This window comes from Pseudomonas sp. NBRC 111143 (genome assembly GCF_001320965.1).
Taxonomy (GTDB): domain Bacteria; phylum Pseudomonadota; class Gammaproteobacteria; order Pseudomonadales; family Pseudomonadaceae; genus Aquipseudomonas; species Aquipseudomonas machongensis.
On sequence record NZ_BCBT01000052.1, the window covers coordinates 1 to 44720 of the forward strand.

At 64.7% G+C, this 44720-nt stretch carries 37 protein-coding genes and 2 pseudogenes; 14 read left to right on the forward strand and 25 right to left on the reverse strand.

The annotated features are described in order from the left end of the window. Positions 1–135: 135 nt before the first annotated feature. From APH44_RS22795 to APH44_RS22805, 3 genes are read right to left on the reverse strand one after another with little or no spacing between them, the layout of a single operon-like run. Positions 136–327, reverse strand: coding sequence for a DUF1289 domain-containing protein (locus APH44_RS22795; protein ID WP_054894674.1), 192 nt, complete (start codon positions 325–327; stop codon positions 136–138). Continuing rightward, positions 317–841: a gamma carbonic anhydrase family protein gene (locus tag APH44_RS22800; RefSeq protein ID WP_054894675.1), complete on the reverse strand. Its 525-nt coding sequence runs from the start codon at positions 839–841 to the stop codon at positions 317–319. The genes APH44_RS22795 and APH44_RS22800 overlap by 11 nt, the downstream gene beginning before the upstream one ends. Before the next feature lie 44 nt (positions 842–885). After that, complete coding sequence (locus APH44_RS22805) at positions 886–1485, reverse strand: CoA pyrophosphatase (RefSeq protein ID WP_054894676.1); 600 nt, start codon at positions 1483–1485, stop codon at positions 886–888. Positions 1486–1610: 125 nt separating this feature from the next. Between APH44_RS22805 and APH44_RS22810 the strand changes: the two genes are divergently transcribed. From APH44_RS22810 to APH44_RS22835, 6 genes are all read left to right on the forward strand, one after another. Next, positions 1611–2162 carry an NUDIX hydrolase gene (locus tag APH44_RS22810; RefSeq protein WP_054894677.1) on the forward strand — a complete coding sequence of 184 codons (552 nt, stop codon included), beginning with the start codon at positions 1611–1613 and terminating at the stop codon, positions 2160–2162. Positions 2163–2181: 19 nt separating this feature from the next. Next, positions 2182–2754: a murein L,D-transpeptidase family protein gene (locus tag APH44_RS22815; protein WP_054894678.1), complete on the forward strand. Its 573-nt coding sequence runs from the start codon at positions 2182–2184 to the stop codon at positions 2752–2754. Between the two features lie 237 nt (positions 2755–2991). Further along, entirely contained in the window at positions 2992–4653 is a 1662-nt protein-coding gene (locus APH44_RS22820; RefSeq protein ID WP_054894679.1) for a ShlB/FhaC/HecB family hemolysin secretion/activation protein, read from the forward strand. Positions 4654–4680: 27 nt separating this feature from the next. Further along, positions 4681–9225, forward strand: a complete 4545-nt coding sequence (locus tag APH44_RS22825; protein WP_256216586.1) for a hemagglutinin repeat-containing protein — start codon at positions 4681–4683, stop codon at positions 9223–9225. 454 nt (positions 9226–9679) lie between these two features. Then, on the forward strand, positions 9680–9922 hold the full coding sequence (locus tag APH44_RS22830; protein ID WP_054894680.1) for a hypothetical protein: 243 nt from the start codon (positions 9680–9682) through the stop codon (positions 9920–9922). Positions 9923–9945: 23 nt separating this feature from the next. Beyond that, positions 9946–10215: a DUF3077 domain-containing protein gene (locus APH44_RS22835; protein ID WP_054894681.1), complete on the forward strand. Its 270-nt coding sequence runs from the start codon at positions 9946–9948 to the stop codon at positions 10213–10215. A gap of 295 nt (positions 10216–10510) precedes the next feature. Here the strand turns inward: APH44_RS22835 and APH44_RS22840 are convergent, their stop codons facing one another. From APH44_RS22840 to APH44_RS22895, 12 genes and pseudogenes are all read right to left on the reverse strand, one after another. After that, complete coding sequence (locus APH44_RS22840) at positions 10511–11155, reverse strand: hypothetical protein (RefSeq protein WP_054894682.1); 645 nt, start codon at positions 11153–11155, stop codon at positions 10511–10513. Beyond that, positions 11152–11538 carry a type II secretion system protein GspM gene (gspM, locus tag APH44_RS22845; protein WP_054894683.1) on the reverse strand — a complete coding sequence of 129 codons (387 nt, stop codon included), beginning with the start codon at positions 11536–11538 and terminating at the stop codon, positions 11152–11154. The genes APH44_RS22840 and gspM overlap by 4 nt, the downstream gene beginning before the upstream one ends. Beyond that, positions 11535–12608: a type II secretion system protein GspL gene (gene gspL / locus APH44_RS22850; protein WP_054894684.1), complete on the reverse strand. Its 1074-nt coding sequence runs from the start codon at positions 12606–12608 to the stop codon at positions 11535–11537. Before gspL ends, gspM begins: the two co-directional genes overlap by 4 nt. Further along, positions 12605–13192, reverse strand: a complete 588-nt coding sequence (locus APH44_RS22855; RefSeq protein WP_054894685.1) for a type II secretion system protein — start codon at positions 13190–13192, stop codon at positions 12605–12607. The genes gspL and APH44_RS22855 overlap by 4 nt, the downstream gene beginning before the upstream one ends. Next, positions 13189–13557 carry a type II secretion system protein gene (locus tag APH44_RS22860; RefSeq protein ID WP_054894686.1) on the reverse strand — a complete coding sequence of 123 codons (369 nt, stop codon included), beginning with the start codon at positions 13555–13557 and terminating at the stop codon, positions 13189–13191. The genes APH44_RS22855 and APH44_RS22860 overlap by 4 nt, the downstream gene beginning before the upstream one ends. Next, on the reverse strand, positions 13554–13991 hold the full coding sequence (gspH, locus tag APH44_RS22865) for a type II secretion system minor pseudopilin GspH (protein WP_112897558.1): 438 nt from the start codon (positions 13989–13991) through the stop codon (positions 13554–13556). Before gspH ends, APH44_RS22860 begins: the two co-directional genes overlap by 4 nt. 1 nt (position 13992) lies before the next feature. Continuing rightward, positions 13993–14427: a type II secretion system major pseudopilin GspG gene (gene gspG, locus APH44_RS22870; RefSeq protein WP_054894688.1), complete on the reverse strand. Its 435-nt coding sequence runs from the start codon at positions 14425–14427 to the stop codon at positions 13993–13995. A 14-nt stretch (positions 14428–14441) separates the two neighbouring features. Next, positions 14442–15644 carry a type II secretion system inner membrane protein GspF gene (gene gspF, locus APH44_RS22875; protein WP_054894689.1) on the reverse strand — a complete coding sequence of 401 codons (1203 nt, stop codon included), beginning with the start codon at positions 15642–15644 and terminating at the stop codon, positions 14442–14444. A gap of 2 nt (positions 15645–15646) precedes the next feature. Then, the gene (locus tag APH44_RS22880; protein ID WP_054894690.1) at positions 15647–17095 is read right to left on the reverse strand and encodes a GspE/PulE family protein; all 1449 of its coding nucleotides are present in this window, start codon (positions 17093–17095) and stop codon (positions 15647–15649) included. Then, positions 17095–19050: pseudogene (gene gspD / locus APH44_RS22885) on the reverse strand (type II secretion system secretin GspD). Before gspD ends, APH44_RS22880 begins: the two are co-directional and overlap by 1 nt. A 3-nt stretch (positions 19051–19053) precedes the next feature. Continuing rightward, on the reverse strand, positions 19054–19479 hold the full coding sequence (locus tag APH44_RS22890) for a pilus assembly protein PilZ (protein ID WP_054894691.1): 426 nt from the start codon (positions 19477–19479) through the stop codon (positions 19054–19056). Continuing rightward, positions 19476–21116 (reverse strand): hypothetical protein, encoded by a 1641-nt coding sequence (locus APH44_RS22895; protein WP_054894692.1) that lies wholly within the window; start codon positions 21114–21116, stop codon positions 19476–19478. Before APH44_RS22895 ends, APH44_RS22890 begins: the two co-directional genes overlap by 4 nt. A 226-nt stretch (positions 21117–21342) precedes the next feature. On the opposite strand from APH44_RS22895, the gene APH44_RS22900 reads away from it, so the two are divergent. Next, on the forward strand, positions 21343–23406 hold the full coding sequence (locus APH44_RS22900) for a PhoX family phosphatase (protein WP_054894693.1): 2064 nt from the start codon (positions 21343–21345) through the stop codon (positions 23404–23406). 103 nt (positions 23407–23509) lie between these two features. Here the strand turns inward: APH44_RS22900 and gspK are convergent, their stop codons facing one another. Next, the gene (gspK, locus tag APH44_RS22905; RefSeq protein ID WP_054894694.1) at positions 23510–24472 is read right to left on the reverse strand and encodes a type II secretion system minor pseudopilin GspK; all 963 of its coding nucleotides are present in this window, start codon (positions 24470–24472) and stop codon (positions 23510–23512) included. 147 nt (positions 24473–24619) lie between these two features. Between gspK and tatA the strand changes: the two genes are divergently transcribed. The 4 genes from tatA to APH44_RS22925 all read left to right on the forward strand — a co-directional run bounded on the left by tatA (position 24620) and on the right by APH44_RS22925 (position 27933). Further along, positions 24620–24823, forward strand: coding sequence for a twin-arginine translocase TatA/TatE family subunit (gene tatA, locus APH44_RS22910; protein WP_054894695.1), 204 nt, complete (start codon positions 24620–24622; stop codon positions 24821–24823). After that, positions 24823–25086, forward strand: coding sequence for a Sec-independent protein translocase protein TatB (gene tatB / locus APH44_RS22915; RefSeq protein WP_054894696.1), 264 nt, complete (start codon positions 24823–24825; stop codon positions 25084–25086). The genes tatA and tatB overlap by 1 nt, the downstream gene beginning before the upstream one ends. Next, positions 25083–25826: a twin-arginine translocase subunit TatC gene (gene tatC / locus APH44_RS22920; RefSeq protein ID WP_054894697.1), complete on the forward strand. Its 744-nt coding sequence runs from the start codon at positions 25083–25085 to the stop codon at positions 25824–25826. Before tatB ends, tatC begins: the two co-directional genes overlap by 4 nt. Positions 25827–25911: 85 nt before the next feature. Next, the gene (locus APH44_RS22925; protein WP_054894698.1) at positions 25912–27933 is read left to right on the forward strand and encodes an HET-C-related protein; all 2022 of its coding nucleotides are present in this window, start codon (positions 25912–25914) and stop codon (positions 27931–27933) included. A gap of 75 nt (positions 27934–28008) precedes the next feature. On the opposite strand, the gene APH44_RS22930 is transcribed toward APH44_RS22925, so the two are convergent. Both APH44_RS22930 and purL read right to left on the reverse strand, forming a co-directional pair. Next, a complete protein-coding gene (locus APH44_RS22930; RefSeq protein WP_054894699.1) occupies positions 28009–28320 on the reverse strand; it encodes a hypothetical protein in 312 nt (103 codons plus the stop codon). 3 nt (positions 28321–28323) lie between these two features. After that, the gene (purL, locus tag APH44_RS22935) at positions 28324–32223 is read right to left on the reverse strand and encodes a phosphoribosylformylglycinamidine synthase (protein ID WP_054894700.1); all 3900 of its coding nucleotides are present in this window, start codon (positions 32221–32223) and stop codon (positions 28324–28326) included. Between the two features lie 259 nt (positions 32224–32482). Between purL and mltF the strand changes: the two genes are divergently transcribed. Next, the gene (gene mltF, locus APH44_RS22940) at positions 32483–33940 is read left to right on the forward strand and encodes a membrane-bound lytic murein transglycosylase MltF (protein WP_054894701.1); all 1458 of its coding nucleotides are present in this window, start codon (positions 32483–32485) and stop codon (positions 33938–33940) included. Between the two features lie 26 nt (positions 33941–33966). Here the strand turns inward: mltF and tadA are convergent, their stop codons facing one another. Continuing rightward, complete coding sequence (gene tadA, locus APH44_RS22945; protein WP_054894702.1) at positions 33967–34446, reverse strand: tRNA adenosine(34) deaminase TadA; 480 nt, start codon at positions 34444–34446, stop codon at positions 33967–33969. Beyond that, entirely contained in the window at positions 34446–35828 is a 1383-nt protein-coding gene (locus tag APH44_RS22950; protein WP_054894703.1) for a multicopper oxidase family protein, read from the reverse strand. Before APH44_RS22950 ends, tadA begins: the two co-directional genes overlap by 1 nt. A 185-nt stretch (positions 35829–36013) precedes the next feature. On the opposite strand from APH44_RS22950, the gene APH44_RS22955 reads away from it, so the two are divergent. Further along, positions 36014–36685, forward strand: coding sequence for a class I SAM-dependent methyltransferase (locus tag APH44_RS22955; RefSeq protein WP_054894704.1), 672 nt, complete (start codon positions 36014–36016; stop codon positions 36683–36685). Here APH44_RS22955 and APH44_RS22960 read toward each other — a convergent pair. From APH44_RS22960 to APH44_RS30480, 4 genes and pseudogenes are all read right to left on the reverse strand, one after another. Then, on the reverse strand, positions 36657–38069 hold the full coding sequence (locus tag APH44_RS22960) for a heavy metal sensor histidine kinase (protein WP_054894705.1): 1413 nt from the start codon (positions 38067–38069) through the stop codon (positions 36657–36659). The two genes, APH44_RS22955 and APH44_RS22960, sit on opposite strands and share 29 nt — an antisense overlap. Next, entirely contained in the window at positions 38066–38740 is a 675-nt protein-coding gene (locus APH44_RS22965) for a heavy metal response regulator transcription factor (RefSeq protein WP_054894706.1), read from the reverse strand. Before APH44_RS22965 ends, APH44_RS22960 begins: the two co-directional genes overlap by 4 nt. A 66-nt stretch (positions 38741–38806) precedes the next feature. Continuing rightward, on the reverse strand, positions 38807–39490 hold the full coding sequence (locus APH44_RS22970; protein ID WP_253781984.1) for an alpha/beta fold hydrolase: 684 nt from the start codon (positions 39488–39490) through the stop codon (positions 38807–38809). Positions 39491–39843: 353 nt separating this feature from the next. Continuing rightward, positions 39844–40023, reverse strand: a pseudogene (locus APH44_RS30480) (PTS glucose transporter subunit IIB); the annotation flags it as partial. Positions 40024–40166: 143 nt separating this feature from the next. Between APH44_RS30480 and APH44_RS22980 the strand changes: the two are divergent. Beyond that, positions 40167–43130 carry a dermonecrotic toxin domain-containing protein gene (locus tag APH44_RS22980; protein ID WP_054894708.1) on the forward strand — a complete coding sequence of 988 codons (2964 nt, stop codon included), beginning with the start codon at positions 40167–40169 and terminating at the stop codon, positions 43128–43130. A gap of 91 nt (positions 43131–43221) precedes the next feature. Here the strand turns inward: APH44_RS22980 and guaA are convergent. Beyond that, positions 43222–44720: glutamine-hydrolyzing GMP synthase (gene guaA, locus APH44_RS22985; protein WP_054894709.1), on the reverse strand; the 1499-nt coding region annotated here is incomplete at its 5' end.

Below are 44720 nucleotides of genomic sequence, written 5' to 3' on the forward strand. Positions count from 1 at the left end.
AGGTACAACATCAGCTTCAAGGGCGGCGTGATCCCTGTGGGAGCGGGTTCACCCGCGAAGAATCCAAAGCGGTGGATGGCACCGGCTGTGCCGGTGTTCGCGGGCATGCCCGCTACCACAGGGTTCTGCATCAGACTAGAGGATGAGGCCAGCCTCTAGTGCCCTTTCGTGGCAAAGCTTGAGCACCGCCCGGCGCTCGTCGTTGTCCATCCGCGCCCACCGGGTGATCTCCTGCACCGTACGCTGACAACCGATGCAGATGTCCTGCTCATCCAGCGCACAGACGTTAACGCACGGCGAAGCGACCGGCCGCTCGTCAGTCTTCATCGACCACCAGCTCCCGCGAATAGCGTTCGGCATTATGCACATAGTGCGCGGCGCTGGCTTCGAGCATGCGCATCTGCTGCTCGGTCAGCTCGCGCACCACCTTGCCTGGCGAGCCCATCACCAGCGAACCGTCGGGAATCTCCTTGCCCTCGGGGATCAGCGCATTGGCACCGATGATGCAGTGCTTGCCGATCCGCGCGCCGTTGAGGATGACCGCATTGATGCCGACCAGGCTGTAGTCGCCGACACTGCAGCCATGCAGCATGGCGTTGTGACCGATGGTCACGCCTTTGCCCAAGGTCAGCGGCGACCCCATGTCGGTGTGCATCACCGTACCGTCCTGGACATTGCTGTCCTCGCCGATGTCGATCAGCTCGTTGTCGCCGCGCAGCACGGCGCCGAACCACACACTGGCCCGGGCCTGCAGGCGCACCTTGCCGATCAAGGTGGCAGTGGGCGCGGCCCAACTGCTGGGATGGGCTTCGACCCGCAGGTCGCCCAGGCGGTATTTCATGTCATGTTCCTCACGGTTGGACGCGGTCGGCGGGTGAGCCCCGCTCAGTTCTGGATAAAGCGCTCTGGCGGCTGGTGCAGGCTGATACCGGCATCGAACAGCACGTTGACCAACTCGACGATCATGATCGCCGACAGCCCCCAGATCTTGTAGTCGCCATAACGGTAGCTGGGCACGTACCAGCTGCGCCCCTGGTAGTCGATGCGATGGGTGTGGTCGCGTGGGTCCTGGCGAAAGAACGACAGCGGAACGTTGAAGACCGCTGCGATTTCGGCATCGTTGGGCTGGTACTCGACGTAATCCGGAATCAACCCGACGAACGGCGTAACCTTCAGTCCGTGCAACGAAATCAGCGGGCTCAGCGGGCCGATCACCTCGACCAACCCCGGCGGCAGGCCGATTTCCTCCTCGGCCTCGCGCAGGGCGGTGAACACCAGGTCCGGGTCTTCCGGATCGCGGCGCCCTCCCGGAAAGGCCACCTCGCCACCATGGGTGGAAAGCCCTTTGGCACGCAAGGTGAGCACCAGCTCGGGCTCTTCGCTACGGGTAATGGGCAGCAGCACCGCCGCCTCGGGAAAACGGCGATCCGCCTCCAGTGACGCGGGGGTATGGTTGCTCATTCGGCGAAGAAGCTCGTCCAGCATTACGCACTCTCGATTCCAAGGCCTGCCTTGCATGATGCACCAAAGCCGCGAGGCACCCAAGCCCCGACGGCTTGCGGCAACCCCGCCGGCCGCGCCAAGATAGCGGCTCACACAGGAATAAAAGCATGAAATTCTGCAGCGCGTGCGGCCAACCGGTCATTCAGCAGATTCCCGAGGGCGACAGCCGCCTGCGGTACGTCTGCCCCTCCTGCCAGACCATCCACTACCAGAACCCCAACATCGTCGCAGGCGTCTTGCCCGTCTGGGGCAGCCAGGTATTGCTGTGCCGCCGCGCCATCGAGCCGCGCCGCGGCTTCTGGACGCTGCCGGCTGGTTTCATGGAAAACGGCGAAACCCTCGATCAGGCCGCGCGCCGCGAGACCATCGAGGAAGCCTGCGCACGCGTCGGCCCGACCACCCTCTACCAGTTGTTCGACCTGCCGCACATCAACCAGGTGCATGTGTTCTTCCGCGCAGAACTGGCCGACCTGGACTTCGACGTGGGTGTCGAGAGCCTGGAAGTGCGCTTGTTCGAGGAGCATGAAATACCCTGGAACGAACTGGCTTTCCGCACCGTCACGCGGACACTAGAATGCTATTATCGCGACCGCATCGGGCAGCAGTACCCCATAGGCCATGAATACCTGCCGCCGATGAACGTTTCGTCGTCCACCTAGCTACTTCAGGATACGTTTCATGCGCTGGTTGCTTGCCCTCTTCTGCTTGTGCGTTGCATCGGTGTCCCAGGCGGCGTTCACCGAGACCATCATTCGCAAGCCCCTGCCCGCGACCACGGCGCAGGGCACGCAGCCCCAGGCCAGGCCTGCGCAAAGCAGCAGCCAGCCGCAGATCGACAAGGTGCTGGTGCTCAAGTCAGAGCGGCGCCTGCAACTGATCAGCCGCGGCGAGCCATTCAAGACCTACCGCATCTCCCTGGGCAAGCAACCCAAGGGCGCCAAGGAGCGCGAAGGCGACAAGCGCACCCCTGAGGGCTTCTACTGGCTCGACTGGCGCAAGGTCAGCGACCGCTACAACCTGGCCATGCACATCTCCTACCCAAACATCAGCGACGCCGCCAAGGCGCGCCGCGAAGGGGTCAATGCCGGCAGCATGATCATGATCCACGGCACACCGATCAACGAGGAATACCCGGAGTGGTATTTCCACACCCTCGACTGGACCGAAGGCTGCATCGCCATGCGCAACGACGACATGCGTGAAGTGTGGAGCATGGTCAAGGACGGCACCATGATCGAGATTCGCCCCTGAGCCTGCGGGCTCCCTGCACCTTCCACTGCTGCGCTGCAGGGCGCCCACCTGAGGAAGGCGGCGTAGCCTGACGGGGCGGCGTCCTACATCTACAGCAAATCCTCAGAATATCCCGACTCAAAAACGTTATTTGCCTGATACTCAAGCAGGCAACGTACCGCATCCAAACGACTGTTCGAATTTTTAGAATCCACGCAAACGAGTACGCGAACCGTACGACCTCTGCGGAATTCTTCCATGGCGAACACCCCGTTTCCGGCTATTTGTCGCTCTCTCACCCATGCATTGCTCGCGCTGCTGACCAGCTCGGTTGCCCTTGCAGCCGATCCCGCCAGCGAGCAACTGCGCGACCAGCAACGCGAACTTCAGCACTTGCAGCAACAGCAGCGGCTGGAGCAATGGCAGCGCCGCTCTGCCCCGCAAACACTGGAGCGCCAGGCGCCATCGGCAACGCCTGCAGAGCAATGTTGGCCGGTCAGCGGCCTGCGCCTGAGCGGTAACAGGCGCGTCACCAACACCGCCCTCGAACAGAGCCTGCGGCCTCTGCTGCACGGTTGCATGGGGCCGGCGGACATCAACCGCCTGCTGCTGGCCATCACTGAACGCTACGTCCAAGCCGGATATCCCGCAAGCCGCCCTTACCTGGCGCGCCAACCAGGTGCTGGCATGCCCCTCGATATCGTGATTATCGAAGGATTCGTCGAAAGCATCGCACTCGACAACGCGCTGCCGCTGTCACTGGCCAGCGCCTTCCCTGGCATGCTCGGCCAGCCTTTGCACCTGCCTGACCTGGAACAAGGGCTGGACCAGTTGAATCGCCTCAGAGCCTATGATCTCGGCGCCAACGTGCGACCCGGCGACCTGCCTGGCGGCACCCACATCCAGATCGAACCACGCCGGATCAGCTCGCGCTGGCACCTGGACAGCCGTCTGGACAATCGCGGCAGTGCACTCACCGGCCGCCACCGGCTGAGCCTCACGCTGGGCCTGGACAGTCCCTTGAGCCTGAACGACGACCTGCGTCTGTCGCTGCTTTCGACGGTATTCGACGCGCCAGGTCGCAGCCAGGGCGCCAGCCTCTACTACAGCCTCCCCTATGGTCCCTGGACCTTCGCCCTCAACGCGAGCCAACTGCAATACCGCGCGCCGCTGCCCGGCAGCCAGATCGGCAGCCACGGCAACAGCAGCCTGCAAGGCCTGAGCGTCGAGCGCATGCTCTGGCGCAATCAACAAGGCATGCTCAACGCCAGCCTGCGCCTGGAGCACAAGCGCGTAGCCACCTGGTTCGGCCCGCTCAAGGTCGCCCAGCAAAGCCCGGTGCTGACCACCCTGGAAGCCGGCATCAACCTGTTCTGGCTCGAAGCCGGCCTGTGGAACGCGTACCTCGGCATCGCCCAGGGCGTCGACTGGCTGGGTGCCGACCGCGAGCCGCTTGGACGCAAGAGCGCCGAGCCCGGGTTTCGCAAGTACCGCGCCACGCTTCTGTACCTGAACCAGGGCAAGTGGCGCTGGCAGAGCGAGCTGAACCTGCAGTACAGCCCCGACCGCCTGCCCGCCATCGAACAGCTTGCCCTCTCCGACGACCTGGCCGTGCGCGGCTTTCGCCAGCACAGCGTCTCCGGCGCGAGCGGCGCCGTGTGGCGCAACACGCTGAGCCGCCCCCTGTCCGTCGCCCTGCCCCTGGAAATCCGCCCGCACCTCGGCCTGGACCTGGGCTGGACCCGTTTCGACCACGGCAGCAGCCCGCAGCGGATGGTCGGCGCCACCCTGGGCGTGATGCTGAGCACCCCGAGCCACCGCCTGCGCCTGGACTACCAGCGCGCGCTGAGCTCCAGCGACCTGCCGCGCGGCAGCCTGGAGCCCGGTGTCTGGGTGCTCGAATGGAACCTGAGTATCTGATTCACCCACAACAAGAGAGACAAGCCCGTGAACGACAACAAAAAACTGCATGTCCCGACGTCGCCCAATGCCTTGCGCTGGAGCATCTTCCTGACGCTGATGGCCACCTCCCCGACCCTGCTCGCCCAGGGCGGGCTGCAACCGACTCCCGGCCCGGCGGGAACACCACTGATCAACAACGCCCATGGCGTACCGGTAATCGAGATCGTCGCCCCCAACGCCAGCGGCCTGTCGCACAACCAGTTCCTCGACTACAACGTCGGCCAGGCGGGTGCGGTGCTCAACAACGCCCTGCAATCGGGCCAGTCGCAACTGGCTGGCGCCCTGGCCGCCAACCCCCAGTTCCAGGGCCAGGCCGCCTCGACCATCCTCAACGAAGTGGTCAGCCGCAACGCCTCGCTGATCGAAGGCCCCCAGGAAATCTTCGGCCGCCCCGCCGACTACATCCTCGCCAACAGCAACGGCATCACCCTCAATGGCGGCAGCTTCATCAACACCACCCGCGCAGGTTTTCTGGTCGGTAATGTCCAGCTCGAGGACGGTCGCGTGCGCCTGCTTGACTCGATGAGCGCCAGCGCCGCGCTGACTGTGCTCGGCGGAGGCCAGAGCAACGACGACGGCGCACTCGAACTGATTGCCCCGCGCATCGACAGCAAAGGTACGCTCAACGCCCGCGACGACCTGCAATTGATTGCCGGGCGCAACCGCATCGACGCCACCAATGGCCAGGTCGTCGAGCACCTGCCAGGCACCCCGGCAAGCATCGACGCCAGCCTGTTCGGCGCCATGCACGCCGGCCGCATCCGCGTGGTCAGCACTGCCGAGGGCGCTGGCGTGCGGGTCGGGGCGATTGCCATGCACGGTCGCGACGGCATCGACATCCAGTCCGCCGGCAGCCTGCATATCGGTGACGACGGCACGCATAGCGCCGTACTGCGCAGCAGCCAAGGTGACCTCAACCTCAATGCCAGCGGCGACCTGAGGCTGCAGGCCGTCACGGGCCAGGGCAAATCGATCGACGTCAATGCAGGGCAGAAACTCACGCTGGACACCGCAGCCCAGGAGAACATCGAGCGTGAGCGCAAGGCCTGGGACAAACAATGGTTGTTCGTCACCACCGAAACCTATGAAAGCAACACCACCACAACCCAGCACACACTGCAGGGCACGCAACTGAAAGCCGATGACCGCCTGACGCTCAAGTCTGGCGGCGACATGCAACTGCAGGCGGCCACCCTGCAAGCCGGTGGCGCACTCGCCCTCGACAGCGCGGCCAACCTGAACATCGAAGCAGGCAAGGAGAGCGGGCGTGTCGAGGAGCAGGTTCGCCATCGCAAGCATCTGTGGCGGGGTGACAGCGACAGCGACCACTATCAGGAAACCGCCAAAGCCAGCGATCTGCGAGGCGCCACGCTGACCGCCAAGGCCGGTGGCACGCTCAAGGTGCAAGGCAGCCACATGCACAGCGAGGGCGATATGGCCCTGGCCGCTCAGCAGATCGACATCACCACCACGGCCCTGGACAAGCGCGGCACACAACGCGACTACCGCGGCGACCTGGTGTCCGGCAGCTTCTTCGGCGACCGCCAGGGCAAGGACGACACCGCGCGGCAGGTCGCCGGGAGCACCATCACCTCGGGCGCCAACCTGAACGTCACCGCCGGGCAGGTCAGGGTCAAGGGCAGCACCATCGCCAGCGAAGGTGAATCCGTGCTCTACAGCAACAACGGTAACCTGGCGATCGAAGCCGACCACAACCGCTCCAGCACCACCGAAAAGCAGAGCGACAGCAAGCTGTTCGGCCTGATCGGCCACGACCGCAGCCACAGCAGCCAGCAGGAAAAAGTGCTGGCGAGCGACGTCAGCTCGAAAAGCGACCTGCGCCTGGCCAGTGCCGAGGAACTGCGCATTGAAGGTGCCAAAGTCGAGGCTGGCAAGCAGCTCAAGATCGAGGCCAAGGGCGATCTGATCGTCGAAAGCGCTCAAGCGCGCAGCGACAGCAAGACCGACGAACAGCAGCGCACCCTCACCGCCAACGCCCGCCAGACCACCGAGGCCGACGGCGACAAGCCCGGTTCACGCCAGTATGAAGCCGGGGTCGGCTACGCAGTGGTCAACCGGCACAGCGAGCAACGCGCCACCGAGCAGGTCGCCAGCGAACTCAAAGGCGCGGCAGTCGAGCTGCACAGTGACGCGCACTTGCAGGTCAACGGCTCGAAGGTCAAGGCCGATACCGGCGACCTCAACCTGCAAGGGCAACAGATAACGCTTGGCGCCACCCGCAACGATCAGCAGACAGACACCCAGACCACCCACAGCGGCGGCAGCCTGGCCGTGACCGGCGGCATCGACCGGATCGGCAGCCACTTCGAAGGACATCATCAGAAGGAGAACGTGCGTGAGCGCGACAGCAAGATACAACGCAGCGAATTGCAGGCAGGTGGCGATGTGAAGATCAACACTGGGACGCTGGTGACCGAGGCCGCACGCGTCGATGCAGGCAAGGCGTTGGTGGTCAAGGCCAAGGATATCGAGAACCGGGCGGTACAGGACGTGCACGAACGCGAGCAGCGCAATGACGACTGGCGCGGCACCCTTGGTGCCAGCCTCGAATACCGCGACCTGACCCGGCCGATCGAGCGCCTGGTACTTGGCGAGGAAGCTGCGCGCTTCCAGCAGGCCTCGCCCGAGGACGCGATGGTCGCGCCCAGTGTCGGCGGCGACATGACCGTGGCCCATCTCAAGCGTCTGGAAAACCAGCGCCGCGGTATCGCCCAGGTCACCGAGCTGTCCGGTGCCAGCGTCAAGGTCGAAGCCGAGCGCATCGACGATCAAGGCACGGCCTGGCGGGCCAATGAGGGCCTGCTGGCAATCACCGCCAACCAGCATCATCAACGTGCAGCGGTCGATGAGCAGTCGCGCCTCGTCGAACACTTGGCGGCTGGCGGTGACGTGCGAGTCGATACCAGCACAGGCAGCGACCTCAATGTGCGCGCCAGCGGTAAGGGTGGCTCGTCGAACAGCGAAGACAGCACCCGCAACGCCCGCGTCGGCAGCCTCTACGGGCAAACAGGCATCCAGGTCCAGTTGGGAGCCGACGGCCTGTACGAAGGTACGCGCATCAATGCTGGCACCGGCGATCTCAGCATCACCAGCAACGGCAAACTCCTGCTGAGCGCAGCGCACGACCAGCGCACCGAACAGCAGCGCCAGATCGACGGTAATGCCTGGGCCAAGGTGGGCAACCGCCCCGGCAGTACCGGCGTCGATGGCCGCGGTTACCTTGACCTGGCCGAACATCAGCGCCAGGACAGCAAGGCCCAGGTCGGCCAGATCGATGCCAAGGGCAAAGTGCTGCTCAGTAGCGGCGCCGATCTCGTCCTCGAGGGCACCCGCATCGGCAGCCGTGAAGCGCCGACTGGCGACATCGAGCTGAACAGCGCCGGCCTGTTACAGGTCAAGGCGGCACAGGACAGTCAGCAGGCCAGCGGTCACAAACTCGGCGGCGGGCTGGAGCTGGCGGCCACGTTCGGCACTGGCAAAGGCGGCGCACTGGGCGGCCACTTCGCCAACGGCAAGCTCGACGAGCAGGCAAGCCAAGCCGTCGATGCCCACTTCAACACTCAAGGCAAACTGCTGATCAGCAGCCGCGCCCGTGAAGATATCGCCCTGCACGTGCAGGGTCTGCACGCCTCGGCCAGCGAAATCAAGCTGCACGCCGGCAACGGCGGCATGCTGGTCGAAGCTTCGGGCAACACTGAAAAACGCGACAATCTCGACATCACCGCCGGTGCCGGCTTCAGGCTCAACGGCGGCGAGACGCCGGACAAGGATATCCGTGGTCTGCACGGCCGGGTGCAGGTCAACCTCGACAAGCGCGACAACCAGACCTGGAATGCCAGCACCCTGCGCGCCGAGCGCATCGAGCTAGCGAGCCAGGGCGACACCCGGATCGAGGGTGCAAGCCTGGATGCACAGAAGGTTCGCGGCGATATCGGTGGCGACCTGTTGTTGGCCAGCCGCAAGGACAGCGTCGACACCCTCACCGTCAAGGCCGATGGCCGCCTGAGCCACGAGAAGAACCCCCAGGGTTATCTGGATGCTGCCGGCGCCCTCTCCGGCCCTGCGGCGGGCAAGGTCACCGAGAAAGTCGGCCCGACGCTGTCCAAGGTGGACCCGAAGCTCTCGCCGACGGTAAAGGTCGAGGTGTCCCACACCCAGCGCGACACCGTCGCCCACCAGGCCAGGATCAAGGGCAGTGAAGGCGTCGAGTTGAACGTCGGCGGCCAGGCACGCCTGGTCGGGGCACGGATACAGTCCGGCGCTGGAGATGTCGATCTGCAAGCCCAGTCGGTCAGCCGCGAAACGCTCACAGGCCGCGACTATCAACGCAATGTGTCGGTGGACTTTTCCAACTCACCGGTCGACATAGGGACGGCCATTGCCGAACTGTCCAAGAGCAAAGGCGCGGCGGACGGCGAAAATGCGCTGGACCTCGGGCTGCTGCGCACCAGTGGGCATAGCCGCAGTGAAGAGTGGGTATCGAGTGTCGGGAGCAAGGGCGGGCGCTGATCGTTGAGCGTGGGGCTTGTCTCGCGATGGCAGTACCACTGAGTGGCACCGGCGATGCCGGTGATCGCGGGACAAGTCGCAGCGGCGAACCGAGGCTCCCACAGGGGGGCAGGCATGAGTGCCGGGTATCTTTGGCGTCTCCTAAGCGCGCATTGTTCGAAAATCCGAAAATACGCCTTTCCTGTAGTCCATTTCCCAAAGATACTCCTACCGCCTTTTTTCCGTTGCGGCCCCTGGGGCAGCGCTCTAGTCTCGGCGCGTCGTTGCACATCAACGACACAGCTTTGACAGGCTGTGACGGTATTAAGCATATGGCTGCTTTCCATGGCAGCTGTACGTGCGGGCACGCTTGCGTGCGCCGGAACTTTGCTTATTCCGCCGGTCTGTCAACCCACGTACAGCTGCCACCCACTGTTTGACAGCAGTTGGGAGGTAGCCCGCAAGGAATAACGCGATGTTAAAGATCGTTCCCGACCCACCCCACAACAACCACTCCCTCGAAGACACCATCATCCAAGCCACCGAGTACGCACTCTGCGCACAAACCGTGGCCCATCAAGCGGTCCTCCTCCAACCCAAGTCACCCGTCTCGCTCCTGATAATGGCTGCCATCCATGAAATGGAAGCGCTGAGGATTTTGCTGGAGTCGGCTTTGATACAGGTTCAGATGCCGGCAGAGCCGCAGACGGCTCACTAAGCGGTTTTCAGGGAGATGAAAGGATGGATACAAGCGACACCACACCGAATACCACTGTCGGCAAAACACGCTTCTACCAAGGCAAGGGGCTGACCCAGCCGCTGTTCTGCATCGAGCCGGGCATCCCGTGCGAGCGAGCGCGTGAGCAGGCCTCGGAGTTGATGGGGTATGTGCGCGACATGACCTTGAGCGGGGTGATGGATGAGAACCCGCAACTGGTCTGGGCTTCGTATTACCTGAGCGCATTGGCCAAGGCATTGATGGACGATGCGGAGCTGGGGATGCGCCGGTAAAGGCGGGTTTATCGGACCTGGAGTTGAGTGGGTTGTGGGAGCGGGCTCGTCCCGCGATGGCAGCACCGCGGTGCATGGCACCGGCTATGCCGGTGATCGCGGGACAAGCCCGCTCCCACAGGGATTGGGCAGGCCTTTAGATTTTGATCAAGACAGTTACTCCCACAGGGATTGAACTGGTCTTTAGATTTTGATCAAGACAGGTGCTCCACAGGGATTGGGCTGGCTTTCAGATTTTTGGATAAGGCCGTTGCTCCGGCAAGCAACAGGCAAGCTGGGATCTCAAGCTCTGCAACTACCAACTGAGCTGCCGCTCGCCCTTGGCCGCCTCCGGCGCCAGCCACTGGGCGCCGCGCAGCAGGGGCGTCAGCGCAGCCTCAGGCTGGACCTCGAAGCCGACCCGGGCGCGTCTGGCCAGCAGGTCGGCGCCAAGATCGAGTTGGTGTTGGCCTTGCAGCGCCAGCGCGCCCTGCAAGCGCCAGTCACCTGCGCAGCGCATTTCGAGCCAGCCCTGTCCCAGATCCAACGACCACGGCGAGACCAGCGCCAGGTCGTTCACCTGCAAACGCCCCTCGGCACCGACGCACCGCTGCCACACACCCTGCACCGCGACACGCCCCTGCCAGTGCCCCGCCAGGCGATAAGCCAGCGGTACACTCGGCGTCGCTTCGAGCGCCTCGACATCCGCGCGCCAGCGCCAGGGCCAACCACTCAGCCGCGCCAACCAATCCTGCCCCTGATAACCCAAGCGGATTTGCGCCTGTAGGCGCCAGGGTTGCCACTGCCAGTTCAGCGGCCCGACATCACCCACCTGTTCGGCCTGCCCCTGCCAGAGGCTGCCGCTGACCGCCCGGCCTGGCACCAGCCAGCTCGCCGGCAACTCGACCAGCAGCGTAACCACACACACCAGCACCGGCCACAACAGCACGCGCACACTCATGGCCGAACCTGCAGGTCGAAGCGCAGGCGCTTGCCCTGCTGCTCCATGCCCCACTGCAGCGGCTGCGCGCCCTCGCTCTGCAAAGCCTGCAACCACGCCAGCAGCACATGCTCGTCCGCGACCGAGCCGCGCACCTGCCAGCCCTCATCCTGCGGCTCGATCTCCGTCAGCTCGATATGCCTGGCCTGAGCGGACTGGCGCAGGTGCTCAAGGCTCAAGGCCGGACCGCCCTCAAGGCTGACCGCCACTTCGGCCAGCCCGCGCCACTGGCTCATCTCGGCCCAGCGTGCACCCACCTCACGCACCAGGATGACGATCAGCAACAGCGCGATCAGCCCCCAGGCCACGCGCATGCGCTGGCGCTGCGAAAATGCGCGGATCATGAACTGCTCCCCAGATCGAACACCGCGCCCTGAGCCTGCACCTGCACCGCAGCGCCGACTGCAGCGGCCATTTCATGCCACGGCGCCAACGTGCCCTCGCCGTCCAGTTGCAGATGCCAGCGCTGCCCATCGAAGCGCACAGCGCGCAAGCGCCACTGCGGATGCGCGTGCAACCAGGCCTGCAACTGCTCCTGCAAGCCGTCGAGCCGACGCAGACGCAAAGCCCGCTCGCCGTCGGCGTCACGCAGCCGTTTGAGCGCCTGCGCGGCCTGGCGCGGCGTGGCCTGCGGGCCGGTGACCGCCAGCACCTGCTGGCGATACAGCTGGGCCTGACGCCATTGCTGGCTGCTCCACAGACCGCCCCAGACAGCAGCGAGTACCAGGCAAGCGGCGATCAAGCGCTTTTGCCGGCCCGTGACCTTCAATGATCGGCGCGGGCGACGCGTTTCCCGTAGCGTCGGCAAGGTATCGAGATCGGCAATTCGCTGTGGCCAGCGTCCATCGACCTGCTCAAGCACCTGGGTATCCCACGGCGCAGGTGCAGGGCCCAACACCTCTGGCCAGGCCAGCCAGTGTTCCGCGCCATCCTCGTCGATCCGCGCATACAGGCTCGACTGCTCCTGCCGCCATTGCCATCCACAACCGCGGTCGAGCACCGGCAAGAGCTGGAACTGCGACCAGCAACGCTCAACCTCCAGCCCCCACTCCGCGCACTGGGCCAACCAGCCATCGAGCCGCTCACGCGCCACCACCACCAGTCGCAGTTGCCCTGCCGCACGGCCGATGCATGCGCAGTGAACTTCATCGCTGCCTTGCAGCAGACGATCTTCCAGTAGCAGCGGCCATTCCTCCCGCTTGAGCCCGGGCGGGGCAGGCAACTGGAAAAGGCTGCACGCCTCGCCCGGCACCACCACGGCAACCCTGGCGCTCAGGTTCTGCGGCGGGCGGCCCTGCCCTTCGTCACGCAGCACGCCGCTGTCCAGCAGGCACCAGTGCCAACCGCCGTCAGCCCTCGGACGCAACAGCAACCAGGGCCGCGCAGGCGAGCGCCGTCGCCATTCAAGCTTCATGAGCGCCCCCAGGGCAGGACGAATGTGCAGACATAAGGTGCTCCATCACGCTGCAGATGCAGGCGCACGCCACGGCCGGGGTGCGCCGGTTGATCGGAAGGCCAGGCCAGCCAACTGCTGCCCTGGAAATACAGAATGCTCATCTCGCTGACCCGCTCCAAGCGCTCGCGGATCACCCAGCGCGGCTTGTCGGCGGCGTAGAGATCGGCGGAGGTTTCCAGCAGCACGCGCTGCTCCCTGGGCTCGAAACGCAGGCGCTGACGCTGCAAGCGCGCCCCCCCTTCGGCCTGGGGCCAGGCCGCAGCAGCGACCCACAGCAACTGCTGGCTTTGCGCCTGCCAATCGAGCCAGCGCGTGGCCAGCGGCAGGCGCTGCTCGTACACCTCGCGAAGTACCGGGCTGTCGAACCGGCGCTCCAGCGCCAGGCAGAACTCCAGCACGCCGGGCTCGTTCTGCTGGTCGGCGAGACGCTCGCGCACCGTGAGCCAGCCATGCACCAACGCCGCCAGCAGGATGCCCAGCACGGCGGTGAGCGCCAGCGCGACCATCAACTCGATCAGGGTCAGCCCCGCCTGACGCTTCATGGGCGCTCCAGAAACAGGGTGTACAAGCCCAGCGGCACGCGCTGATCGCGGTCGGCGAACAGGCGGAGCTCGCCACGGCGCAGATCGCGCACGCCGGTGTTGCGCAGCTGCAGGTCCCAATGGCACACCTGCCCACCCTGCTGCAGCTCTCCGGCAGTGCGATTGCTGCCCGGCCAATACTGCTCGACGGCAAACCGTGCCTGCAGCTCGCGGGCGCACAGGGCGCCGAGGCGGTGCTGCTGCACGCCGTCCTGCACCGCCAGGCGCTGGCGCAGTACCTGGCTGGTGATCACCGCCAGCACCGCGGCGATACCGAGCGCCACACTGACTTCGAGCAAGGTGAACCCACGCTGGCGGCGCTTCATGGCAGCACCGCGACTTGCAGCCGCCCTTCGCGGCCCCAGCTCCAGCGCTGGCCACCTTCGGCACTCCGCCAGTTCACCTTGCCGGGCCTTGCCCAGCCTTCGGGGGTGAACACCAGTTGCGGCGCTGCTGCGCCTGGCCAGTCTGGGCGCAAGTCCTGCGGCCAGTCACCCAGCGTGACCGGTTCCACCACCCAGCCGGTGCCGTCATGGCGAACGAACTCAGGACGCTTGCCGTTCCAGCGCAGGCCACGCAACTGGCCGGTGTGGCGCGCCACGGCAGACTGCTCGCGGGTCGCGGCAAGCAGCCGCTGCATGGCCTGGTCGACCCGCGTACGACCGTTGTCGAGCCAGGCCACGCTCAAGCCGGTCATCAGCCCGGCGATGGCCAGCACCACCAGCAGTTCGAGCAGGCTGAAGCCGCGCTGGGCAGGCAAGTCAGAGCTCCCAGTTGCCCAGGTCGGCATCCAGCCCTTCGCCACCGGCCACGCCATCGGCGCCGAGCGAATAGACATCGACACGACCATGCTCGCCCGGCATGCGGTACTGGTACGGCGTGCCCCACGGGTCTTCCGGCAGGCGACGGATGTAGCCATCGCTGCGCCAGGCACGCGGCAGCGGCTCCTGGGCCGGTTTCTTCACCAAGGCAGCGAGGCCTTGCTCGCTGCTCGGAAAGCGCAGGTTGTCGAGGCGGTACATGTCCAGTGCCTGCTCGAGGGTAGCCAGGTCAGCCATCACTTTCTGGCGCATGGCCTTGTCCTGGTTGCCCAGCACGCTGGGCGCGACCACCGCGATGAGCAGGCCGATGATGAAGATCACCACCATGATCTCCATGAGGGTGAAGCCGCGCTGACGCTTGGCGCGATACTGCATGCAAAGACTCCTTTTCACAGTTGCAGACCCTGGTTGAGCTGCATGATCGGCAACAGCACCGCCAGCACGATGAACAGCACCACGCCGCCCATCAACAGGATCATCAGAGGTTCGAAGAGCGCCATGGCGGTGTCGACCTGGCGGGCGAAGCCGCGCTCCTGATCGTCAGCCACGCGCTCGAGCATGTCGGCCAGGGTGCCGCTGGCCTCGCCGCTGCCGACCATGTTCACCAGCAGCGGTGGAAACTGGCCGCTGGCATCCAGCGCCCGATGCAGGCTGGTGCCGCCCTGGACCTGCAGGCGCACCTGCTCCAGGGCCAGGCGGATGCGCTGGTTGGCGACCGTTTCGCTGGCCACCTGCAGGGCTTCGAGCAGGGCCACGCCACTGCCGCAGAGAATCGCCAGGCTGCGCGCCAGACGTGCGCTCTCCAGCACCTGCAGCAGGCTGCCAATGCGCGGCAGGCGCAGCAGCAGGTCGTCGCGGCGCAGGCGCCAGGGCGGCTTGCGCAACAGCCAGCCGCTCAACAGCGTCAGCGGGATCGCTGCACCCAACAGCCAAGGGCCGGCACTGGCCAGACCCTGGCTGATGGCGATCAGCAGCGAGGTGATCAGCGGCAGCGCCTGCCCGGAATGGGCGAACTGCTCGGTCAGCTTGGGCACCACGAACGTCATCAGCCCCACCACCACCGCCAGCGACACACCCATCAGCACGCAGGGATAGATCAGCGCAGTGCGCGCCTTGTGCTGTTGGCGCTGGACCTGCTCCAGGTGATCCGCCAGGCGCGTCAACACCTGCGCCAGGCGCCCGGAGCGCTCGCCCGCTTCGACCAGCGCGCAGTACAGCCCGGTGAACGGCGCGCCTTGCCGGGCAAGGCTGCGGGCCAGCCCCAGGCCTTCGGCAAGCGCGCCGCGCACCGACACCAGCACGGCCTGCAAGGCGGGCGCGCGCAATTGCCGTTCGAGCGTGGCCAGGGCATCGACCAAGGGGATGCCAGCGCCGGTCAGCGTGGCCAATTGGCGGGTCAGCTCGCACAGCTGGGCACGGCTCAGGCGCTGACGGCGCGGTTGCCGCAGGCTGCCTTCGTGGCGTTGCAGCTTGCGCGCGAACAACCCCTGCTCACGCAACAACTGGCGGGCATGGCGCTCGCTGTCGGCCTGCACGCTGGCCTTGTGCGGTTTACCTGCCAGGTCCAGGGCCTGGTAGCGATAGGTCGGCATACTCAGCCCTGCGCCACGCGCAGCACTTCGGCCAGGCTGGTCTCGCCACGGGCCAGGCAGTCGCTGGCCATGGCCACCAGGCTCTGCCGACGCGTGGCCAGGTGCGCCTGCATCGTCACTTCGCTGGCGCCCTCATAAAGCAGCGCAACCAATCCTGCATCCAGCTCGATGAATTCATACAGCCCCAGGCGCCCGACATAACCGCTGCCCTGGCAACTGTCGCAGCCCACGGGGTGGTGGGTGGCCTGCAACGCCGCCAGTTCCGGCCACAGACGCCGCTCGGCGGCGAGCAACGGGCGCGGTTCGGCACAACTGCACAGGCGTCGGACCAGGCGCTGGGCCAGCACCCCGCGCAGGCTGGAAGCGATCAGGAAGGGCTCGATGCCCATGTCACGCAGGCGCGTCACTGCGCCGACGGCGCTGTTGGTGTGCAAGGTCGAGAGCACCAGGTGACCGGTCAGGCTGGCCTGCACGGCGATCTGCGCAGTCTCCTGGTCGCGGATCTCACCGAGCATGATCACGTCCGGGTCCTGGCGCAGGATCGCGCGCAGGCCGGTAGCGAAGGTCAGCCCGGCACGCGGGTTGATCGCGGTCTGGCCGATACCGGCGATGGCGTACTCCACCGGGTCTTCGACGGTGAGGATATTGCGGCTGCCATCGTTGAGGCTGTTGAGGCTGGCATACAGCGTGGTGGTCTTGCCGGAGCCGGTGGGGCCGGTGGAGAGCACGATGCCATTGGGCCGCGCCAGGCACGCGCGCAGGCCCTGCAAAGCCGCGGCGGGCATGCCGAGGTTGTCCAGCGCCAGCAGGCTGGCCTGCTTGTCGAGCACGCGCATCACCACGCGCTCGCCGTGGATGCCGGGCAGCGTCGAGACCCGCACGTCCACCTCGCGCCCGGCGGCGCGCAGGGTGATGCGTCCGTCCTGGGGCTGGCGTTTCTCGGCAATGTCCAGGCGCGCCATGACCTTGATCCGCGACACCAGCATGGCCGACAGCGCACGCGGCGGGCGCAGCACTTCGCGCAGATGCCCATCGACGCGCAGGCGCACCACCAGGCTCTGCTCGAAGGTTTCGATGTGAATGTCCGAGGCATGCAGGCGCAGGGCCTGGCCAAACAGGCCGTTGATCAGGCGGATCACAGGGGCTTCGTCGTCGCTTTCGAGCAGGTCTTCGATGCGTGGCATTTCGCTCATCAGGCTGTCGAGGTCAACCTGCTCGCCGATGCCTTCGATCAATGCGGCGGTAGCCGAGTCGGCAGCCTGGTAGAGCTGACCCAGGCGCTCGTCGAAAGCGGCGCGATCGAGGCGCTCCAGGCGCAGTGGCTGGCCATGCACGCGCAGCAGCTCTTGCACCTGGTCGCTGTCGGCATCCTCGCGCAACCATAGCTGCCAGCCCTGATCGTCCTGGGCCATGGCAACGCCAGCCTGACGCGCCAGGCGGTAGCCGAGCATCACCAGTCACCGCCTTCAAGCCGCGCGCGACTGGCTGGAAACGCCTTGAGCAAGGCGCCACCTTCGGCGAGTTCCGGCATCTGCAAGGCGGTGTCCTGCTGCAGGCTGCGGTACTTTTCCTGGCTCAGCCCGGCAAGGCTCGGCCCGTCGCGCATGATCCGCGGGCGGATGAATACCATCAGGTTCTGCTTCACGTTGCGGTTGCTGTCGGAGCGGAACAAGCGACCCAGCACGGGGATGTCACCGAGCAACGGCACGCGCTGGTTGCTGGTGGTGGATTCGTCGCTGATCAGGCCACCGAGAATCACCAGGCCATTGTCATCGACCATGACCTTGGTCTTGATCTCGCGCTTGTTGGTGATCACATCGCTGGCGGCGCGCGAATCGGCGATCGAGGACACTTCCTGGACGATGTCCAGGCGCACGCTGTTGTCGCTGTTGACCTGCGGCTTGATGCGCAGCTTCACCCCCACCTCCTTGCGTTCGATGGTCTGGTAGGGGTTGGCGTTGTTCTGGGTCACGGAGCCGGTGACGAAGGGCACCTCCTGACCGACCAGGATCGACGCCTCGGCGTTGTCCAGGGTCAGCAGCGTCGGGGTCGACAGCAGGTTGAAACCGCTCTTGCCCTTGAGCGCATTGATCAGCATGGCGAAGTTGAAACCGCCGCCGAAATGGCCGATGCCGGCGGTGGCGCCCGTGGTGGCCGAGAGCAGTTTGCCCAGTTCCTTGTTGTCGCCGCTGGCGGCAGCGCCCGCGATGCTGGCGATGTTCACGCCGTTGCTGCCGAAGTTGACGATGCCGGCGCCGAACTTCTCGTCGGCGAACAGCCACTGCACGCCGAGCTCCTGGGCGCTGCTGTCGGACACCTCGGCGATGATCGCCTCGACCACCACCTGGGCGCGGCGGATATCGAGTTGCTCGACGATGTTGCGATAGGCCGCAAGCTCGCTGTCAGGGCCAACCATGACCACCGCGTTGGCGCCTTCTTCATACTCCAGGCGCACGCCAGAATCGCTGGCCGTGCGTACCGGCGCCTCCTTGCCTTCGCCTGCGGGCGCATCGGGCACCCCGCCGTCCTGGCCGAGACCGCGCAGCACCTTGACCACTTCCGCAGCATTGGCGTGACGCAGGTAGATCACCTGGGTGTTGCTGCTGTGCAGGTTGTCGCTGGGCCGGTCGAGTTGGCCGAGCAGCGCACGGACGCGCTCGCGGCTGTCGGCGCTGCCGCGCACCAGCAGCGCATTGCTGCGCGGGTCGGCCACCACCTGGGCACTGTCGGCGCCCTGCTCGCGGGCCAGCAGGCGGGTGACCAGGGGCGCGGTGTCGGCGGCGCTGGCATGCTTGAGTGGCATCACCTGCAAGGGTTCGTCGCTGACCTGGTCGAGCTGGCGCAGCAGCTTGTCGATGCGCTCCAGGTTGCTGCGCCAGTCGGTGACCACCAGCAGGTTGGCGGCAGGGTATGGGGTGATCACCCCGACGCGCGGGTCGATCAGCGGCTTGAGGATGCCGAGCATCTGTTCGCTGGCGGCGTTGCGCACATTGAATACCCGGGTCGCCACGCCGTCGCTGCCCTTGCTCTGCTTGCCGGCGTTCTCCACCGGCACCGGCTCCAGGCGCGCGGCCTGGTCGGGGACGATCTACACGCTGCCGTTGGGCAGGTCGACGGCGGCAAAGCCCTGGGCACGCAACTGGGCGAGGAAGATGTCATAGATGGCTTCGGCGTCGTGGCGGTCGACGGTGCGTACCGTGACCTTGCCGGTGACCCGCGGATCGACGATGAACGTGGTGCCGGTGATGCGCGAGACGCTGTCGATGAACTCGCCCATGTCGGTGTCGACGAAGTTCACCTCGTATTGGGGCACGCCCTCTTCGTCGACTTCAGGGTCTTCGGCCCAGGCCTGCGCAAAGCACAGGCCAAGGCTCAGCACGCAGGCCACAGCGTATCTTGCGATCATTGCTCATCCTTGCCGCTTGAAGCCGGTCACGGCGGGCCGTGGCGGCCAGGGCAGGCGCTCGCGCCGCCCCTGGTTGTCGAAAATCAGGCCATCGGCATCGATGTCCTGCAGCACGATCCCTGGCGCCAGGCGCTGGCCGCGGCCCAAGGTGCGAACCTGCTGGCCGAAGCGCAGCACCACCACGGTGGCGGACAGCGGCTCGGCCTTGAGCCCGCCGAGGTATTGCAGGGGCAGGCGCGTCAGGGGAATGCCGCCCTCTTCGGGTGGCGCCTGCCAGTGACCGGCCATCAGGCCTGGCAAGGTGGGTGTCTGTTCGCGCGGGACACTGAGCGGTTGCGGCTGGCGACTCAGTTGCAGGATGCACTGGGCAGCGAGCCAGCCGGCCAGGGTCAGCAGCAGCACGCTGGGCAGGCGCGACAGCCCGATCACGAGGCCACCTGGCGCGGATGCCACCCCGGATGCCCCTGCACATAGCGCACCTGGGGCAGTTGCAGCGGCGCCAGTTGCCAGTTCGGCTCCTGGCGCGCCAGCCAGGCCTCGACCTTCTGCCACAGCGGCTCGCCGGCCTGGGCATCGAAGTGCAGGCCAAAGGTGCGGCACAGGCCCTGCACCGTGGGCAGCCCGGCGACACGCTTGCCCATTGGGCTGTAGCTGACCTGCCAGGCATGGCCTTGCCAGCGCGGCAGGTCCTGGCTGTTGTCGAGCAGCAGCGGATCGCCGAACAACTGCTCGGCGGCATTCTCCAGCACCTGTTCCACCTGGCGCGCAGGAGCCTCGACCACCGGCGCCGGGTAGCCGCCGGTGAGGCTGATCAGGTGCTCGCGGGTGATCGCCTGGCCTGCTGGCAGCGGATGGTCGTAACGCAGGCCCGGCAACAGCACCGGCATGCTCGAGTCGTCGGCCAGGGCCTGGTGCAGGAGACGGTCCCAGCTGCCGCCACGGGTGTCACGACGCCACAAGGGCTGCGGCGCACGGGCCAGTGGCTGGTCGAGCCAGGCGGCATGACCGGCGCGCTGCTGGCGCAGCGTGCTGCGTAACTGGCTGGCACGCGCCTGGGCAGTGGGCGAAAGTTGATCGTCGAAAGCGGGTACGAAGCGCGCCTCGAATCGCCACTGCCCTGCAGTGTGCTGACAGCGCAGGCGATAGACGCCACTGGCGCGACACCCGGCGAACAGCACCGGCACCTGGCGCCCCGACGCTTGCGTGACAGGCACCGGCGTCGGCCACAGGTCCTGGCCACGGGCACACAGCAGCACATCGATTTCCTCGATCCGCTCGGCAAGCCACAGGCCGGGGCCAGTGCCGACATCCGCCAGGGCGACCACCAGGTCGGCCTCGCGCCGCGCTTGCTGGAAACTTGGCAGCAATGATTGGTACCACTGCTTGAGCGAGGCTTTCTGATCCTGGGCGTAAGGGTCAGTCACACCGACCACCGCAATGCGCACGCCGCCGCGCTCGAACACGCGCAGAGGCTCGACACCCAGGCCCTTGGCCTGTTCAGCGCCAAGACCAGCGCCGAGGGTGATTGCAGGGGACTGGCGATAGAGGGCGGCGCAGCGTTGCGGCCACAGCACGCGCTCATCGCTGCTCACACGCACGTCGCTGGCCAGTATCCGGCTGCCTTGCACGCCGCTATCGCCTTGGGTCAGGTAGGCCAGGCCGCTGCCATTCCAGTTCTGGCCGTTCTCCAGGGTCAGGCAGCGCTCGGCGCCGGACTCGTCCCGCATCTGCTCCATCAGTGCGGCCAACACGGCATAACCGCCGAGGCGCGCCTGGCTGGCCTGGCTGGCATCGAGCAATGGCGCGAGCTCGGCATGGCCGCTACTGGCATGGCTGCCGGTCATCCATGGAGCACGCCCCAGATGGCTGACCGGCCCCAGGCGCGTGGCAGGCACCACTGGCAGGCCAGGCTCGCGGGCATCGAGGGTGTCGGCGACATAGAGCAGTTCGAGCGAGGCATCGCCGCCGCGCTGACCGGGGATCGCGGAGCAGGCGCCCAACAAAGGCGCCAAGGCCCCGACGCCCATCCAGCCAATCACTTCGCGTCTGCGCACACTGCTCGCCATCGACCCCGCCATCCCTAACCTGAGTTCACGTTCGGCCCCGGATATTGGGGTGGCTGCGTGACAGTTTGATGGCAGAAATCCGACAACCGATGCGGTAAAGCTCTGACGAATCTTGTTACTAATAGCGCTAGGTTTTAAAACCCCGTTAATATTTTTGCCAATCAATCATCACACTTGCCCCCTAAAGTCGCGGTTCCTCTTACTCAGCCATTACAAGGACACCCTGATGAGTCGAGAAACCGGCGATAACCTGGACCGGAACCAGAGCGGCAACCTGCCGATGGCCAGTGTGATGGATACCTACCTGAGCCGTCGTACCGTGATGCGCGGCAGCCTCGGCGCGGCCATCGCGATGATCGCAGGCACCGGCCTGACCGCCTGTTTCGACGGTGGTGGCGGCAGCTCCCATCACGATGATCCGGTCACCGAGCCTCCTGTGACCGAACCGCCAGCCAAGCTCAAGCTGGGCTTCCAGTCCATCGCCGGCTCGCGCACCGACGCTTGCGTCATTGCCGCCGGTTACAGCGCCTACGTGATCGCGCCGTGGGGCACGCCGCTGAACAGCAACGGCAATCCGTGGAAGTCCGACGGCAGCAATACCTCGACCGACCAGGCCAACGCGATGGGCATGAACCATGACGGCATGCACTTCTTCCCCATCAACGGCAGCTCCGACGATGGTTTGCTGGCGATCAACTTCGAATACATCGAAGCCGACGCGCTGCACCCGAACGGCCCGACCACCGATGGCACTGGCAAGCGCCCGGTCGAGGAAGTGCGCAAGGAGATCAACGCCCACGGCGCCGGCGTGGTGCGCCTGAGCAAGGTCAACGGCCGCTGGCAGGTGATGCAGAACGACCCGCTCAACCGCCGCTTCACCACCGCTTCGCTGATGGACATCGCCGGGCCCCTGCGCGGCACCGATCACGTCAAGACCAAGTTCTCGCCGACTGGCACCCAGGCACGCGGCACCAACAACAACTGCGGTAACGGCTACACGCCGTGGGGCACGTACCTGACGTGCGAAGAAAACTGGCCTGGCATCTTCGTCAACAAGGGCGTGCGCCCGGCAGACCAAGTGCGCATCGGCGTCAGTGCCAGCAGCGGCCAATACAAGTGGGAGACGGCTGCCGGTGATGCCAGCGAGGTCAACGGTGAGTTCGCCCGCTTCAACGTGACCCCGACCGGCGCCAGCGCCACCGACGACTACCGCAACGAAGCCAGCACTTATGGCTACATCGTCGAGATCGACCCGTACAACAGCGCCACCCTGGCAGTGAAACGCACCGCCCTTGGTCGCTTCCGCCACGAGGGCTGCTGCCCGGGCCTGGCGGTCGCTGGCAAGCCGCTGGTGTGGTACACCGGCGACGACTCGAACAACGAGTACCTGTACAAGTTCGTCTCCGACGCCGTCTGGGATCCGGCCGACGCCACCCCGGCCGACCGCCTGGCCACCGGTGCCAAATACATGGACAAGGGCAAGCTCTACGTGGCCCGCTTCAATGCGGACGGCAAGGGTGTGTGGCTGCTGCTGGACGTTGCCACCCCCACCACCGCCGGCAGCACGCTGGGTGCACTGTACGGCGACCTGCCGGGCATCATACTCAACACCCGCGGTGCGGCTGACGCGGTCGGCGCCACGCCGATGGACCGCCCTGAGTGGACCGCCGTCAACCCGCTCAACGGCGATGTCTACCTGACGCTGACCAACAACAGCGCGCGTACCGCCGCCAAGGTGGATGCGGCCAACCCGCGCGGCCCGAACCGTCACGGCCACATCATCCGTTGGCACGACAGCGACGATCACAAGAGCTTCACCTGGGATATCTTCGTGTTCGGCGCCAACGCCGCCGGTGCACCGGATATCAACCGCTCGGGCCTGACCGAACTGAACCAGTTCGCCAGCCCCGACGGGATGAGCTTCGATAGCCGTGGGGTGCTGTGGTTCGAGACCGACAACGGTGAGACCACCTTGACCAGCTACACCAATGACCAGTTGCTGGCGGTGATCCCCACCGACCTGGTCGATGCCACCGGCAAGCAGATTCCGGTCAACGCGCAGAACCAGGTGGACCTGCGGCGCTTCTTCGTCGGCCCTAACGGCTGCGAGGTGACGGGGATCAGCTTCACACCGGACAACAAGACGCTGTTCATCAACATCCAGCACCCGGGGAACTGGCCCTATACCGACAAGGCGACGGATGTGACGCCTGCGGGGAGCCGAGTGCGACCACGGGCGTCTACCGTGGTGATTCAACGCAATGATGGCGGTGAGATCGGAACGGCCTGATCCGGAACCTGTAGTCCGCGGTGCTCAAAGGCCGCGGATTGCCTGCCCAGCTCACCATCGCCGGGGCCGCCTTGCGGCCCCATCTGGCTGCGGAGCTTGAACGCTAGAACACCGGCTCGCGCCCGCGAATCCGAACCTGTTGCGCCGGCACCCGCGCATGCCACTGCACCACCCCCAACGCCTCGACCTGAAACTGGCTGCGCACCACTCGCCCGTCTTCCTCGAACGAAAGCTGCAACAGGAAGAACCCGCTGTTGAGTAACAATCCCTCGCTCAACCGAGCAAAGCTCTCGTCATCCAAAGCGCCCAGTGCCTGGCGTAACCCTCCCGCATCGACATAACCCGACGCCGGCCGATGAGTGATGATCCGGCTGAGCAGCGAGCGGGAAAAATGCCCCTCGTAGAGCGCCTCCAGCAACGGCAGGTGCTCCAGGTTCAAGGCATTGGCATTGAGCCGCCAACCGCTGGTCTGCGGCAATGCGCACAGCATCGGATAGCGCCCCTGGCGCCCGGCATCGGGCTCCAGCAGCAGGTTCAACTCGCTCGGGTCGAGCATCGCCTGGTTGGCCGCCAGACGTGGTGGCTGCTGGCGCAGGTACTGGCCGCTCTCGGCACCTTGCAGGCGGGTGTCGCTGTCAGCGTCCAGCCAATCGGCCAGGGCGTCGACCAATCGCTCGGCAGCCATGTCGTCGCCGAGCAATCGACGCAACTGGCGCTCGGCACGCTCGGCGTCTTCCCCCAGCAAGGCATTGACGTTGAAGCAGGTGTGCTGGTCGCGTACCTGCAGGCGCGCCTTGCCTGCACCAAAGTCATACTCCAGCGCCTGGCCGCGCAGGGCCTGCCAGAACAGGGGGCTGGCGCGCCAGGTCGGATCGCGCAGGGCCTGGCTGGCATAGGCAAGGCCAGCCTGCTCCATCGCCCGCACCTGCACGCGCTGGCGCAGCAAGCGCGTCTCATCGACCTGCCGACGCCCCTCCTCCACCAGCCAGGCCAGGCCCGCCGCAAGCATCGCCAGCGCCACCATCACCATCAGCAACGCTGCACCCTGTTGTCGTCCACCACCCATTGCACCGCGCCTCGTCATCCGTGGAGGCGCCAGTCAACACGGTGCGTGTTGCAAGCACATGGCAACGTTTCCCGACAGTCACGTTGGCGTCATCTGAAGCAGGCAGGATTGGCCTTCCTTTTCATGACGTTACAGGAGTTCTCGCACATGGGCGGTATAGGCATCTGGCAACTGGTGATCGTGCTGCTGATCGTTTTCTTGCTGTTCGGCACCAAGCGCCTCAAAGGCCTGGGCAGCGATGTCGGCGAAGCGATCCAGGGTTTTCGCAAGTCGATGGGCGGTGACGACAACAGCAGCGCATCACCCAACGCACAGGTTCAACAGCAGCAACCAACGGATCGCCAAGGCTGATGTTCGAGATCGGCTTCAGCGAACTGCTACTGGTTGGCGTCGTCGCTCTGCTGGTCCTGGGGCCCGAACGCCTGCCGGTGGCGATGCGCACCGTCGGGCGCGGTCTTGGGCAGGCGCGGCAGGCCATGAACATGCTGCGCGCCCAGGTCGAGCGGGAAATCGACATGCCAGCCCTGGACGATGCGGCGCTGCGCAAACTGGAGCAGGACATCCGCCAGGGTGTCAGCCTCGATGAAGCACCCGCCAGGGAACGTACATCATGAGCTTCGCTGTCCACGGAAGGTCGGCAATGCCGCTGACCGAACACCTGCGAGACGTGCGCAAGCGCCTGGTGCGGTGCCTGCTGGCCATCGCCCTGGCGTTCGCTGTGTTGTTCCCCTTCGCCCAGACCCTCTACACCCTGGTCTCCGAGCCGCTGCGCCGCTTCCTGCCCGAGGGCGCGAGCATGATCGCAACCAGCGTCACCTCGCCGTTTCTCACGCCCTTCAAGCTGACGGCCATGTGCGCGCTGTTCATCAGCATGCCAGTGCTGCTGCATCAGGCTTGGGGCTTCATCGCGCCGGGGCTGTATCGGCGGGAGAAACGCATAGCACTGCCGCTGCTGGTGTCGAGCATCCTGCTGTTCTACGGCGGCATGGCGTTCGCGTTCTTCCTGGTGTTTCCGATGATGTTCGGCTTCTTCGCCAGCGTGACCCCCGAAGGCGTGGCAATGATGACCGACATCAGCCAGTACCTGGACTTCATTCTCGCCCTGTTCCTGGCGTTCGGCCTGGCATTCGAAATTCCGGTGGCAACCTTCATCGTGGTCTGGGCAGGCCTGACCGATGTTGCCAGCTTGCGCCGTAGCCGGCCCTACGTGATCGTCGGCTGTTTCGTGGCCGGTATGATCCTCACGCCTCCTGACGTGTTCTCCCAGACCATGCTCGCCATCCCGATGTGGTTGCTGTTCGAGATCGGCCTGCTGGCCTGCGGGTCCCTTCAAAACCGCACCCGCCTTTCGTAGCGCCTACAGCGGGAGGCGTTGCCTGCTCCCTCTTGCACCACGCGGCTCACATGCTGGGGACTCCGTCAATTGATGAGTCCCCAGCATGATCCCACTACACCTGCACACCCGCTTCGCTCTTGATCAACTTATCGAAATCAGTCGGCCACTCTCAGCACAGGCCTTCCGCGAAATGCTCATCCCCGTGTTCGGTGACGACGTGCCAGACAGTTGCTATCAGCAGCTGCAGGACGCACTGCGCGACGGCACACTGAGCAACCCTGTACACCAGGTGAACCCACAGGTGGCAGGCAAAGCCTGCTACGACAATGCCACGCGTATCATCCACCTGCACCCCGAGGTGATCGCTAGCGCGCTGCTGCAGCCACAGGCGGCCTGTGAACTGGCGACCATCCTGCTGCACGAGTTCGGTCATCACCTGGACAACCTTCTGCGCCAAGACTTCGCGAAAGGCCTGGACGATGGCTTTGCCTCGATCGCCGAGGATGCAGAACTCGAGGAAGGTGCGCGCTTCGCCTACCTGATCGGTTGCATGGAGTCAGGCCCAAGCGGTGAGCTGCAGATCGCCCAACTGACCGAAGCAGGCCGAACCATCACCCTGCGAGCCGATGACCAGGCCATGCGTCTGTTCATCCGCCAGAGCCAGGATGAACATGCGCAACGCGCCAACACCAATGAAGGCAGCACCGAGGGCTTTTCTGCGGGCAAGGGCGACAAGAAAAACCCTGAAATGTCCTGGGGGCATGAGTCGATCGAGGAAGACCTCAAGTACGCCGGGTTCAATGAGCAACAACGCAAGGCGATCTATTTCGGCAACTGGTTGCGCGACTACTCGCAGTTGCTCGATCCCAAGCTGGTCCGCGCCGAGGACGCGCCCAAAGAGTTCCCGCGCAAGCTCTCCCGGAAAGTCCTGACCCAACTCGTAGACCTGCTGGCGCTCAAGGCATTTCCCAGCCTGCAATCCACGCCGCAAGAGCGCGCGCACTACGTGGTCACACCGCAGATGCTCGGGGTGTATCGTCCTACCGAGCACATCGATAATCCCTACAACCCCAACCCGTCAGCGACTGACCCAAGCACCATCGATGCAGACTTCGAGCCGCCTGTCGCACAGGACGATCCGCGGTTGCAGGTCGATCCGGATACGTCCATGAAGCGCCACATCTTCAGTTCGGTCGATTACATGTGCGAACGACTACGCGAGGCAATGGCGGCGGGCCCGACCCCTGAGGGCATGCGCGAATTCGGTGCAGCACTGCACGTGCTGGAAGATTACTTCGCCCACTCCAACTACGCCGAATTGAGCCTGCACAAGCAGGGTCACGACACGGTACTGACCTGGACCGCACAAGCCGACTGCAAGCACGGCTGGCCCATCGTCACCGGCATGTTCGCCGGCAGCGATGTGATAGCCAGCCTGGCCGAGCCGATGGCCAATGCACTCTTCGCCCCCTCCGGCGACTTCGAGAACATCACGCCAGGGCAGCGCTCGGACACTGAACTGGCGCTGCTGATCCTGCTTCAGGACCACCCCGATCCGCAGTGGCAGGAATACCTGAACACCGCACTGGAAGTTCGCGACACGTTGGCGGACCTCCCAGGGTTCAATGTGGCGAGGCGCATTTCCTGGATCACGGGCTCACCGCTGCGCCTTGCAACCGACCTGCCCAAGGTTGGCTACCGGGCCATCCTCAACCTGATCGGCAACTCGGTCGACGATATCCAGACGTACAGAATGGGCAATCCCATGCTCACCGGCTCGACCAATCCGACCCACTCCCAGCTTGCCAAGGACCATGACGTGCATCCGCTGCATACCCTGGCCACCCTGATGGCCCGGGTTGCAGTGCGCGATGTCGGTTTCGCCATGTTCAAATACTGGGAGGGGGGGCGGTTGCGCGATCCGGTCAAGATAGCGCGCAGCTACTTTACCCACCCCAACGACAGCGAATGGCAGGACGAACTGGTCAGCAAATGGGCAAGCGAGCATCCCACGGAAATTCAGAAATCCAGCGACCCTGCTGTCTTCGAAGCGCTCGACCACGATCATGAGGCGCCAGCGGTGGATGAAAGCGCTTGGGAACGTCTGAAAGGGCTGTTCAGTTAAAACCTGTAGAAACGACAAGCCCCGGCAGAAGACTGCCGGGGCTTGTCGATTTGCAGCAGCAAAATTTCAGCGCACTCAGATATCCAGCAAAGGCCAGACCTCATACGCCGGCGTTTCATAAGGGTGGCTCTGCTTCAATGCGGCGACCACCTGGCGAACCTGCTCATCGGCCACCACCAGCTCCACCTTCCACTCCTCCACCACCTCGACCTGGCCCACCTGCCCGAGGAATGGCTGGCTGCCATCCAACGGGCGGAACTGACCCTGGCCAAGCGTCTGCCAGGCACAGTGATCGTAGTCACCGATACGTCCACCTCCAGCGGCGAACACGGCGGCCTTGACCACCTCGACATGGCTGGCGGGGACGAAGAAGGCGAGCTTGTGCACCGCTTAGTTCACCCACACCCGCGCGTTGCGGAACATGCGCATCAGCGCAGCGTCTTCCTGCCACTCATCCGGACGCCAGGAGTTCTGCACGGCACGGAACACACGCTCAGGGTGCGGCATCATGATGGTGACGCGACCGTCGCGGCTGGTGAGACCGGTGATGCCCCGTGGCGAACCGTTCGGGTTGGCCGGATACTGCTCGGTGACCTTGCCGTGGTTGTCGACGAAACGCAGGGCCACGCAACCGGACAGGTCGGCTTCCAGCAGTGCCTCCTCGCTGGCGAACTCGGCATGGCCTTCGCCGTGGGCAATGGCGATCGGCATGCGCGAACCGGCCATGCCCTGCAGGAAGATCGAGTTGGACTTCTGCACCTCGACCATGGCTACACGCGCTTCGAACTGCTCCGAGCGGTTGCGCACGAAGTGCGGCCAGTACTCGGTTCCCGGGATCAGCTCGTGCAGGTTGGACATCATCTGGCAACCGTTGCACACGCCCAGGGCGAAGCTGTCGGTACGCTCGAAGAAGGCCTGGAAGGCATCGCGGGCACGGCTGTTGAACAGCGCCGACTTGGCCCAGCCTTCACCGGCGCCCAGTACGTCGCCGTAGGAGAAGCCACCACAGGCGACCAGGCCCTTGAAAGCTTCGAAGTCGACGCGACCGGCGAGGATGTCGCTCATGTGCACGTCGATCGCGGCAAAGCCTGCACGGTCGAAGGCTGCAGCCATCTCGACCTGGCCGTTGACGCCCTGCTCACGCAGGATCGCCACTTGCGGACGCACACCCTTCTTGATGTAGGGCGCGGCAACGTCTTCGTTGACGTCGTAGCCGAGCTTGACCGACAGGCCTGGATTGTCCTCTTCGAGCAGGACATCGAACTCCTGGTCGGCGCAGTCGGCGTTGTCGCGCAGGCGCTGGATCTGATAGCTGGTCTCGGCCCACTGGCGCTGCAGCATGCGGCGGTCATCGTCGAACAGCACTTCGCCGTTCAGGCTGATGGACACCTCGCCGTTGTTGACCGGCTTGCCGATCACCGCGACGCACTCCTCGCCCAGGCCGGCGGCGCTGAACTGGGCCAGTACGTCCGGCGTGGCGTCCTGGCGAACCTGGATGACCGCGCCCAGCTCTTCGTTGAAGAGGATGGCCGGCACGTCGCCCTTGCTGTCGGTCAGCGGATCGAGTTGCAGGTCGAGGCCGCAATGGCCGGCGAAGGCCATTTCCAGCACGGTGGTGACCAGGCCGCCGTCGGAACGGTCGTGGTAGGCCAGCAGGTGACCGTCGGCGTTAAGACCTTGGATCACGGCGAAGAACGCCTTGAGGTCTTCGGCGTCGTCGACGTCTGGCGCCTGGGCTGCGATCTTGCCATAGGTCTGGGCCAGGATCGAGGCGCCCATGCGGTTCTTGCCACGGCCCAGGTCGATCAGGATGAGGTCGGTCTCGCCCTTGTCCATGCGCAGTTGCGGGGTCAGGGTCTTGCGGATGTCAGTGACCGGGGCGAAGCCTGTGATGATCAGCGACATCGGCGAGGTGACGCTCTTCTCGACGCCCTCTTCGCTCCACTTGGTCTTCATCGACATCGAGTCTTTGCCGACCGGGATGGTGATGCCCAGCTCAGGGCACAGCTCCATGCCGACAGCCTTCACGGTGTCGTACAGGCGCGCGTCTTCACCTGGGTGGCCGGCAGCGGACATCCAGTTGGCCGACAGCTTGATGTCGGACAGCTTGTCGATGCGCGAGGCGGCCAGGTTGGTGATGGTTTCGCCGATGGCCATGCGCCCGGATGCCGGGGCATCCAGCAGTGCCAGCGGAGTACGCTCGCCCATGGCCATGGCTTCGCCGGTGTAGACATCGAAACTGGTGGCGGTGACGGCGCAGTCGGCCACCGGTACCTGCCACGGGCCGACCATCTGGTCGCGGGCGACCAGGCCGGTGATGGTGCGGTCGCCGATGGTGATCAGGAAGCTCTTGCTGGCCACGGCCGGGTGGCTCAGCACGCGCTGTACGGCGGTGTCCAGGTCCAGCTCGCTCGGGTCGAAATCATCGCCCAGCTCGGCTTCGCGGGTGACCGAGCGGTGCATGCGTGGCGGTTTGCCCAGCAGCACGTCGAGCGGCATGTCGACCGGGGTGTTGTCGAAGTGGCTGTCGGTGACGGTCAGGTGCTGTTCTTCGGTGGCTTCGCCGACCACGGCGAACGGGCAGCGCTCACGCTCGCAGATGGCCTTGAAGCGCTCGAAGTCGACAGCGCTGACGGCCAGCACGTAACGCTCCTGCGATTCGTTGCTCCAGATTTCGTGCGGGGCCATGCCCGGCTCGTCGTTGGGCACGTTGCGCAGTTCGAAGCGACCACCGCGGCCACCGTCGTTGACCAGTTCCGGGAAGGCGTTGGAGATGCCGCCGGCGCCGACGTCGTGGATGAAGGCGATCGGGTTGTCGTCGCCCAGCTGCCAGCAGCGGTCGATGACTTCCTGGCAACGGCGCTCCATTTCCGGGTTTTCACGCTGGACCGAGGCGAAGTCCAGGTCAGCCGAGCTGGCGCCGGTGGCCACCGACGAGGCAGCGCCGCCGCCCAGGCCGATCAGCATGGCCGGGCCGCCGAGCACGATCAGCTTGGCGCCGACGGTGATCTCGCCCTTCTGCACGTGGTCTTCACGGATGTTGCCCATGCCGCCGGCGAGCATGATCGGCTTGTGGTAGCCGCGCACTTCTTCACCGTGAGGGGTGTTGATGCTCTGCTCGAAGGTACGGAAGTAGCCGGTCAGGGCCGGACGACCGAATTCGTTGTTGAACGCGGCGCCGCCCAGCGGGCCTTCGATCATGATGTCGAGGGCGTCGACGATGCGCTCAGGCTTGCCGTAAGCCTGCTCCCATGGCTGTTCGAAGCCCGGGATGCGCAGGTTGGATACGGTGAAGCCGGTCAGGCCGGCCTTGGGCTTGGCGCCACGGCCGGTCGCGCCTTCGTCGCGGATTTCGCCGCCGGAGCCAGTGGAGGCGCCGGAGAACGGGGCGATGGCGGTCGGGTGGTTGTGCGTTTCGACCTTCATCAGGATGTGCACCGGCTCCTGCACCGCACCGTACTGGCGGGTTTCAGGATTCGGGAAGAAGCGGCCGGCGACGTTGCCGACGATCACCGAGGCATTGTCCTTGTAAGCCGACAGCACGCCTTCGTTGTGCATCTGGTAGGTGTTCTTGATCATGCCGAACAGGCTCTTTTCCTGAGCCTGGCCGTCGATGTCCCAACTGGCGTTGAAGATCTTGTGGCGGCAGTGCTCGGAGTTGGCCTGGGCGAACATCATCAGCTCGATGTCGTTCGGGTTGCGCTTGAGCCCCTGGAAAGCGTTGACCAGGTAGTCGATCTCGTCTTCGGCCAGGGCCAGGCCCAGGTCGACGTTGGCCTGGGCCAGGGCGGCGCGGCCACCTGCGAGAATGTCGACCGAGGTCATCGGCTTGGGCTGGGCATGGCTGAACAGGTCTGCGGCCTGCTCCAGCTGAGTCAGCACGCGCTGGGTCATGCGATCGTGCAGTTCGGCGGACACCTGCGCGACGTCGGCGTCGCTGAGCGAGCCGGCCACGTAGTAGGCGATGCCGCGCTCCAGGCGCTGGATCGACTGCAGGCCGCAGTTATGGGCGATGTCGCTGGCCTTGGAGGCCCAGGGCGAAATGGTGCCCAGGCGCGGCACGACCAGGAACAGGCGGCCGCTCGGCTCCTGTACCGGCACGCTCGGGCCGTACTTGAGCAGACGGCCCAGCACCTGCTGCTGGTCGGCGGTCAGCTCGCCGTCGACGTCGGCGAAGTGGGCGAATTCGGCATACAAACCAGTAACAGCGGGGACTTTCTGGCTCAGTTGCTCGAGTAATTTACCGTGGCGAAAGGCAGAAAGGGCAGGAGCGCCGCGCAGGATCAACATCGTCGGGACAGCCTCAGGAAGGGGTGTGCTTAGAGGCCGTGCATTCTAGCCTAATTCGACGGCTTTCGGCACCCGCCAGAGGGCAATGCTGCCGGGCGGTGGAACCGGACCTGGGGGTCAGAATTCTGCAGGCTGGCCTGAGGGGTTTTCACTGGGCGATCCTCCGAAGGCAAGCCCCCGCAAACACACAACCCGCTACCAGACAAGCTAACGGTTGTCGAGATATGGCGCGGGCGGTCCTTTGCGTATACTGCAACCTATGTTCGCCCACACTGCTTTGCGCCAGCGCTGCGCCAGATGGCTCTTCGCAACCGGACTCTTGCTGATGCTCGGTGCCTGTGTTGAAAAACCCAGCACCCTCGAGCGCGTGAAGGAGGACGGCGTGCTGCGCGTCATAACCCGCAACAGCCCGGCCACCTACTTCCAGGACCGCAACGGCGAAACCGGCTTCGAATACGAGCTGGTCAAACGTTTCGCCGACGATCTGGGCGTCAAGCTGGAGATCGAGACCGCCGACAACCTCGACGACCTGTTCGACCAGTTGGGCAAACCTTCCGGCCCGGTGCTGGCCGCCGCCGGCCTGGTCAGCAGCGAGCAACGCACCATCCAGGCGAAGTTCTCCCACCCGTATCTCGAAGTCACCCCCCAGGTCATCTACCGCAATGGCCGTTCCCGCCCCACCGAACCCAAGGACTTGATCGGCAAGAAGATCATGGTGCTCAAGGGCAGCAGCCATGCCGAACAGCTGGCTGAACTGAAAAAACAGTATCCGACGCTTGAATACGAAGAGTCCGACGCTGTGGAGGTGGTCGACCTATTGCGCATGGTCGACGAAGGCCAGATCGACCTGACCCTGGTCGACTCCAACGAACTGGCGATGAACCAGGTGTACTTCTCCAACGTGCGCGTGGCCTTCGACCTGGGCGATGCCCGAGACCAGCGCTGGGCCGTGGCGGCCGGCGAAGACAACAGCCTGCTCAACGAGATCAACGAGTTTCTCGACAAGGCGCAGAAGAACGGCACGCTTCAGCGCCTGAAAGACCGTTATTACGGCCATGTCGACGTGCTTGGCTACGTCGGTGCCTACACCTTCGCCCAGCACCTGCAGCAGCGCCTGCCCAAGTATGAAAAGCACTTCAAGAGCTACGCCAAGGTCGAGCAGGTCGACTGGCGGCTGCTGGCGGCGATCGGTTACCAGGAATCGATGTGGCAGCCCGAGGTGACATCGAAGACCGGCGTACGCGGCCTGATGATGCTGACCCAGCGCACCGCCCAGGCCATGGGCGTGTCCAACCGGCTGGACCCCAGGCAAAGCATCATGGGTGGGGCGAAATACTTCATGCTCATCAAGGAGCAGCTCGACGACAGCATCCAGGAGCCGGACCGCACCTGGTTCGCCCTGGCCGCCTACAACGTCGGCAGCGGCCACCTCGAGGACGCCCGTACCCTCGCCAAGCGCGAAGGCCTGAACCCGAACAAGTGGCTGGACGTGAAGAAGATGCTGCCACGCCTGTCGCAGAAGCAGTGGTACAGCAAAACCAAGTATGGCTATGCCCGCGGCGGCGAGCCTGTGCACTTCGTGGCCAACATCCGCCGCTACTACGACATCCTCACCTGGGTGACCCAGCCGCAGCTCGAGGGACAGGTGGCCGAGGGCAACCTGCATGTACCTGCGGTCAACAAAGACAAGCCGGCGGAGCAATCACCGCCGATGTAACCTGCAGCGGCCTCTTGGCGGGCAAGTCAGGACTTGGCCCGGCGCGCCTTGAAGAAGTCGCTGAGAATCTGCCCGCACTCCTGCGCCAGCACGCCCCCCTCTACCAACACCCGATGATTCAAAAAGCCCTGGGTGAAGAACTGTCCCTGGCTCTGCACCACCCCCGCCTTGGGCTCCAGCGCCCCATACACCACCCGCTCTATGCGCGAATGGACGATCAGGCCCGCACACATGCTGCAGGGCTCGAGGGTCACATAAAGGGTGCTGCCCGGCAGCCGATAGTTGCTGACAGCCTTGGCTGCATCGCGAATGGCGACCATTTCGGCGTGGGCGCTGGGGTCATTGTCGGTGATCGGTCGGTTGAAACCACGGCCGATCACCTGCCCCTGCTGCACCAGCACCGCACCTACCGGCACCTCCCCCAGCAAAGCGCCTTCAGCCGCCAGTTCCAGCGCCAACTGCATGAATGCCTGATCGCCGCTGCGATCGATGATCCGCGGACGCATCAGACCACCGCGATCGCGGCCATCAGGCCGGTTTCCATATGGTCGATTACATGGCAGTGGAACATCCAGGTGCCTGGGTTATCCGCTACCAGCGCCACCTGGGCACGCTCGTTCCTGCCCAACAGGTAGGTATCGGTGAACCAGGGCTCGGTGATCTTGCGGCGATTGGAGGCGATCACCTTGAAACTCATGCCGTGCAGGTGGATAGGGTGCTGGTACTGGGTCATGTTCTTCAGCTCGAAGATATAGCTGTTGCCCTTTTTCAGCGTGGCAATCGGCCGATCGGCGCAGGTCTTGTCGGTGATGTCCCAGGCCTGACCGTTGATCTGCCACAGACTCGGTGGCTTGCCGTTGTCGGTGTTCACCGAAACCTGGCCCGCCCATTCGAAATTGAAGTTCAGCTTCTCGGCCTTCTCCAGGTCCGGCTCGGCGATCGGGTTCGGCGGCAGCGCCTTGGGCCAGTCGCTCGGCGCCTCGCTGCTGGCGACCGAACGCAGGGTGCCAAGGCGCACAAAGCCATCGCGCAGGGAAATCTCTTCGCCGGCCTCGGGAATTCGGATGGCCAGGCAGATGCGCATGCCGGGGCCAAGCCAGTAGTCATCCTCGAGCGGCCTCGGGGTCACCGGGTTGCCATCGAGCGCATAGATCATCGCCTCGCAGTTGCCCTTGAGGTTGATGCGGTAGGTCCAGGTGTTGTCCAGGTTGAGCAGCCGCACACGCACCACTTGGCCGGCGGGCAACTCGGTGACCGCCTCGGCCTGGCCATTGATGGTGATCAAGCGCCCAGCGGTGCCATTGCGCGCGGCCTCGCGAGGCACGCTGAACGGCATGAACTCGCCCTGCTCGTCCACGTGCCAGGTCTTCAGGCTCAGGGTGCGTTCATGCCTGAAGCCGGTCGGCTCGCGCTCCTCGACGATCAGCGGCCCGACCAGGCCCCGCCCCAGCTCCTCGGAACTGCTGACATGTGGGTGGTACCAGTAACTGCCGGCATCGGGCACGCGGAACTTGTAGTCGAAGAACTCACCCGGCTTGACCGGCAGTTGCGAGACATAGGGCACACCGTCCATTTCCAGTGGCAGGCGGATGCCATGCCAATGAATGGTGGTTTCAACCGGAAGGTGATTGATGAAGCGTACCCGCAACCAGGTGCCCTGGCGCACCCGCAACTCGGTGCCTGGTGCCGAGGGCCCGAAAGCCCAGGCTTCGGTCTTGAAACCGGGAACCAGCTCGACATCCAGAGGCGCCGCGATCAGCTCGTAGTCGTGCCCGGCATTGTCGTCCTCGACCTTGCCCAGCCAGTAGCGAGCCGCGCCTCCGGCGCCCAGGCCAACCACGACGAGGCCGGTCAGGCCCTTGAGCATTTGTCGACGGGTAAAGGACATACGTGCAGGTACCTCGTTTTGCGCAATCAAGCTGCCAGCACCGCTGGCAATGAAGGGCGAATACGATACACCTGCAATTGAGAAAGATTAAGTGAACTGTTGTCGCGGAGCGTTGCGAGGGGGTGTACAAAATCACGTAACACCATAGGATACATAAACCCTCGAGACCCACCGGAGCCCACCCCATGAGCTTTTCCGATCCCACCCAAGTCGCCGACTACGGCCAGCGCACCGCCCGCATCGTTCCGGCCCTGCACGACCTGCACAAGATGACCGGTGTTCTGCTGGCCGAACATGCCGGCGTCAATGCCCGGGTGCTGGTTTTGGGTGCCGGCGGTGGGCTGGAGCTCAAGGCCCTCGCCACCCAGCAACCTGGTTGGCGTTTCACCGGCGTGGATCCATCGCGGGAAATGCTCGACCTGGCGCAGCAGACACTCGGCCCGCAGGCCACGCGGGTCGACTGGCACCAGGGGTATATCGACAGTGCCGAAACCGGCCCCTTCGATGCCGCCACCTGCCTGCTGACCCTGCATTTCCTCCCACTCGCCGAGCGCCTCGCGGCCCTGCGCGAACTGCACCGGCGCCTGCGCCCCGGTGCGCCACTGGTAGTCGCGCACCACAGCATCCCCGACCAGGGCCAGGCCCGGGATCGCTGGCTTGCCCGCAACGCGGCATTCGCCACGGCCTCGGGCGTGCCGGCCAGCCAGGCACAGGGCAGCATTGCCGCGATCAAGGCGCGCCTGCCGCTGCTGACGCCCGAACAGGACGTCGCGCTGCTGCACGAGGCCGGCTTCAGCGGTATCGAGATGTTCTATTGCGCGCTGACCTTCAAGGGCTGGGTGGCCTATCGTGGCTGACGCGCGGGAACGCGAGGGTGAAACAGGTCGAACCCTCGCTGCTTTCGGCCCAGCAGTGCCCCTGGTGCAATTGCATGATCGACCGCACGATCGACAGGCCCAGCCCGCTGGACTGTGACGAATGCTGGCGCGAGACATCGACCCTGTAGAAGCGTTCGAACACGCTTTCCAGATGCTCAGGAGCGATTGCCTGCCCACGGTTGCGCACCCGGATCAACACCTCATCGCCCTGCTCACCGGCGGTCACTTCGATGACACTGCCCGGCTCGGCAAAGCGCACCGCATTGGCCAACAGGTTGGCCAGCGCCCGGCGCAGCAATGCGGCGTCGGCCCACACCGAGCCTTCGCCATGCCACGCCAGCCGTACGTCGCGCTCGCAGGCGAGGTCTTCGAAGTAGTCGCACAGACGCCCCAACTCCTGGGCCAACTCCAGCCCGGTGCGATCGATAGGGTGGTCGGCATGCTCGGCACGGGCCAGGAACAGCATGTTGTCGATCATCCGCGACAGCCGTTGCAACTCCTCGAAGTGCGAGCCCAGCAGGCGCTGGTAGTAATGCGGTTCACGCACCTGACCGAGGCCGACTTCAGTCTGGCCAAGCAGATTGTTGATGGGTGTGCGCAAGTCATGGGCCATGTCGGCACTGACCTGCTTGAGTTGCTCGAAACCGCGTTCGAGCCGCGCCAGCATGGCATTGAACTGCTCGATCAGGGCATCCAGCTCGGCGGGTGCATCGTCGCGCTGCAGCCGCTGCGACAAGGTGCCGATGCCAATGGTTGCCGTCTGGCGCGCCAACCGGCGCAGTGGCGACATGCCGCGGCGGGCGAGCAGATAGGCCAGGGCTGCCGCCAGCACGGCCATCACCGACGAGAACAGGATGATGTTGTCGCGGTACTCGCGCAGGATGCGGGTGCGCTCGGTCAGCAAGCGCCCTGACAGAATTTCCAGTGCCGCACCGCCACCCGGTGGCTCGCTGAGTACTGAGGTATAGATGAAGGGCGTGCCATCGGCGGTGGTGCTGCGCTGCACCGCATCCAGCCCCAGTGCGTCCCCGGCAGGCAGAGGCGTGACCTGCGGCACCTCGCGGCGCCCTGGGTTGACTTCCAGCAGCGGCGCCCCGGCGACCGGCCGGATGACCAGCAAGGATTCGGTATTGCCCAGCATGTTGGCGAACAGCTGCGGCTTGTCACGCACCAACGCGCGGGCGTCCATGTCACGCAGCAAGGTACGGATCTGCTCGACGCGGGTCAGCAGCGCGCCGTCGTCACGCAGCGCCAGTTGCTGCCCGAGTGCGACATACAGTGCGCCGCCCAGCAGAGCCAAGGCGACGAACGAAAAGGTTGCCAGCAACACCGCCAGGCGCACGGTCAGCGACAGACGCCTCATGCCTCGAGCTCGCAGCGATAGCCGACGCCGTGCACGGTATGGATCAGGCGCACCGCGAAGGGTTCGTCGACTTTCTGCCGCAGGCGCCGCACCGCGACATCCACCACGTTGGTGTCGCTGTCGAAATTCATGTCCCACACCCGTGAGGCGAGGAAGGTGCGCGACAGCACCTGCTCGGGATGCTGGAGAAAACACGCCAGCAACTTGAACTCCTTGCTGGTCAGGTCGATGCGCATGCCTGCGCGTTCGCAGCGGTGCTTGCCCAGGTCCAGGCGCAGGTCACCCAGGCTGAGGATCTCTTCGTCCGGCTGCGCTTGGCCGCGGCGCAGGATGATGCGGATGCGCGCCAGCAGTTCGGCGAAGGAGAATGGCTTGACCAGGTATTCGTCGGCGCCCAGCTCAAGGCCACGCAGCCGATCTTCGAGCGTGCCACGGGCGCTGAGGAACAACACGGGGGTACGGGTCTGTGCGCGCAGTTTCTGCATCACGGCCCAGCCATCGAGCCCAGGCAGCATCACGTCGAGCAGGATCAGGTCGTAGGGGGTCTCGCGGGCCATGTGCAGGCCGTCGATACCATTGTCTGCATGATCGACACTGTAGCCGGCCTCGCCCAGGCCACCGGCCAGGTAGTCGGCGGTCTTGGCTTCGTCTTCGATGATGAGGATTTTCACTGACCCGCGTCTCCAACCCGCCTGCCGGCACCGACGCAGTATAGCGTGGTGCCAGGCTGGGCTGGCTCAGTTGCCCGGAACATGCGCGGCTTGCAGGATCAGCTTGGCCACCGCTTGCGGCTGGGAAATCAGCGAGACGTGGCTGGCATCGAGCTCGACGGTGTGGGCGTTCATGCGCTTGGCCATGAAACGCTGCTGCTCGGTGTTGATGGTACGGTCCTGGGTCGAGACGGCGTACCAGGTGGGCTTGTCTTTCCATGCCGCGACGGTGGTCTTGGCGGTCTTGATGCCAACACCGATGGGCTGCTGGACGGCGTAGTAGGTTTCGGCCTCGGCCTTGGGCAGGTCGCCGGCGAAATCGTTGACGAAGGCATTTTCGCTGAGCATGCCGTAACCGTCGGCGGACCACTGCAGGCCAGCCCCCGCCGGCGCTGCCGGGAAGCGCTTGGTCAGCGCCGGGTAGTCTTCGCCCGCTTCCGGGGCACGAGCGGCGATGTAGACCAGACCTTTGACCTTTTCCGAATCACCGGCCTGGCTGATGACCATGCCACCGTAGGAGTGACCGACCAGGATCACCGGGCCGTCCTGCTGGGCCAGCGCCCGGTTGACAGCCGCGACGTCGTCGTCGAGCGAGGTGGTCGGGTTCTGGACTGCGGTCACGTGCAGGCCTTTGGCTTGCAGCAACGGAATCACCTTGGCCCAGCTGGAAGCATCGGCGAACAGGCCGTGAACCAGCACGATGTTCTTCACTTCCTGCGGCGCGCTATCGGCGGCCCAGGTGGAGGTGGCGGCGAAGGCCGCGCCGGTGAGTGACAGGGCAAGGACGAGCGAGCGGAGTTTCATGAGCGTTCCTCTGGATGCGTACGGGGGTGAGCTCACTGTACGAAGCCAGGGGAAACCGGGGCATGACCCGTTCATTACAAAAGAATGACGGAGCTGGGCATGCCTGTTCGGGCCTCATCGCGGGACCAGCCCGCTCCCACAGAATGGACTGCCCCCAAGAAGTTGGACACCAATCCAACCTTTGGGGGCAGTTCAGAAGCACCATGATCTTGCGCATGTGGGAGCGGGCTGGTCCCGCGATAGGGCCGGAACAGGCTACATAACCCCACCAGCAGGTGCACGACCCCACCCACCAGCACCATGACCCCGGGGACCCCGGCCGCCTTCAGCGCGCCCTCGTCCAGCCGCGCCGGGTCCAACAACTGCACGCGCACGCGGGTCAATGCGACGCGCTGCTGCGACTGGAGATTTCCTGCCCCACCCAATGCCGCCAACACCTCTTCAAGTTCTACTTTTCGGATATTGCGCGGCGATAGGCCCTGGCCTCCTGTGGCCCATCAGTGCCCAAGCTGCAATAGATACCGCGGGGCACCACCTGCGATCGGCCACGCTTGCAAACCCATTCAGCCACGAGTCGACACCCATGGGTTTGCAACTGTTGATGCCCCACGCCGAGCAGGAACTGCGCGATCTCGCCGAGTCCCTGGTCGCAGCCTGCCCCGACATGCGCCAGATGGCCCGCGATACTGCGGCATCAATCCTGCGCAAGCACGGCCACCCCGATCTGGACCCCGATCACGTGCACCTCAACCGCTTCGAGGCCGCCCAGAGCAGCCCGAGAACCTTCAGCGGCTGGGAGCATCACGATGCGCCATACCAGTCGTTCACCCTGCCGCAATTGGTGATGCACCGTTTCGATGTGCATGACCAGGACAACAGTGATCTGCTCGGCTACCTGAGCGGCTTCTACTGCGACGGTCCGGGACAGGCGGTCTATGACGAGCACAACGAGATCGCCCTGCTGCCACAGGATGTACTGGAGGATTTCTGGGACATCGACTTCAGCACCCTGTTCCAGGAACGATTGGCGACTTTCTGGCGCGACCATGCCGATGACTACCGTCTACTGGCCAAGGTCAACTTCCTGGGCAAGGTGATCGAAACCTGTGCGGCCGCCCCCTCCAGCGAACTGGCGGTCCGCGCCCGACGCGTGGCCAAGGCCATCACCGGGCTGGAACTGCAGACGCCGACACTCACCCAGTTGCGCCAATCCACGGTTGCAGAAAGCGGCTATCGCGTCTGTACGTTCGATATCGCGGGCTACATCGCGAGCGACTGGCTGCGCATCGAAATGGAAGATGGCCAGCAACTGCTCTATACGCCGGGTGACGAGGAGGCGCTGCACCTGTTTGCCAGCCGCAAGGACTTGTACTGGTGGGTACTGAACAACACCAACCACGCCGACAACCGCACGCGGTTCATGAGTCACTTCCCGCTATCGGCCAATGACCAGTCCGGTGATTCGGTCGGTCTCAACCACATGATCGACCTGCTGTTCTACAACTGGGGTGGGGATGATCATCACTGCCTCAACCAAGTCGATCGCACCATCGCCGATGATGCGTTCAGCCATCTGCGTGACAGTGCACGGCAACGCATGAACGACGACGCGCACTTTGCCCTGCGCTCCAATGGCGACCTGCGCAAACAGATGTGGATCGGCTACCTGGCGGCATTCGCCAAGGTGTTCGGGCCCATCGCGGCGATTGACTGGCCGATCGCGCTGGCCGCAGTGGGGGCGGGCATCGCCGACATGGGGCTCAACATTGATCAAGCGGTCAATGGCCATACCACCGGCGAACGCCAGGCTGGGGTCAAAGGAGCGATCTTTGCGGCCATCGACACGCTCTTCAACGCCACCATGCTGCACAGTGCCGCCGGCGAAATCGAGTCCGCGAGCGAGTTGGCGGGTGAGGCCGAGGCAGCAACCGGAACGGAGCCGGCGGTACAGCCGGAGCCGTCTGCTGAAACAGAACCGTTTGAAGAACTCGAAACTGCGACGGTCGAGGATGTCCAGGCCTGGGTGCCGGAACCCTTCAGGCCAGCCGAGCAGCGGGTGATGCTAGAGCCCTATGAAACCAACATCATACTGAGCGCCCCTGAAGGCAGCGGAGGGCAACCTGGCATCTATCTTCAACATGGCAATTTCTACGTACTGATCGACGACGAGCCGTATCAGGTTCGCTATGTGAACGAGATGCGCGGCTGGGTCGTGATCGATCCGCAGAACCCCTACTCCTTCTACCGCAACATCCCCATCGCCATGGACGACCAGGGGCTATGGCAGCCATTGGAGCGACCGGGCCTGAAGGGCGGGATGATGCCGCGCAAACTTCTCAAGCTCTGGGGAAGGGTGAGCTCTCCATCGATGCCCGAACCACTTCCAACCTCCGCCTACGACATACCAGCCGACATGCGTCCCAGCCTCCAAAATTCGGCGAACAGCCCCGGTGACGAGCGTGTCCTGAACGGTACGATGTTCAACCCCAACCCGGAAATCGAACGGGCAAACGGTGTATTTCGAGAAACCAGGGACCGCCTGGCCGCCGATGCACAGGAATACCTCGCCTCGGTGCAGACGCCACCCCGTCCCGAACTGCCCGAGCTGCCACGCCAGACGACGCCCAAGCAAATCATCCGTGGCGTTTTCGAGAACAGCCAAGGCATGGTCATCGGCGAAGCCCACTCACAAGTTGGCAGCAAGAAATTCCTGATCGACAACATGGCACTGCTGAAGCGGGAAAAGGTGAAGGTGCTTTACCTTGAACACTTCATGACCGACTTCCAGCAGACCGACCTCGACCTGTTCAACCGCAGCGGCCAGATGCCCGCGACGTTGAAAACCTATGTGCGTAGCCTGGACCTGGGTTTTCGCCTGCACGGGTTTGAGCGATATACCTTCGAGAACCTGCTGCTCGAAGCCCAGAGAAATGGCATTCGCCTGCAGTCCATCGATTGCATGGCGAGCTACCGGCAAGCATGGGTTCAAGCACCTTCACCGGTGGTCCGCCAGCAGATGATGAACTTCTATGCCCACGAGGTCATCGCTGCGGATCAAGGGCGCGCAGCCAGCAGATGGGTCGCACTGGTCGGCAATTCGCACGCCAATACTTTCGAGCAGGTGCCGGGGATGAGCGAACTCGAGGGCGTGACGGGCATGCGTGTGGAAGACATCGCCCTCGACCAGCCAGGTGGGATCGGCAATGACCCGGGGCTCACCGTGGTGCAGGATGATCTTTCGGTTCGGCGGGTAAAAAGCGACCTGCGCCTGCAGGTACCTATTCGCCAAGCCGAGCCTGCGGGCAGGAACTTCGAGCGGACATTGCGCAACATCGGCAGCTTTACCATCGATAGCCACGACAACGTGCTGCAACTGATCCATCGCAGCAACGGCGGACAACTGCAATACACGCTGATCCTGGAGGAAGGATCCCGTTTCTACATCGACAAGCCGAACTGGCCCTGGATCAGCGGCCGTCGTCTGCGCGACCTGCAGGAACTGCGTACCGTCCTGACCAGCAGGGGGCTGCGCTACGTGTGGATCTGATGCGAGGCCGTTACGGTCAGAGGCCTTAAGTACAGAAGCCCGCTATTACGCGGGCTTCTGTGCATTTATCGCTGGTTGTGTCCGCGCGGGATCATTCCCACTCGATCGTCGCCGGCGGCTTGCTCGACACGTCGTAGGTCACCCGCGAGATACCTTCGATCTCGTTGATGATACGGCCGCTCACAGTCTCCAGCAGCTCGTACGGCAGGTGCGCCCAGCGAGCGGTCATGAAGTCCACGGTCTCGACGGCGCGCAGCGCGACGACCCAGGCGTAGCGACGGCCATCGCCGACCACGCCGACCGATTTGACCGGCTGGAATACCACGAACGCCTGGCTGGTCTTGTGGTACCAGTCGGCCTTGCGCAGTTCTTCGATGAAGATGTGGTCCGCACGACGCAGGAGGTCGGCGTACTCTTTCTTCACTTCACCGAGGATGCGCACGCCCAGGCCAGGGCCCGGGAACGGGTGGCGGTAGACCATGTCGTACGGCAGGCCCAATTCCAGGCCGATCTTGCGCACTTCGTCCTTGAACAGTTCACGCAGCGGCTCGACCAGCTTGAGGTTCATTTCCTCCGGCAGGCCACCGACGTTGTGGTGCGACTTGATCACGTGGGCCTTGCCGCTCTTGGCGCCAGCCGACTCGATCACGTCCGGGTAGATGGTGCCTTGGGCGAGGAACTGGATGTTCTCGAGCTTGCTGGCTTCGGCATCGAATACGTCGATGAAGGTGCGGCCGATGATCTTGCGCTTCTTCTCCGGATCGGCTTCGCCTTCCAGGTTGCCCAGGAACTGTGCTTCGGCATCGGCACGGATCACCTTGACGCCCATGTTCTCCTTGAACATGGCCATCACCTGGTCGCCTTCGTGCAGACGCAGCAGGCCGTTGTCGACGAATACGCAGGTCAGCTGATCGCCGATGGCGCGGTGCAGCAGCGCGGCAACCACCGAGCTGTCGACGCCGCCAGACAGGCCCAGCAGGACGTTGGCCGAACCGACTTGCTCACGCACCTGGGCGATGGCGTCTTCGACGATGTTCGATGGGGTCCACAGGGCTTCGCAGCCGCAGATGTCCTGGATGAAGCGCGAGAGGATGCGACCGCCCTGCTTGGTGTGGGTCACTTCCGGGTGGAACTGCACGCCGTAGTAGCCGCGGGCATCGTCGAACATGCCGGCGATCGGGCAGCTCGGGGTGCTGGCCAGCACGTGGAAGTCGCCCGGCATCTGGGTGACCTTGTCGCCGTGGCTCATCCACACGTCCAGGCCCAGCACGCCGTCAGCGTCGATATGATCTTCGATGCCGTCGAGCAGGCGGCTCTTGCCGACCACGTCGACGCGGGCGTAGCCGAACTCGCGCAGCTCGGAACCTTCGACCTTGCCGCCCAGTTGCTCGGCCATGGTCTGCATGCCGTAGCAGATGCCCAGCAGCGGTACGTTCAGGTCGAACACGGCCTGCGGCGCACGCGGGCTGTTGGCTTCGTGGACCGACTCGGGGCCACCGGCCAGGATGATGCCGCGCGGGTTGAAGGCGCGGATCGCTTCATCGTCCATGTCGAACGGGTGCAGTTCGCAGTAGACGCCGATCTCGCGCA

Bases quoted from the DNA above. Each gene is read 5' to 3' on its own strand.
- APH44_RS22795 (WP_054894674.1), bottom strand. From the start codon at position 327: ATGAAGACTGACGAGCGGCCGGTCGCTTCGCCGTGCGTTAACGTCTGT.
- APH44_RS22800 (WP_054894675.1), bottom strand. From the start codon at position 841: ATGAAATACCGCCTGGGCGACCTGCGGGTCGAAGCCCATCCCAGCAGT.
- APH44_RS22805 (WP_054894676.1), bottom strand. From the start codon at position 1,485: ATGCTGGACGAGCTTCTTCGCCGAATGAGCAACCATACCCCCGCGTCA.
- APH44_RS22810 (WP_054894677.1), top strand. From the start codon at position 1,611: ATGAAATTCTGCAGCGCGTGCGGCCAACCGGTCATTCAGCAGATTCCC.
- APH44_RS22815 (WP_054894678.1), top strand. From the start codon at position 2,182: ATGCGCTGGTTGCTTGCCCTCTTCTGCTTGTGCGTTGCATCGGTGTCC.
- APH44_RS22820 (WP_054894679.1), top strand. From the start codon at position 2,992: ATGGCGAACACCCCGTTTCCGGCTATTTGTCGCTCTCTCACCCATGCA.
- APH44_RS22830 (WP_054894680.1), top strand. From the start codon at position 9,680: ATGTTAAAGATCGTTCCCGACCCACCCCACAACAACCACTCCCTCGAA.
- APH44_RS22835 (WP_054894681.1), top strand. From the start codon at position 9,946: ATGGATACAAGCGACACCACACCGAATACCACTGTCGGCAAAACACGC.
- APH44_RS22840 (WP_054894682.1), bottom strand. From the start codon at position 11,155: ATGAGTGTGCGCGTGCTGTTGTGGCCGGTGCTGGTGTGTGTGGTTACG.
- gspM (WP_054894683.1), bottom strand. From the start codon at position 11,538: ATGATCCGCGCATTTTCGCAGCGCCAGCGCATGCGCGTGGCCTGGGGG.
- gspL (WP_054894684.1), bottom strand. From the start codon at position 12,608: ATGAAGCTTGAATGGCGACGGCGCTCGCCTGCGCGGCCCTGGTTGCTG.
- APH44_RS22855 (WP_054894685.1), bottom strand. From the start codon at position 13,192: ATGAAGCGTCAGGCGGGGCTGACCCTGATCGAGTTGATGGTCGCGCTG.
- APH44_RS22860 (WP_054894686.1), bottom strand. From the start codon at position 13,557: ATGAAGCGCCGCCAGCGTGGGTTCACCTTGCTCGAAGTCAGTGTGGCG.
- gspG (WP_054894688.1), bottom strand. From the start codon at position 14,427: ATGCAGTATCGCGCCAAGCGTCAGCGCGGCTTCACCCTCATGGAGATC.
- gspF (WP_054894689.1), bottom strand. From the start codon at position 15,644: ATGCCGACCTATCGCTACCAGGCCCTGGACCTGGCAGGTAAACCGCAC.
- APH44_RS22880 (WP_054894690.1), bottom strand. From the start codon at position 17,095: ATGCTCGGCTACCGCCTGGCGCGTCAGGCTGGCGTTGCCATGGCCCAG.
- APH44_RS22895 (WP_054894692.1), bottom strand. From the start codon at position 21,116: ATGGCGAGCAGTGTGCGCAGACGCGAAGTGATTGGCTGGATGGGCGTC.
- APH44_RS22900 (WP_054894693.1), top strand. From the start codon at position 21,343: ATGAGTCGAGAAACCGGCGATAACCTGGACCGGAACCAGAGCGGCAAC.
- gspK (WP_054894694.1), bottom strand. From the start codon at position 24,472: ATGGGTGGTGGACGACAACAGGGTGCAGCGTTGCTGATGGTGATGGTG.
- tatA (WP_054894695.1), top strand. From the start codon at position 24,620: ATGGGCGGTATAGGCATCTGGCAACTGGTGATCGTGCTGCTGATCGTT.
- tatB (WP_054894696.1), top strand. From the start codon at position 24,823: ATGTTCGAGATCGGCTTCAGCGAACTGCTACTGGTTGGCGTCGTCGCT.
- tatC (WP_054894697.1), top strand. From the start codon at position 25,083: ATGAGCTTCGCTGTCCACGGAAGGTCGGCAATGCCGCTGACCGAACAC.
- APH44_RS22925 (WP_054894698.1), top strand. From the start codon at position 25,912: ATGATCCCACTACACCTGCACACCCGCTTCGCTCTTGATCAACTTATC.
- purL (WP_054894700.1), bottom strand. From the start codon at position 32,223: ATGTTGATCCTGCGCGGCGCTCCTGCCCTTTCTGCCTTTCGCCACGGT.
- mltF (WP_054894701.1), top strand. From the start codon at position 32,483: ATGTTCGCCCACACTGCTTTGCGCCAGCGCTGCGCCAGATGGCTCTTC.
- tadA (WP_054894702.1), bottom strand. From the start codon at position 34,446: ATGCGTCCGCGGATCATCGATCGCAGCGGCGATCAGGCATTCATGCAG.
- APH44_RS22950 (WP_054894703.1), bottom strand. From the start codon at position 35,828: ATGTCCTTTACCCGTCGACAAATGCTCAAGGGCCTGACCGGCCTCGTC.
- APH44_RS22955 (WP_054894704.1), top strand. From the start codon at position 36,014: ATGAGCTTTTCCGATCCCACCCAAGTCGCCGACTACGGCCAGCGCACC.
- APH44_RS22960 (WP_054894705.1), bottom strand. From the start codon at position 38,069: ATGAGGCGTCTGTCGCTGACCGTGCGCCTGGCGGTGTTGCTGGCAACC.
- APH44_RS22980 (WP_054894708.1), top strand. From the start codon at position 40,167: ATGGGTTTGCAACTGTTGATGCCCCACGCCGAGCAGGAACTGCGCGAT.